This window comes from Streptomyces sp. NPDC004134 (genome assembly GCF_042874195.1).
Lineage (GTDB): Bacteria > Actinomycetota > Actinomycetes > Streptomycetales > Streptomycetaceae > Streptomyces.
In genome coordinates this window covers 1-53,760 of record NZ_JBIAMS010000008.1, presented here as the reverse complement: position 1 = coordinate 53,760, position 53,760 = coordinate 1, and the positions used below count along the sequence as shown (strand labels likewise).

The following is a 53,760-nucleotide window of genomic DNA, read 5'->3' as shown; positions in this document are numbered from 1 at the left end:
CGGTCAGCGGTGTCGCCTTGGACTTGATCAGCTTGTTCCGCCGGCCCCACGCGACGGCGTCGGCGAGGGCGACGTACGCCCCGGTGATGGCGGCGGTACGGGTGCCGCCGTCGGCCTGGAGGACGTCGCAGTCGAGGACGACGGTGTTCTCGCCCAGGGCCTTGAAGTCGATGACGGCGCGCAGCGACCGGCCGATGAGCCGGGAGATCTCGTGCGTGCGGCCGCCGATCTTGCCGCGTACGGACTCCCGGTCGCCCCGGGTGTTGGTGGACCGCGGCAGCATCGCGTACTCCGCGGTGACCCACCCCTCGCCGCTGCCCTTGCGCCAGCGCGGCACGCCCTCGGTGAAGCTGGCGGTGCAGAGCACCCGGGTGTCGCCGAAGGACACCAGCACGGACCCCTCGGCGTGCATGCTCCAGCCGCGTTCCAGCGCCACGGGGCGCAGTTCGGCGGGGGTGCGTCCGTCGATACGGCCGAAGCCGCCGGGGGTCTCAGAGGTAGCCATGTCCCCGACCCTATAGGCCCTTCATGAAGGCCGGCCCGGGTGCCGGCCCCGGGTGCCCGCCCCGGGCCGGGGGCCCTGGGGCCCGTACCGGCGGCTCGTCACGTCCGCGATCCCGGGCGGCCCGCCGGGCGGTGGCCGGGAGCCGGTCCCGGCTGCTCAGACCTCGTACACCGCGCCCGCGCGCGCCAGTTCGACGGGACCCCCGTACGCCTCCTTCGCGTCCCGCAGGTTGACCTGCGGGTCGGTCCACGGCGGGATGTGCGTCAGCACCAGCCGCCCCACCCCCGCCGCGGCGGCGGCCTCGCCCGCCTCGCGGCCGTTGAGGTGCAGGTCGGGGATCTGCTCGCGGCCGTGGGTGAACGCCGCCTCGCAGAGCAGCAGATCGGCGGCCGCGCTCAGCTCGGTCAGCGCCCCGCAGGGTCCGGTGTCGCCGGAGTAGACGAGGCTGCGGCCGCCGTGCTCGATGCGGAAGGCGTACGCCTCGACGGGGTGGCTCACCCGGTCCGCGTGCACCGTGAACGGGCCGATCTCGAACGCGCCGCGCTCCAGCGCCCGGAAGTCGAAGACCTCGCTCATCGACGTCTCCGAGGGGGTGTCCGCGTACGCGGTGGTGAGCCGCTGCTCCGTGCCCTTGGGGCCGTAGACGGGGAGCACTTCCGCGGGGCCGCCGTCGTGACGGTAGTAGCGCGCGACGAAATAGGCGCACATGTCGATGCAGTGGTCCGCGTGCAGGTGGCTCAGCAGGACGGCGTCGAGGTCGTACAGTCCGCAGTGCTGCTGCAGTGCCCCCAGCGCGCCGTTGCCCATGTCGAGCAGGAGCGAGAAACCCTCCGCCTCGACGAGGTAGCTCGAACACGCGGAGTCCGCGGACGGGAACGAGCCCGAGCAACCGACGACGGTGAGCTTCATCGGGGAGGGACCTCCGGCACGGTCGGGACGGGGCGACGATGCCCCGCCGGCTCTGCCGAGGGTAAGCCGGGACGGACCGGAGCGGTCCCCCGGCCATCCCGGTTGTGGGCGGAATCACCAGTATGGCGACGGGGTGCGGCCCGCGTGTCCGCCTGCGCGGCGCCGCCCGCGGAGGCGGGCGGCGGCATCTACGATCGGGCGCATGGACGCCTCGTGGTGGCCGGCCATCGTGGCCGTGGTGGTGCTGGCCGTGATCGCCGGGCTCGTCGACAGCTTCGGCCGTGTGCGGAGCGCGCACCGGCGGCCGACCGAACCGGCGGGCGGCAGCGGGCCGGGCGACGGCCCGGCACCCGAGCCGGAGCCCGGCGAGGTGTGGTGGGCCCCCGTGCCGTACGGGGACGCGGAGACGGCGGACGGCGAGGACCGGCCCTGCCTGGTGCTGAAGACCTCGGCCGGGACGGCGGCGGTGGCCTGGATCACCACCCGGCACGACGGCGGCCGGCCGGACCTGATCCCGCTGCCGCCCGGCTCCACCGGCGAGGGGGAGGACCGCCCGGCGTTCCTGGAGACGGACGAATTGCACGAGGTCGCCCTCCGGGACCTCCGCCGCGGCGCCGGTCCGGTGGACCCGGCGGTGTGGGACCGGGTCCGCCACCTTTCCGACACCTGACCTCCCGGAACCCCCCGGGACACACGTCCCGGAATCCGGGCGGATTCGTCTCAGTGTTCGGAACGTACGAGGTAAGCCCGCCGCGGCCGTGCCATCCTTCCCCCATGCTGACCATCACGGAGGAGCTGTACGAGCAGATCGTCGCCCACGCCCGCAAGGACCACCCCGACGAGGCGTGCGGCGTGGTCGCGGGCCCGGCGCCGGCGCCCGCCGACGGCCGCCCGCAGCGCTTCATCCCCATGCTCAACGCCGCCCGCTCCCCCACGTTCTACGAGTTCGACTCGCAGGACCTGCTCCGGCTCTACCGGGAGATGGACGACCGCGACGAGGAGCCGGTGGTGATCTACCACTCGCACACCGCCACCGAGGCGTACCCCTCCCGCACCGACGTCTCCTACGCCAACGAGCCCGGCGCCCACTACGTCCTGGTCTCCACCGCCGGGTCCGGCAACGACGAAGGGCCGGTCTCCTTCCGCTCGTTCCGCATCGTGGACGGTGTGATCACCGAGGAGGACGTCACCGTGACCTCCTCGTACGACGACGCCCCCGCGGGCTGAACCCCCGGTCCGCATCATGAAACGGCGATCCGGCAGGCGGACGGGGAATCGATACGATGACCCCATGGTTGTCCACGACGTGACCCGGAACCCCCCGGGCAGGCAGGTGCCGCTCGTCGCCCGTCTGCACGTCGACCTCTGCCGTCTCGCCAGCGCCGCCTGTACGACCGCGCCGCCCCGCGCGGCCGGCCGCGTCCTGGGGCACCTCCCACGCGCGTAAGCGCCGTGGGGGAACGCGCCGACCCCGTGTCCGGCGGCCCCGGCCGCGTACGTCCCCGCCCGCCCGCGGCGCGGCCGCCCGCGTCCGCAGCCCGACTCCCCGCATCCCACAGGAGCCCCGAAATGGCCATCGAGGTCCGCATCCCGACCATCCTCCGCAGCTACACCGACGGCGAGAAGGCCGTCCAGGGCGACGGCACCACGCTGGCCGAGCTGATCGACGACCTGGAGTCCCGGCACACCGGGATCCGCGCGCGCCTGGTCGACGGCGACGACCTGCGCCGCTTCGTCAACGTCTACCTCAACGACGAGGACGTCCGCTTCCTCGACGGCATCGCCACCAAGCTCACCGACGGCGACAGCGTGACGATCCTGCCCGCCGTCGCCGGCGGCTCGGTCTGATGCGGTACGAGAGCACCCTGGCGGCCGTCGGCGACACGCCCCTGGTCCACCTCCCCCGCCTCTCCCCCGCCCCGGACGTACGGATCTGGGCGAAGCTGGAGGACCGCAACCCGACCGGCTCCGTGAAGGACCGCCCGGCGCTCTTCATGGTCGAGCAGGCGGAGAAGGACGGCCGGCTCACCCCCGGCTGCACGATCCTGGAGCCGACCTCCGGCAACACCGGCATCTCGCTGGCCATGGCGGCCAGGCTCAAGGGCTACCGCATCGTCTGCGTGATGCCGGAGAACACCAGCGCGGAGCGCCGCCAACTGCTCGCCATGTGGGGCGCGGAGATCATCTCCTCGCCCGCGGCCGGCGGCTCCAACACGGCCGTACGGGTCGCCAAGGAGCTGGCCGCCGAGCACCCGGACTGGGTGATGCTCTACCAGTACGGCAACCCCGACAACGCCGGCGCGCACTACGCCACCACCGGCCCCGAGATCCTCGCCGACCTGCCGTCGATCACCCACTTCGTGGCCGGCCTCGGCACCACGGGCACGCTCATGGGCGCCGGCCGGTTCCTGCGCGAGCACCGCCCGGGCGTGCAGATCGTGGCCGCCGAGCCGCGCTACGACGACCTCGTCTACGGGCTGCGCAACCTCGACGAGGGCTTCGTCCCCGAGCTGTACGACGAGTCGGTGCTCACCACCCGCTACTCCGTCGGCTCCGAGGACGCCGTGACCCGTACCCGCGAACTGCTGCGCGAGGAGGGCATCTTCGCGGGCGTCTCGACCGGCGCCTCGCTGCACGCCGCGATCGGCGTGGGCCGCAAGGCGGTACGGGCGGGGGAGAGCGCGGACATCGCGTTCCTCGTCGCGGACGGCGGCTGGAAGTACCTGTCGACGGGCATCTACACCGCGGAGACCACGGAGGAGGCCGTCGCCGCGCTGCACGGCCAGCTCTGGGCGTAGCGCCCGACGTCCGGATCTCCGCCGGGGGCGCGGCGGCTACTGCGCCCCCGCGACGTACTCGGGCGCCGCCTCCCGGGCCGCGGCCCGCCGCCGGCTCACCGCCCAGCCGCCCGACAGCAGCACCGCCCAGCCCGCGCCCACGTACAGCGAGACGCGGGCGTCGGCGTCGAGCGCGGTGAGCACGGTGACGAAGGCGAGGAAGACCAGCGCCAGCCAACTGCACACCACCCCGCCCGGCGCCGGGAACGACGAGGCGGGCAGGTGTCCCGCGGCGACCCGGCGGCGGTAGCGGATGTGGCTGAGGAGGATCATCGCCCAGGTCCAGATGCCGGCGGCGGTGGCCACGGACATGACGTACCCGAACGCCTTCTCCGGCACGAGGTAGTTGAGCACCACGCCGACGGACATGACCACCACCGACATGGCGATGCCGGCGGCCGGCACCCGGCGCGGGCTGAGCCGGCCGAAGATCCTGGGCGCCTCGGAGTTGGCGGCCAGCGCGCGCAGCATGCGGCCGGTGGAGTACATGCCGGAGTTGCACGACGACAGGGCGGCGGTGAGCACGACGAAGTTGACGATGCCGGCGGCCAGCGGGATGCCGATCTTGCCGAAGGCGGCGACGAAGGGGCTGATGCCCTCGCTGAACTCCGTCCACCGGACCACCGACAGGATGACGATCAGCGAGCCGACGTAGAAGATGACGATCCGCCAGGGCAGCGTGTTGATCGCCTTGGGCAGGGTCTTCTCGGGGTTCGCGCTCTCGCCCGCGGTGACGCCGACGAGTTCGACGGCGAGGTAGGCGAACATCACGCCCTGGAGGGTCATGAGGCTGTCGCCGATGCCGTTGGGGAAGAAGCCGCCGTGGTTCCAGAGGTTCGTGGTGGTGGCGGTGTTGCCGGCGGCGGAGAAGCCGAGGGTGAGGACGCCGACCCCGATGACGATCATGCCGATGATCGCGGTGACCTTGACCATCGAGAACCAGAACTCAAGCTCGCCGAAGATCTTCACCGAGATCAGGTTGACGCCGAAGAGGAGCACGAGGAAGCCGAGCGCGCTGACCCACTGCGGGATGGCCGGCCACCAGTAGTTGATGTAGATGGCGGCGGCGGTCAGCTCGGTCATGCCGGTGACGGCCCACATCAGCCAGTACGTCCAGCCGGTGACGTAGCCGAAGTAGGGGCCGAGGAACTCGCGGGCGTACTCGGCGAAGCTGCCGGAGACGGGGCGGTAGAGGAGCAGTTCGCCCAGGGCCCGCATGATGAAGAAGATGACGACGCCGGCGAGCGCGTACAGGAATATGAGGCTGGGGCCCGCCTTCTCGATGATCTTGCCGGCGCCCAGGAAGAGGCCCACCCCGATGGCGCCGCCGATGGCTATCATCTGGATCTGGCGGCTGCCGAGCCCGCGCTCGTAGCCCTCCTCGGAGGACGGAGCCGATCCGCCGCCCTCCGGCACCTTCGCAGTGGTCATGTGGAGTTGTGCCCTTTCCCGTGCAGTCCCCCGTCTGCAGCTTTACCACGGGAAAAGGGTGATTATGTGCACATTCACCCGAACGGGGCCCTGACAGGGCCCGCGGGCCTAGCCCATCAGCGTCTCGATGAGGGTCTCCTGGAGCCCGCCCAGCCACAGGTACGCCATCACCATCGGCTTCCGCTCGTCCTCGTCCGGCAGCCGGAACAGCACCTCGCCGTCGTCGTCGTCCCGGATGTCGAGCCGCGCGCCTATGGCCAGCCGCAGGTCGTTCAGCGTCGCGAGCCACTGCCGCGACTCCTCCGGGCCGACCTTGAGCACCGCACCGCCCTCGCCCTGCACCGACAGCAGGTCGAGCCCGCGGACGACCGCCAGCGCGTTCTCCCGCTTGCTCTCCCGCAGCTCCGGCTCGGTGTAGCGGCGGAACTCCGCCGAGCGGGCCCGCTCCTCGTCGTCCGGGCCCGTGCCGGGCTCGCCGTACGCGTCGGGGAAGAGCCGCGCCAGCGCCGGGTCGGACGGCGGCTTGCTGGGGCCCTCGGCGAAGAGCGCGTCCAGCGGGTCGGCGGGCGGCGGGGCGTCCGCGGGGGCGTCGCCGGGGCCGATCAGCTCCAGCAACTGCACGGTCAGCGTGCGCAGGATGGAGATCTCCAGCTCGTCCAGCGCGACGGCCGCGCCGCCGCCGGGAACCGCTTCGAAGTGCCCGGCCATCAGCGGTCCTGCTGGAGGGTGGCCCACAGCCCGTAGCCGTGCATCGCCTGCACGTCCCGCTCCATCTCCTCGCGGGAGCCGCTGGAGACGATGGCCCTCCCCTTGGTGTGTACGTCCATCATGAGCTTGCGGGCCTTCTCCCTCGGATATCCGAAGTACGCCTGGAAGACGTACGTCACGTAGCTCATGAGGTTCACCGGGTCGTTGTGGACGATCGTCACCCAGGGGACGTCCGGTTCAGGCACCGCCGCGGGTGACTGGGACTCGACGGTCTCCGGGCGCTCGATCTCCGTGGGTGCGACGCTCACGGTTGGCGGCAACTCCTCGATAGCTCCGGCTGCGATCGCAGCCCTGACGGTCCCATGCTGCCACCCGAGGCGGTGCCGCAGCCATTCGGACACCGGAAATCGTCAGAGTGACGAGTATGAGCGTAGGATCAGGCGCATGTCGGAACTGAAGCTGCCGGTCACCGTCCCCTCGACGGCCCTCTTCACCGATCACTACGAGCTGACCATGGTCCAGGCCGCGTTGCACGCCGGCACCGCCGGCCGGCGCTCGGTCTTCGAGACCTTCACCCGCCGGCTGCCGGAGGGCCGCCGCTACGGCGTCGTGGCCGGCACCGGGCGCGTCCTGGACGCGCTGGAGAGCTTCCGCTTCGAGCCCGAGGTGCTCGGCTTCCTGCGCGCGCACGACGTGGTCGACGCCCCGACCCTGGACTGGCTCGCGGACTTCCGGTTCACCGGCGACATCTGGGGCTATCCCGAGGGCGAGGTGTACTTCCCCGGCTCCCCCGTGCTGCGCGTCGAGGGCAGCTTCGCCGAGTGCGTGCTGCTGGAGACGGTGGTGCTGTCGATCCTCAACCACGACTCCGCCATCGCCGCCGCCGCCTCCCGGATGGCCGTCGCCGCCGTCGGCCGGCCGCTGATCGAGATGGGCGCCCGGCGCACCCACGAGCTGGCCGCGGTGGCCGCCTCCCGGGCGGCGTACGTCGGCGGCTTCACCTCCACCTCCGACCTGGCCGCCGGCTTCCGCTACGCCATACCCACCGTCGGCACCGCCGCGCACGCCTTCACGCTGCTGCACGACAGCGAGCGCGAGGCGTTCACCGCGCAGGTCGAGTCCATGGGCGCGGGGACGACGCTGCTGGTCGACACGTACGACGTGGCCGCCGCGGTCCGTACCGCCGTGGAGGTCGCGGGCCCTGAGCTGGGGGCCGTGCGGATCGACTCCGGCGACCTGCTGCTGGTCGCCCACCGGGTGCGCCAGCAGCTCGACGAGCTGGGCGCGGAGCGGACCCGGATCATCGTCACCAGCGATCTCGACGAGTACGCCATCGCCTCGCTCGCCGCCGCCCCCGTGGACGCGTACGGCGTGGGCACCCGGCTGGTCACCGGCAGCGGGCACCCGACGTGCTCGATGGTCTACAAGCTGGTCGCCCGCGCCGCCTCCGACGCCCCGGACGCGCCGCTGGTGCCGGTGGCGAAGCGGTCGACGGGCGGGAAGACGTCGATCGGCGGCCGGAAGTGGGCGGCCCGGCGGCTGGACGCGTACGGGGTCGCGGAGGCCGAGGTCCTCGGCACCGGGGAGCTGCCGGCGGAGCTGGCGGGCCGGGAGCTGCTGGTGCCGCTGGTGCGCGGCGGGAAGGTCGTGGGCCGGGAGCCGATGGACGACGCCAGGGCCCGGCACGTCGTGGCCAGGGACGGGCTGCCGCTGTCCGCCACCCAGCTCTCCAGGGGTGAGCCGGTCCTGCCGACGGAGTACGTATGACGCCCGGCCCAGCGGGCAGAGAACCGGGACGCGCGGCGCTTGGCTCCCCAGCGGGCCGCCCGTCCGACGCCGACTCACGAAGGGCATCGCACCATGCATCGTGCACTGATCGTCGTTGACGTGCAGAACGACTTCTGCGAGGGCGGCAGCATGGGGGTGACCGGGGGCGCGGACGTCGCCGCCGCGATCACGGACCTGATCGGCCGGTCCACCGCCGGCTACCAGCACGTCGTCGCCACCCGCGACCACCACGTCGAGCCGGGCGACCACTTCTCCGCGCACCCGGACTTCGTGCACTCCTGGCCGCGGCACTGCGTGGCCGGCACGGAGGGCGTCGGCTTCCACCCGAACTTCGCCCCGACCGTCGCCTCCGGCGCGATCTCGGCGGTCTTCGACAAGGGCGCGTACGCGGCCGCGTACAGCGGCTTCCAGGGGGCGGACGAGAACGGCGTGCCGCTGGCGGACTGGCTGCGCGCCCGGGAGGTCACCGAGGTCGACGTGGTGGGCATCGCCACCGACCACTGCGTGAAGGCGACGGCGCTGGACGCGGCGGCGGAGGGCTTCCGCACCCAGGTGCTGCTGGACCTGACGGCGGGGGTGGCCGAGGACAGCACCCGGCGGGCGCTGGGGGAGCTGTCGGAGGCGGGCGTGGAGCTGACGGGCAAGCCGGTCGTCGGCTGACGCCACGGGCGCCCTCAGGGCCGCCTGCGGGGCTCCCGGGGCTGCGGGCGTGCGCCCCGCGCCCGGCGCTGCCGGGCCCTCGCTGCCAGGCCCCGCTGCCAGGTCCCGCTGCCAGGTCCCGCTGCCAGGCCCGCGGCCGCCTGGCCGCGGCTGCGGCCGTACGCCTACGTCGCCAGCCGGAACAGCGCCGTTATCGGGTGCCAGGACTCCGTGTCGTCGTCGAGCGAGCCGCGCCAGACCAGGCCGTCCGGATGGCAGAGCACGGCGGTCACCTCGTCCGGCGTGGGCGGGTGCGCGTTGCCCCGGAGGTAGACGGAGCGCAGGCCGTGGTTCCGCAGCCGCGTCAGGGCCCTGGCGCGGTTCGCGGCGTGGACGAGCACACGTATGCGCCGGCCCTCCACGGGGGCCGGCAGGGAGACGGCGACCACCATGCTGCCGTCCGGCAGCGTGGTGAATCCTCCTCCGCCCATGGCGCTCCTCACGTGGTCGTCCCTCGGCCAGCCTACTCACGCCATCTTTACGCGATCGGCCGCCGCCCCGCCAGGGGCAGCGGCCGATACGTCTCTGACCTGCAGCTTTACCGAATCACCTGACGGAGGGCGCCACCTGGATTGTCATGGTCCGGCCATGACCGGGCTCCTGGACGATGGAGATCCTGGTGTTGGTGTCCGGCACCTTCACGCTGCCGCCCGGGTTCCCTTCGACCCAGTACGACCCCTTGTGATCGTCGAAGACCGAGGCGCCCTTCTTCGACGTGATCTTCGCCGGCTTCCCGTCCTTGTGCAGGGTGAAGCCGTCGGTCCGCTGGGTGCTGAAGGTGGCGTCGTACGCCTGGATGCGGTTCCGCATCACCGAGCCGTCCGCCCACTTCTCCGGCTTCGGGTGCGCGTCGACCGGCAGCACCAGACCCTCGCCCGGGTGGACGCTGGTGTTGTTGTCGAGCTGCGAGGTGTCCCACAGCCAGACGGCCAGGCCGTTCTGGTACGGGAAGTGCTCCACCCAGTCCGGCTTGTCGGTGACCCAGCCGAAGTTGTACGGGCCGCTCTTGAGCGTCTTGTCGTACGACACGTACTGCCGGTTCTCGGCGATGTAGTACTGCGGGTAGTCCTTGGTGAAGGACTCCTCGACGCGCGAGAAGCCGTCCGCCGTCCAGCCCGCGTCGTCGCCCTCGGCACCGTCCGCGAAGACCTCCGCGCCGTCCGCCGTGATCGTCAACGCGTCGGCGGCGAAGCCCTTCTGCGCCACCCCGCCGTCGGTCTGGTAGCGGAAGCGGAGCTGGATCTCCTGGCCCGCGTAGGCGTCGAGGGAGTACTCCAGGTCGCGGTACTCGCCGGAGACGCCGGTCAGCGCCGGCCGGTCGCCGCCGTCGCGCGGGATCTGCGCGCCGTTCGCGGTGCCGTCGAGCGGGGTGAAGCCGGCGCCGCCGTCGGTGGAGACCTCGGCGTAGAGGAAGTCGTAGTTCTCCTCGATGTCCCACCACCCCTTCAGGGCCAGCGAGGCGCTGGACTTGCCGGTCAGGTCGACCGTACGGGTCAGGGAGTTGGACAGGTCGTCGCCCATCCCGCTCCACCACTGCCTGGTGCCCTCGGCAGGCGCGGTGATGGTGGTGGTGACGGCCTTCTCCGGCAGCTCGACGACGAGCGCCTGCGGCTTGCCGTCCTTCTGCTCCTCGGCGCGGCCGAGGGTGTGCCTGGAGCGGGTCGCCGCCTTGGCCGTGTCGTAGTCCAGCCAGCCGAGCTGGAGCTTGTCCCAGGCGGTCATGTCGCCGGGCAGGTCGCCGATGGCGTCCTTGCCGCGGCCGAGCCAGGAGCCGGAGGACATGAGCGACCAGAAGGCGGTGGAGTTCTCGCCGCCCGCGGTGTCGTACAGGTCGGGCAGGCCGAGGTCGTGGCCGTACTCGTGGGCGAAGACGCCCAGTCCGCCGTTCTCCGGCTGGACGGTGTAGTCGCCGACCCACACGCCGGTGTCGCCGATCTGGGTGCCGCCGCCCTTGTTCTCGCCGGGGCCCGTGCTGCCCGCGTCGGTGCCGTAGGCGTACCAGCGGTGCGCCCAGATGGCGTCCTCGCCCTGCACGCCGCCGCCGGCGGACTCGTCCTCGCCCGCGTGCACGAGCTGGAAGTGGTCGATGTAGCCGTCGGGCTCGTCGAAGTTGCCGTCGCCGTCGAAGTCGTAGCGGTCCCAGACGTCGTACTCGGCGAGCTGCGCCTTGATCTCGGCGTCGGTCTTCCCTGCGGCCTTCTGGTCCTCGGCCCACTTGGCGGTCGCGTCGCGCACCAGGTCCCAGACGGAGGCGCAGGTGGAGTCGCCGCAGTAGTTGGAGCCGTAGCGGGCCTCGTTCCACTTCACCGAGACCCAGTCGCTGACCTCGCCGTCCACCGTGTACTTCCCGGAGGACTGCTTCTCGTAGTACTTCGCCACGGACTGCTTGTCCGCGTCCATGGAGAAGTAGAGGTCCTGGTAGTGCCGGCGGTCGTAGTCGGCCTTCCAGTCGGTGGAGTTGTCCACCGCCCGGTCCGGCTCGGCTATCCGGTTGTGCGCGGGGCCCGCGTCGCCGCCGTACTTGACGACGGGCGGCTTCGGGCCGTCCGGGCCGTCCGGGTCGTACATGGTCTCGTTGTCGACGTCGTCGCCGAACTCGACCAGCACGGTGAAGATCTTGTCGGTCTTCGCGCCCCGGCCCAGCTCCGCGTACTTGCCGTCGTCGAGCTTGACGACGGTCGAGCCGTCCTTCTTCGCCCGCGGCTGCGCCTCGGTCTCGCCGGAGAGCAACTGCTGCAGCGCGGCCTCCTGGCGCGCCTCCTGCTCCTTGCTGAACGGACCGTCGAGATCGTGCTCCTGATGCTTCGGCGCCCGCGCCGGGTCACGGCGTTCGAGCTGGGCCGCGCCGTCGCCCGGGTCGGCGGCCGCCTGCCCCAGGGGGAGCAGAGCCGCCCCGAGTGCGGCTGCAACCACCGTGGTAACGGCAGTTTTTGACAACTTTCTTTGCCTGCTCTTCACGTTTGCGCTGTCCCTCCCGCGTCGCCGCACGAATAGGTGTGCCAGCATTCGACCGGAGTGAACAAAGAAATGACAGTCTTGACTTGGACACTTCAGAGGGCTACGGCACCTGAGCCCCTGGTGACGGCATTGCCCACCCCGGCATGACACCGTGCGCCCCCTCGTGCACCCCCCGAGTGGGTAAGGTCACGCTTACTTGCATCCCCTGGCGGGCAACGCCTTGGGTAGTGGGGGGCGGCTGCACGCACGGGGCCGCCCTTCGGCACGTTCACCCGTCCGTACCGATGCCTGAGCCCACCAGGGGGGCTGCCATGCCGCGTCCGACTCTCACCCAAATCCTGTACGGGTCGGCCACAGTCATCGCCTCAGCCGCAGCCATGCTGCTGCTCTCGCAGGCCGGCGCAGCCATCGCCCTCGTGGCGATCTGCGTCACCGCCCTGGCGCTCGGAGTGCTCGTCGCACTGACCGCACCCCTGCCGCGCTCCCGCCGCGCTCCCGCCTTGACGGCGGAGCGCGTGGTGGCGGCGCGGCCGGACGGTATCGCCGCACCCGCGGCGGACCGGCGGCCGGTCGGCGCGCAGTCCGCGCCGCACTGAGACGGCACGGGGGCGCCCGCCAGGACGCCCACGGGGGACGGCCGAGGCACCTACCGAACAGGAAGCGGCCGGCGACCACTTGGTCGCCGGCCGCTTCGGTGCGCCGGTCCCCGGGGCGGGTGCGGGGCGGCCGTGCTCAGGGGGTGTAGCGCTGGCCCTCGGTCGAGACCACGACGGTCTTGGCCGCCTTGTCGTGCACGCACTGGCGGTACGGCCTGTCCCAGGTGCAGGACAGCACGTTGTAGAGCCAGAACAGGGTGCCGATGCACGGCACGATCGCCGGCAGCGTGTAGACCGCGGCGCGGAGCCAGCCGGGGCCGCCGGCGGGGACGGCGCCGTTCTCCAGCATGCCGACGCGGATGCCCATGAGCTTCTTGCCGACGGTCTGGCCGCTGCGGGTGAGCATCAGGCCCTCGTACACGAGGTAGACGAGGATGCCGAAGAGGCCCCAGGCGTACTGGGCGCCGGTGTTGTCGCTGTCGGCGAACTCGTCGATGCGGCCGATGAGGGTGAGGAAGAGCGACACCGGAATGTAGACGATCAGGGCGTCGATGATGCGCGCCAGCAGCCGGCGGCCGAGGCCGCCGAGCGGGGGCATCCCGGCGAGCCGCGGATCGGGGGCGCCGTAGGCGGAGCCGGCGGGGCCGCCACCGTACGGCGGCGGGGGCGGGGGCATGGAGCCGGGGGGCTGGTCGTAGGGGGAGCCGCCGGAGGGCGGGGGTCCGTAGCCGTGCTCGCCGCCGGAGCCGGAGCCGGGCGGCGGCGGACCGCCGGGGGTGCCCTGGCCGGAGTCCGGTGCGGCGCCCGGCTGTCGCTGCTCGCCGCCGCCGCTGTCTCCGTACGACGGGAGGCCGCCGTGCTCCGGCTCCCCGCCGCCGTGCGGCGGCGTGCCCGAGCCCCCCGCGGGCGGAGGCGGCGGAGGCGGCGAACCGTGCCCCTCCGGCGACGCCGGGCCGCCCACCGGCCGTGTCGAACCGCTCCCCTGCGACCCGTGCGCCCCCCATGCCCCGTGCTCCTCACCCGGCGGCGGCTCCGCCTCCGCCTCCTGCCCCCGCGTGCCGCCGGGGGGCACGCCGTTCTGCGGCGGCTGCGAGCGCGTGGGCTTGCTGCGGTGCGGGTCGGCGCCCTCGCCGTGGTCGGAGCTCATGCACCGAGTCGACCCCCGTCACCACCGCCCCGCATCCCGGGGGCGGCCGAACGGCTCAGCCGCGCGCCACGTACGTGCGCCCCGCCTTGTCGTGCCAGCACTGCCGCCACGGCTTGTCGAAGGCGCACCAGATGACGTTCAGCAGCCCGATCAGCGGCAGCAGCAGGAACACCGCGTACGTCAGCCACCGCCGCAGCGCCGAGCCGGTCGCCGGCGGATCCTGCGACTCGATGTCCAGCACCCGCACGCCGAACAGCCTCTTCCCGGGCGTACGCCCCCACTTCGCGGTCGGCAGCGCCTCCACGACGAGGCCGAGCACGAGGAAGAGGCCGAGGACGAGCGCGAGATAGGGGCCCGTGGTGCCGTCGATGAGCCAGACCGTCACGGTCTTGCCGGACGCCTCGGCGGCGTCGATCTTGTCCTGTACGTGGTCCACGGACTTGCTCACCAGCGGCACCGCGACCGCGGCGAGCACGCCGCCGACCAGCAGCGCGTCCACGAACCGGGCGCCCAGCCTGCGGCCGAGCCCGGCGGGCGGCGCGGTGCCCTGCGCGGCGCTGAGGAAGGGGTCGCTGGCCGGCGGCCGCCACGGCACCACGGGCGGCTCGCTGCCGCCGCCCTGCGGCAGTTCGGCGCGGGCCGCGGCCCGCTCGGGGAGCTGCGCGGCGGGCGGCTGCTGCGGGGTGGGGGGCGGGGCCGTGCGCGCGGCGGGGGTCAGCGGCGGCGCCGCGTGGCCGCCCTGCGGCGCGAGCTGCGGCTGCGCGGGCCGGGGCTGCGGCAGCTCCGGCGTCGTCGGCGACGGCGGGGCCGCCGGTACGTCCGGGGCCGTGGGCGCGGGACGCGCCTGCGGCAGCTCGGGGGTGGTGGGCGCGGGGAGGGCGTCGGGCGTGGTGGGCGCCGGCGCGTACGCCGCGGCCTGCCGCGGATCCGCGCCCCCCTGCCCGAACCCGGAGGCGGCTGCCCCGGAGCCCGAACGGGCCCCGGACCCGGCCCCCGGGCCGGTCTCCTCGCGCGTCTCCTCGGACGTCCCGGGCGCCGGCACGGGCGCGGGCCCCGACAGCCGCCGCACCTGCTCGCCCCACGAGCCGCCCCCCACGCGCGGGTCGCGCCCGAGCGGCACGCCCGGCCGGTCCTGCTCGTACGTCCCGGGCGCGGTCTGTCCGCCCTCCTGTCCGGCGCCGCCGTCCGCGGCCCCGGCGTCCTCGGCCCGGCGCGCGGCGGGCAGCCGGGGCTCCTCCTCGGCGGGGTCCTGCTCCGGTGCGCCGCCGCCCAGCTCGGCCGGCACCGTGAGCGCCGGCGGGTCCTGCGCGCCCCAGGCGACGCGGCTGTCGGCCCGGTCCGCCACGTCCACGACGTCGACCGCCTGCCACGCGCCCCGCGCGTCCGCCGGCTCCCCGGCGGCCGCCGGCGGCTCGGCGGCCGCGGCCCGCTCGGCGGCGTCCCGTACGTCGTCCGCGTCGTCGCTCCCGCGCGCGTGCCGCCCGCGGGTGGCGGGCACGGAATCCCGCGGCTCCTCCTCGTCGAGGAAGACCGGGCCGGTCTCGCTCAGCGACGGGCCCGGGGCGGCGGGCTCCGCGGGCACGGCGTCCGCGGCGCTCTCCGCGCCGCCCGCGCTCGCGGGCTCCGCGTCGGCGGTCTCCTGCACGTCCGCGGCCGGCTGCTCCTCGCCCTCCTGGGCGCGGCGGCTGGTGCCGGGGACCCATGCCGCACCGTTCCAGTACCGGACGTAGCCCGGAATAGAGGGGTCGGGGTAGTAACCGGGGCCGGGGATCCCGCCTCCGGAGGGCGGTGTCGGGGCGCTCATGGGGTCCACATCTACCAGAACCGGCGGACAGCCGGGTCCGCCTCACCCCCGTTCCGCCTTAAGTGACTTGTCGAACGATGGGAGGAAGTCTGCGGAAGTCGCGTAAGAGCGCGCCGGGTTGGCCCTCTCTTTCCCCGCAGGCCCGTCGGACCTGCGTGACGTTCGACAAGAGAGGTGCCACACCATGCAGACCGTGGTGGAACGCGAACTGGAGCTGCGGCTCGTGCTGTCGCCGGAGAGAAGCATTCCGGTTCCGTCCAGACTGACCTACCGGGCGTCGGACCCGTACGCCGTCCACATCAGCTTCCATGTCGGCTCGGCGGCGCCGGTGAGATGGTCCTTCGCCCGGGAGCTGCTGGTGGAAGGGGTGTTCCGGCCGTGCGGCCACGGGGACGTGCGGGTCTGGCCGACGAAGTCCGGCTCCGGGAGCGTCATCTGCCTGGCGCTGACGTCCTCGGACGGGGACGCGCTCATCGAGGCGCCGAGCGCCGCGGTCTCCACCTGGCTGGAGCGCACGCTGCGGGTCGTGCCCCCGGGTTCCGAGATGGCGCGGCTCGGTCTGGACGAGGGGCTGGAGGAACTGCTGGGGCCCGCGACCCGGGACGAGTTGTGGCTGAGCGACCCGTGGCCGTCGGACGAGTCCGGCGATACGTGAGCGCCCGTACGCCCCACTGCGCGCCCCCGCGCCGTCCCGCGCAACCGTGCGGCGCCCGGCCCCCGTTCGGCGCTACGCCGCCGCCCCCGCCGGAAGCTGCCCGGGCCCGCGGAAGGTGCCCCGGTACGCGGTCGGCGAGACGCCGAGCGCCGCCTGCATGTGCTGCCGCAGCGACGCCGCGGTGCCGAACCCGGCGTCCGCCGCCACCCGGTCGACGCTGCGGTCGGTCTCCTCCAGCAGGTGCCGCGCCCGCTCGATGCGCTGCCGGGTGAGCCACCGCAGCGGCGTCACGCCGGTCTCCTCGCGGAACCGGCGGCTGAAGGTCCGTACGCTCATCGACTCCTGCGCGGCCAGCTCCCGCAGCGCGATGGGGCGGTCGAGGTGCGCCAGCGCCCAGGCGCGGGAGCGGCCGGTGGAGGTCAGTTCCGGCTCGGCCACCGGCCGGGACACGTACTGCGCCTGCCCGCCGTCGCGGTGCGGGGGCACGACGGTGCGGCGGGCGACGTCGTTGGCGACGGCGGCGCCGTGGTCGGCGCGGATCATGTGCAGGCACAGGTCGATGCCGGCGGCCTCGCCCGCGGAGGTGAGGACGCCGCGGTCCTCGGTGTAGAGCACGTCGGGCTGGAGCCGGACGGCGGGGAAGCGGCGGCGGAACAGTTCGGCGGACTTCCAGTGCGTCGTGGCCCGGCGCCCGTCGAGCAGGCCCACGGCGGCGAGCACGAACGCGCCGGTGCAGACGGACGCCACGCGCGCCCCGGGCCGCACCCGCCCGAGGGCCGCCCGCAGCGCGGCCGACGGCTCCCCGTGCCCGGCGCCGGCGGGACCCCCGGCTGCGTTCTCGACCGCGTTCTCGACTGCGCTCTCGACTGCGCTCTCGACTGCGTCTGCGGCGTGCGACGCGGGCACCACGACGGTCCCGGCACCGTCCAGCGCCTCCGGGCCGCGCTCGACGAGCACCGGGAAGTCCGCGTCGGTACGCACCGGGCCCGGCCGCAGCGCGCAGGTGACGACCTCGTACAGCCGCCGCCCCCCGGCCTCGGCGGAGCCGAACATCTGGTGGACGAGTCCGAGTTCGAGGGGCATCACGCCGTCCCGGACGAGGACGGCGACGCGGTGCGGTCCGGTGGGAGGAGTCTCTGCGGAGCCGGTCATGGCACGATTCTTTCATGTGCGCTCAATCCGGCCATTCACGGGCATTGCGCCAGGCGCAACGATCACGGAAAGCGACGGACGCACAAGATCCTGACCGGATTCTGGACGGGGTCTTCCGCTGAGCGGTGCCGCTCGCTAGGTTTCCGCACACCCCCGCCGTGCAGGCGGAGGCGGGGCTCCGAGATCCGCGGCAGAGCCGCCGCGGACACATGCCGGTGCCATCTGCGGCCGGTGGCTCCAGACGCCGGGGCTGCAAGGGACGGGTGCGCCGGCGCGGGAAGGGCCGCACATCACTTGAGGAGGCGGCGTGCCCGCAGAGACCTCCCAGACCCTCGATCGTGGACTCCGCGTGCTCAAGCTGCTCGCCGACACCGACCACGGCCTGACCGTCACCGAGTTGTCGCACAAACTGGGCGTCAACCGCACCGTGGTGTACCGCCTGCTCGCGACCCTGGAACAGCACGCCCTCGTCCGCCGCGACCTCGGGGGCCGCGCCCGCGTCGGGCTCGGGGTGCTGCGGCTGGGCCGGCAGGTGCACCCGCTGGTACGGGAGGCGGCGCTGCCGGCGCTGCGCGCGCTCGCCGAGGACGTCGGCGCGACGGCGCACCTGACGCTGGTCGACGGCAGCGAGGCGCTGGCCGTCGCGGTCGTCGAGCCGAGCTGGACCGACTACCACGTCGCCTACCGCGCCGGCTTCCGGCACGCCCTGGACCAAGGCGCGGCGGGCCGCGCGATACTCAAGGGCCGCGGCCTGGGCCCGGGCGCGTGCGAGACGGACGCGGAGCTGGCGCTGGCCCTGACGCACGGCGAGCTGGAGGCGGGCGCGAGCGGCGCGGCGGCCCCGCTGCTGGGGGTGTCGGGGATAGAGGGCAGCGTGGGCGTGGTGATGCTGCACGAGATCGTCCCGGGCGAGGTGGGCCCCCGCGTGGTCTCGGCGGCCCGCGAGGTCGCCCAGGCGCTGCGGTAGCCGCCCGGGCGCGGCGTGACCGGCCGGAAGTCCGCGGCAGGGCGTGACGGATCCCCCGGATCCCCCGCCTGTACGGCGCGACGCGGCCAGCACGGAAGCGCGGCGTCGCCGGAGCGGGAGGGCGCGGACACCGGACGGCCGGCACGCCCACGGGGCGGCGGCCGGGCGCCTGTACGCCCACGGCGGCCACCCGGGCGCGTGCCCCGGCGGCTCCGCCGCGGGGCAACCGCGGGCACGGGGCGGCCGCGGCACGGCGAAGCCGCCGCCGGCACACCCAGCCCCCGGCCCGTACGGCCCGCCCCGCCCTCCCGATCCGCCACTCCCGTTCCGCCCGCCCCGCGAGGGCACCGTAGATTGGGGGCGTGCCACCTCGTCGTGTGACCCTCGCGCTCTGTGCCGCGCCCGTCGCCGGGCTGATCGCCGCCGCGGCGTTCGCTCCGCTGCCGTTCTCGCTGGCCAAGCCCGGGATGACCGCCGACGTGCTCGGCGACCACCAGGGCAGCCCCGTCATCACCGTCTCCGGGGCGGAACGGCACGCCACCGACGGCGAGTTGCGGATGACGACGATCGCCGCGACCGGCCCCGAGGTCGACCTGCGGCTCGCGGACATCGCCTCCGGCTGGTTCGCCACCGACGAGGCCGTGATGCCCAAGGAGGCGGTGTATCCGGTGGGCGACTCCCGCAAGGAGATCCGGGAGTACAACGCGGAGCAGATGCGCGAGTCCCAGAACACCGCCGTCACCGCCGCCCTGAACCACCTCGGCCGCAAGCCGGGCAGCGTCGACGTCGAGCTGCGCCTCACCGATGTCGGCGGGCCGAGCGCCGGGCTCTTCTTCGCCCTGGGGATCGTCGACAAGCTCGGCCCCGACGACCTGACCGGCGGCCGGGTCATCGCCGGTACGGGCACGATCGCGCGGGACGGCACCGTCGGCGCGGTCGGCGGCGTACCGCTGAAGACGCAGGCCGCCAAGCGCGACGGCGCGACGGTGTTCCTGGTGCCGAGGGCGGAGTGCGCGGACGCGGAGTCGGAGCTGCCCGAGGGGCTGCGGCTGGTGCCGGTGGAGAAGCTGTCGGACGCGGTGACGTCGCTGAAGGCGCTGGAGTCGGGCGGCGACGTACCGAGCTGCTGACGCGGTCCCGGCCGCCGCTCCGGAATTCGCGTGCGGTCCGTACGCGATCTCCGTACTCTCGACCGGCGTGGAACCGCTCAGCGAGAAACAGATCCGCGCGTCCTTCGTGAACTCCACCAAAGGCGACGCGTCCCGGCTCAGGCTGCCGCTCGACTTCGCCGGCCTGCCCTGGCCGGATCTGGACTTCCTCGGCTGGGTGGACCCCGGCGCCCCGCTCCGCGCCCACCTCGTCGTCCCGCGCCCGGACGGGCCCCTCGGGATCACCCTGCGCGTCCCGGCCGCAGGGCGGGCCAGCGCCGTGCGCTCCCGCATGTGCCAGCTCTGCCTGACCGCCCACTCCTCCTCCGGCGTCCGGCTGCTGGCCGCCCCCCTGGCGGGGCCGCGCGGGCGGCAGGGGAACACGGTCGGGGTGTACGTCTGCGCCGACCTCGCCTGCTCGCTCTATCTGCGCGGCAAGCGGCAGCCGAAGCTGCGTACGGTGCCGCAGGAGGAGTCCCTGACCGAGGCCGAGCGGATCGCGCGCATGCGGGGCAACCTGGAGGACTTCGTGACGAAGGTCACCGCCCCGGCCGCTCCGTAGCACCGCCCGGGCCGGCACTGCCCGGACCGGCGCCGTCCGCGCCGGCGCCGCCGGCCACGGAGCCGCCCTCCGGGGAGCCGCCCGCCGCCTGCCGTACGAGCGGGACGATCCGCAGCGGCACCGGGTTCTCCATCACGATCGCCGTCGACGCCCGCACGATCCCGTCGAACCCCACCACCAGGTCGATCACCCGCTGCAGATCGGCGTTCGACCGCGCCACCAGCCGGCACAGCATGTCCCCGTGCCCCGTGATCGTGTGCAGCTCCAGCACCTCCGGCACCCGCGCCAGATGGCTGCGGACGTCCGTGCCCTGGCCCTGCTTGATCTCCAGGGTGGCGAACGCCGTCACCGGGTAGCCCAGGGCCGCCGGGTCGACGTCCGGGCCGAAGCCGCGGATGACGCCGCCGGAGCGCAGCCGGTCGAGCCGGGCCTGCGTGGTGCCGCGGGCGACGCCGAGGCGGCGGCTGGCCTCCAGCACGCCGATGCGCGGCTCGTTCGCGAGCAGTTCCAGCAGCCGGCCGTCGAGCTGATCGATCATCTCGCACGCTCCTCGTTGGTCAGCTTGCACAGATAGCCCGGCCACCACCGCGTCTCACTGGTCAATCTGTCCAGTGATTTCGGCAACTATTGCACACCTTGCCAACCAGAGGGACCCTTTTGAGCATGACCGAGACCATTGATCAGCCCGCTCCGCAGATCCGGCAGGACGACCCCTTCCCGGTGAAGGGGATGGACGCCGTGGTGTTCGCGGTCGGCAACGCCAAACAGGCCGCCCACTACTACTCCACGGCGTTCGGCATGAAGCTGGTCGCGTACTCCGGACCGGAGAACGGCAGCCGCGAGACCGCCAGTTACGTCCTGGAGAACGGCTCCGCCCGTTTCGTCCTCACCTCCGTCATCAAGGCCACCACCGACCGCGGCCGGTTCCTCGACGCGCACGTCGCCGAGCACGGCGACGGCGTGATCGACCTCGCCCTCGAAGTCCCCGACGTCCGCGCCGCCTACGCGCACGCGGTCGCACAGGGCGCCACCGGCCTCCAGGAGCCGTACGAGCTGAAGGACGAGCACGGCACCGTGGTGCTCGCCGCCATCGCGACATACGGCCAGACCCGCCACACCCTCGTCGAGCGCACCGGCTACGACGGCCCCTACCTGCCCGGCTACGCGGCCGCGGAGCCGCTGGTCGCGCCGCCCGCGAGGCGGACGTTCCAGGCCGTCGACCACTGCGTCGGCAACGTCGAGCTCGGCAGGATGGACGAGTGGGTGGCCTTCTACAACAAGGTCATGGGCTTCACGAACATGAAGGAGTTCGTGGGCGACGACATCGCCACCGAGTACTCCGCGCTCATGTCCAAGGTCGTCGCGGACGGCACGCTGAAGGTCAAGTTCCCGATCAACGAGCCGGCGCCGGGCAAGAAGAAGTCGCAGATCGACGAGTACCTGGAGTTCTACAACTCCCCCGGCGTGCAGCACATCGCCCTGGCCACGAACGACATCGTCGGCACGGTACGGACCATGCGGGCGGCCGGCGTCGCGTTCCTGAGCGTGCCGGACGCGTACTACGACACCCTCGGCGAGTGGGTCGGCGACACCCGCGTACCGATCGACGAGCTGCGGGAGTTGAAGATCCTCGCCGACCGCGACGAGGACGGCTACCTGCTGCAGATCTTCACCAAGCCGGTGCAGGACCGGCCCACGGTGTTCTTCGAGATCATCGAGCGGCACGGCTCCATGGGCTTCGGAAAGGGCAACTTCAAGGCCCTGTTCGAGGCGATCGAGCGCGAACAGGACATGCGCGGCAACCTCTGAGCCGCGAGTGACTCCTGCCTCATCCCTGTCAGTTTCGCCACCCCGGCTTGGCCGTTCCGCGACAGGGATGATACGCAATTGTGATGCGTATCGAGCAGGAGCAGCAGGAGGCTGCGCGAGAAGACGAGCAGGACGAGCAGCGCCGCCCGGCGTTCCGCCCCGACGTGGAGGGGCTCCGGGCGGTGGCCCTCGGCCTCGTCCTGCTCTACCACGCGGGCGTCCCCTGGCTCCCCGGCGGATACGTCGGCGTGGACGTCTTCTTCGTCGTCTCCGGCTTCCTCATCACCGGCCTGCTGCTGCGCGAGGCGGAGCGGCACGGCAAGGTGTCGCTGCTGCGCTTCTACGGCCGCCGGGCGCGCCGGCTGCTGCCCGCGGCGGCGGTCGTGGTGCTGGCGGTGTGCCTGGCGGCGGTGCAGTGGATGCCGCCGCTGGAGCGGCGGAACGTCGCGGCGGACGCGGTGGGTGCGGCGCTGTACGCGACGAACTGGCAGCAGGCGGGCCGGGCCGTCGACTACTCGGCGGCGGACGCGGAGGCGAGCCCGCTCCAGCACTACTGGTCGCTGGCGGTGGAGGAGCAGTTCTATCTGGCGTGGCCGCTGCTGGTGCTGGCGGTGCTGTGGACCTTCCGGAAGGTACGGGGCGGGGGTGAGGCGTCCCGGGCCGCGGGCGCCGCCGGCCGCCCCGCGCGCCCGGCCCGCTTCGGGCTGCGGGCCCGCTTCGGGCTGCGGGCGCGGCTGGCGGTGGTGCTGGGGGCGCTGGCCGCGGTGTCCTTCGTGCACGCCGTGCGGCTGAGCGCCGAGGAGGGCGGGGTCGCGTACTTCTCGACGTTCACCCGCGGCTGGGAGCTGGCCGCCGGCGGGCTCCTCGCCCTGGTCCCCGCCGCCGCCTGGCGCCGCGCCCTGCCCGCCGCCGGGACCGGCGCAGGGCCCGGCGCAGGGCCCGGCACCCTCAGGGGTGCGCTCACCGCCGGTGCGCTGGCGGCGGCAGGACTTGCGGCCGTCGCGTACGCCGGGCTGCGGTTCGACGACGCCACCCACTTCCCGGGCCCGTGGGGCCTGCTGCCGGTACTGGGCACGGCGGCCGTCATCGCCGCCGGCTGCGGGCCCGCCGCCCACCCCGTGGCCCGGCTGCTGTCCGTGCCGCCGCTGCGGTACGCGGGGCGGATCTCGTACTCCTGGTACCTGTGGCACTGGCCCGCCGTCGTCTTCGTCCCCCTCGCGCTGGACCGCGAGCTGTCCGTGCGCTGGATGCTCGTCGTGGCCTTCGCCGCCGCGCTGCCCGCGGCGCTCACGCACCGGCTCGTGGAGGAGCCCGTACGCCGCGCCCGCGCCCTCCTGCCCACCCCCCGCGCCCTGGCCGTCGGCGTCGCCTGCACCACGGCCACGGTGGTCGTCGCGGCCGGCTCCTGGATCTCCGCCCCGACGATCGCGCTGGCCTCCGCCGAGCAGGCCCGCGGCGCCGCCGCACTCGCCGACGAGGAGCAGCCGCAGAAGTCCGCTAAGGCGCTGCGCCCGCTCCCGGAGAAGGCCACCGACGACCGCGGCAGGGTCCACGACGACGGCTGCCTGGCCGGGCAGCAGGAGACGGAGTCGGGGGACTGCGCGTACGGCGACAAGGGCGGCAGCGACACCGTCGTCCTCTTCGGGGACTCGCACGCCATGCAGTACTCCCCCGCGCTGGAGAAGATCACCGAGCGGCGTGGCCTGCGGCTGGTCACCCTCACGAAGTCGGCCTGCACCCCGGCGCAGGTCACGGTCTTCAACAACCAGCTCCAGCGCACGTACACCGAGTGCGACGAGTGGCGCGACAACGCCCTGGAGCGGATCGAGGAGGAGAAGCCCGACCTGATCATCACGGGCACGCAGGACGTCAAGACCGTCGTCGAGGACGGCAAGCGGCTCGGCGGCAAGGAGAGCGCGAAGGCGCACCAGAAGGGCTACGAGGAGACCATGGGCGACCTCCTCGGCACCGGCGCCGACGTCCTCACCCTCGCCGACAACCCGTACCCGCCCGAGGACATCCCGTCCTGCGTCTCGGGCGCGGTCAAGGATCTGGAGGACTGCGCGTTCTCGGAGGCGGACGGGTACGGGTACGAGCCGGTGAGCGCGCGGGCGAACGCGAAGTTCGACGAGGTGGGGCTCATCGACCCGAAGCCGGTGATGTGCAAGGACGGCACCTGCCCCGCGGTGATCGGGAACGTGATCGTGTACCGGAACGGCGCGCACATCACGGCGTCGTACATGGAGACCCTGACGGACTGGCTGGACGGCCAGCTACCGCGCGTGACGTGAGGCGGGCGGGGTTTCGCGGCGGGCGGAGCCGTTGCAGTCTGGAGCCATGAGCGATGAGGCAGCAGGCGGACACGCGGCCGGGCCGGCCGATGAGGCAGTGCGCACCGCCCTCCTTCGGGGCCTGCCCGCCGCGGCGGTGCTGACGGACCCGGACGTCACCAGGGCGTACGCAGCCGACATGGCCGGGTTCTGCCCCTCGGGCACGCCCGCGGCGGTGGTGCTGCCGCAGACGGTCGAGCACGTGCAGCACGCGCTGCGGACGGCGACGGAGCTGCGCGTCCCGGTCGTCCCGCAGGGCGCCCGTACGGGCCTGTCCGGCGCGGCCAACGCGGACGACGGGGCGATCGTGCTGTCGTTCGTGAAGATGGACCGCATCGTGGAGATCGACCCGGTCAACCGGATCGCCGTCGTCGAACCGGGCGTCGTCAACGCCGCGCTCTCCCGCGCGGTCGCCGCCGAGGGCCTGTTCTACCCGCCGGACCCGTCGAGCTGGGAGACGTGCACGATCGGCGGGAACATCGGCACCGGCTCGGGCGGGCTGTGCTGCGTGAAGTACGGCGTCACGGCGGAGTACGTCCTCGGCCTCGACGTCGTCCTCCCGGACGGCCGCCTGCTCACCACCGGCCGCCGCACCGCCAAGGGCGTCGCGGGCTACGACCTGACCCGGCTCTTCGTCGGCTCGGAGGGCAGCCTCGGCGCGGTGGTCGGCGCCACGCTGGCCCTCAAGCCGGCGCCGGGGCCGCAGTTGGCGCTGGCGGCGGAGTTCCCGTCGGCGGCGGCGGCGTGCGACGCGATCTGCCGGATCATGGCGGGCGGGCACGTGCCGTCGCTGCTGGAGCTGATGGACCGGATGACGGTACGGGCCGTCAACTCCCTCACGAAGATGGGCCTCCCGGAGACCACGGAAGCCCTCCTCCTCGCCGCCTTCGACACCCCCGACCCGGCCGCCGACCTCGCCGCCCTGGGCGCCCTCTGCACCGCCGCGGGCGCCACGGAGGTCGTCCCGGCGGCGGACGCGGCCGAGTCGGAACTGCTGCTCGCCGCCCGCCGCGCGGCCCTGCCGGCCCTGGAGGCGGTCAGCGGCACCACGATGATCGACGACGTCTGCGTCCCCCGCAGCCGCCTCGGCGCCTTCCTCGACGGCGTCGCCGAGATCGCCACGACGTACGACCTGACCATCGGCACCTGCGTCCACGCCGGCGACGGCAACACCCACCCCAACGTCTGCTTCGACCCGGCCGACCCGGACGAGTCGGCGCGGGCGCGCAAGTCGTTCGACGCGATCATGGCCCTGGGCCTGGACCTGGGCGGCACGATCACGGGGGAGCACGGGGTGGGGCTGCTGAAGAAGGAGTGGCTGGCGAAGGAACTGGGCCCGGTGGGCCTGGAGTTGCAGCGGCAGATCAAGGGGGTCTTCGACCCGCTGGGCATCATGAACCCGGGCAAGCTGTTCTGAGCCCGGCCCGCGCGGCTAGCGCCGCACTTCGGCCCAGACGGTCTTGACGACGGCGTCGGGCTGGAAGCAGCCCCAGCGCTCGGCGAACGCGGCGACGAGCACGAGCCCGCGGCCGTGGTCGCGGTCGCGATCGCTTTCGCTTTGGCTTTCGCTTTCGGGGTGAACGGCGCCGGGTGGGGCGCCCGTGGGGAGGGGCCGTTCGGGGCGGGCGTCGGAGACCTCGATCCGTACGACGTGCTCCTTCAGACACAGCCGCAGCCGGAAGCACCGCCCCGGATGCCGCCCGTGCACGGCCGCGTTGGCGGCCAGCTCGGCGGTCACGACGGCGACGGCCTCGGCGGTGGGAGCGGTGCGCGGGATGCCCCACGCGCCGAGCTGGTGCACGGCGAGCAGCCGGGCACGGCGGGCACCGCGGGGGGTGGGGCTGAAGAGCGCGGCGAGGGTGGGGGCGGCGGTTGGTGCGTGCATGGAGCAACGGTGGCGGGGGTGAGGAGGGGGCGGGCAGGGCAGCCGGGCCTCAGGGCCGTTGTGTACGGGAAGGGGGCTGTTTTGTACGGGCCGGTGCCCGAAACCCGTGCCGATACGTGTCGTTGTACCCGGATAGCACGCGCGTACGACAGACAGGGGCGTGGGACGGATGGGGAACAACCGCCGCCGGGGAAAGCGCATCGACGACGACGGCAGGCCGGGGAGCTGGGTCGCGTACGGCAGGCTGCTGAAGTTCTTCCGCACGAAGGCGGGGCTGACGCAGGAGGAGTTGGCCGACCGGATGGGGTACTCGCTGGACCACTGCGCGTCGGTGGAGCAGGGACGGCGGCCAGCGAAGGCGGAGTTCACGGAGCGGGCGGAGGATGTGGTGGGGGCGGGGGGCGTGCTGACGGAGTTGCAGGATGAGGTGGATTTCGCGCAGTTGCCGACGTTCTTCCGGGACTTGGCGGCGTTGGAGAAAGAGGCGGCGATCCGGTTCTCGTACGACCCACTTGTGATCCCGGGGCTGCTGCAGACCGCGGCCTACGCGAAGGCCCTGTTCAGCGGTGTCTACCCGCCTGTCGACGACGAGACAGTCGACAACTGGTTGACGGCACGCCTGGCACGTCAGTCGCTACTCACCCGCAACAAGCCCCTGGTGGCGTTCGCCTTCATCATCGAGGAGGCGACGCTGCATCGCATGGTGGGAGGCCGCGAGGTGATGCGAGCGCAGCTCCGCCGACTGCTGGAGTGCGTGGAGCAGCGCAACGTCGAAATCCAGGTCATGCCCTCGTCTCACGCGGTACACGTCGGCCTGGACGGCAACATGGTGCTGCTGGAGACGGCGGATGGAAAGCAATTTGTCTACGTCGAGGCACAAGGCTGCGTGATGTCTCGCGTTGGCCGGGACCAGACGGGCGCATTCTGGCTCCGTTACGGTTCAATGCGCGCATCCGCTCTGAGTGTTGAGAAGTCGGTCCGCCTGATCGAGCAAGTGGCAGGAGAGCTATGAGCACCATGGATCCAGGGTTGTCCTGGTTCAAGTCGAGCTACAGCAGTGTGCAAGGCGGCGACTGCATCGAGGTCGCCCCCACCCCGCACACCGTGCACGTACGCGACTCGAAGGACCCCGAGGGCGCGATACTCCGTTTCACCCCTGACGCCTGGGCCGAGTTCATCGCCCTGGTCGTCGCTACAGACCTGGAACGGTGTACTCGTTGAGGGCCCACAGCGGAGCCGAGTACCACAGCACCCCGATGGCGGCGAACAGCGTGCTGCCCGTCGCCGGGAGCAGCCAGCCGGGCAGGTGGCGGCTGTGTACGACCAGGACCTTCGCGACGAAGGCCCCGTACAGCGCGCAGCCGGCGACGGAGTGCACGTAGACGCGGGTGTTGATGGTCTCCACGCCGTAGGTGCGGACGCAGTGGTACGCGATGGGCACCGACAGCAGGAAGGCCGCCCATCCGATCAGGCGGTGGCTGACACGGATGCGACGGGGGGCTGCGTTCAGGCCGCCGCGCCGCCCGTACATCCCCATGGCGAGCAGGACCTGGATGACCGCGAGGCCCAACAGGGCTGTGCCCAGACGGGCCTTGAGGGTGACGGCGCCCTCGCCCTCTTGGCCGAAGAGGCTCGTCGTGTACTCGGGGGTGTGGTGCTGACCGATCAGCCAGATCGCCACCCCCGCGGCCACCGGCAGCACGGCGCCGAGGGCGATGAAGACGCGGTGTGCCGGGGAGGGGCGGCGGTGGGAGCGGGGGCGGCCGGTCTTCGGTGGCATGGCGATCGCGCGTCCGTCAGGCGGTGACTAGTAGCCGGTCCCGCCCGAGCTTCCCGTCTTGACCTCTTTGCCGTCCGCGTCGAGTACGAACCACTTGGCGCCGAACTGGTCGAGGCCCTGGCCGTTGGTGTCACCGGGCTTGGAGTCGCCCTCGAAGCGGTAGAGCGGGTGCCCGTCGTACGTGACCTGCGTCTTGCCGTCGGAGCGCTTCGACGTGTCGACCAGTTTGAACTTCGCCGAGCCCTCGGTCTTGGGCGTCCCGGAGGTCAGCAGCGGCGGCCAGGCTTTGGCGCAGGCTCCGTCGCAGGTCGAGGTGGTCGACTTGTCCTTTTCGAAGAGGTAGAGAGTGTGACCCTTTTCGTCGACCAGGATGGTGCCGAGCTTGCCGGCGGAGGCGGTCTTCACGGTGGCCTTGCCGCCGGCCTGCGCGACGTTCGATGCCTTGGCGGACGCCTTGACCGATGCCGCGGTGGACGGCGTCGAGGCGGAGGAACCGCTGTCGCTGCCGGAACATCCACCGGCAGTGGTGATCATCGCGATCGCGGCCGCGCCCACGACGGCCAGGCGGATACGCCTCATCTCAGCTCCACAAGTCGTGCGGCCCGACGTCCGAGGGGCCGAATGACTGCATATTGCCTGATTGTGGGCTTTCTGCGGATCGTGATTCGGTGGGCGCCGCGAGATTCACTGAGGTGGCGGAAGGCGCGTTGGCGGGGGCAGGCGCCTGAGCGGTCGACCGCGCCACCGCCTTCCTGCCTCCTGCCTCCTGCCTTCCTGCCTTCCTGCCTTCCTGCCTTCCTGCCTTCTCAGGCTCCCCCGGCGTTGGCCGGCCCGGTGGCGTACGCGAGGGGCGGGGCGATCGCTTGGGCGTCCGCGCCTTCGCCGACCCACAGGGCGATGAACAGCGCGGCGGTCGCTTCGAGGAGCCCGGCGCGTTCGAGGCCGCCACCGGGGACGGGTTCGCAGCCGACGTCGCGTATCAACTGGCGTACGAGCGCGAGGGCAGCCGGGTCGTCGCCGCAGAGCGGTACGGCGAGGGGGCGCCCGTCGAAGACGGGTGGCCGCATGCGCCAGACGTCTTCATGGCAGAGATTGAACGCTTTGACCACGTGGGCTCCGGGGGCCGCGGCGGCGAGGAGCTGGGCGGCTGAGGGGCCGCCGTCCGTGAGCAGGCGGAAGCCGGGCCCGACGGGGTTGGAGCAGTCGAGGAGCACCTTGCCGTCCAGGGCGGCGCCCAGGTCCCGTAGGACGTCTGCGCCTGCGTCGAAGGGCAGGGCGGCCAGGACGACGTCCTGGCCGCCCTCGGCGGCGGCGCGGAGGTCGCCGGCGGTGGTGGCGCCGCCGAGGCGGGCGGCGAGGTGGTGGGCTTTGTGGATGTCGCGTCCGCCGATGGTGAGGTGGTGCCCGGCGCGTACCCAGTGGGTGGCGAGAGCGTGGGCCATGTTTCCGGTTCCCAATACGCCGATCTTCATTGCGTGTTCCGTTTCGCGTGGGTGCTGGCTGGGGGGTTCGGAACGACGTTAGAAGGCGGGGCGGGCACCATTTGGTACGTGACGACTGACGCGTTTCTCGCCGACTGCCGGGCCCGCCTCGCCTTCGACCTGCTCTCCAACACGTGGAACGCCGTGGTGCTGTGGGCACTGCGCGACGGTCCGAGACGGCCGGTGGAACTGCGGGAGAAGATCGGCGGCATCAGCTCCAAGGTCCTGACGGAGACACTGCGGCGGCTGCAGTTCAACGGCTTGGTCGAACGGGATGAGCGGCCTGGGGAGGCGGGGCGGGTGGAGTACGGGCTGACGGAGCTGGGAGAGAGCTTGCTGACGCCGATCGGCGCGTTCGGGGCGTGGGCCTTCGCGCACGGGGACGAGGTGATGGCAGCCCAGGAGGCGGCGTGCGTGCCGTCGCGGGAGGGCTAGGTACGGGGATCATGCGCGCCGGGTCGTCCCCGCACGCCACCGGGGGATGCGCGCCCGGATCCGCTCACACCAAGGGCAGGCGCCCGGAACCCCCTCACACCCACCCAGACCACGCCCCGGATCTCCGCCCCCACGCACCCAAGGCACGCGCCCGGAACTCCGGCCCACCTCCCCAAGGCACGCGCGCGGAACTTCACCCCCACCCGCCCAGGGCACGCGCCCCGATCTCCCCTCACACCCGCCCAAGGGTAGGCGCCCCGATCTCCGCCCACACCCGCCCAGGGCACGCGCCCGGAACTCCACCCCATCCACCCAGCCACGCATCCGGAACTCCGCCCACACCCGCCCAAGGCACGCGCCCCGATCTCCCCTCACACCCGCCCAAGGGTAGGCGCCTGCTCTGACAACGCGGGGGGCAGCAGGGCGTTGAGCTGGTACGTCGTGCCTGTGCGGGCCGGGTACGGGGGTACGGCGACGGGGTGGCGCTGCTGCGTGGGGTGGGCCGGCGTACGGGGTGGCGGCGAAGGGAGCGGCCGTGTCGTAAAGGCTCCCCCCGGGCCACCCCACTCCTGATGATGCGGCCCTCCGTCCGGTGTCAAGGGCGCTCCCTCCGCTTCGCTGCGGGAGCGTCGCTTCGCGATGGGGCTTCGCCCCACCCTTGACACCGGACTCCGGCCCGAAAGACCGGCGGCTATGGGTGGCCCGGAGGGAGCGGGCGCCCTCGAACGGGACTACGGAGGCGGAGCCCGGCGGACGGGGTGGCCGGGCCGCCGGGAGTTGGGCCAGTCCCGATCGCCGATGTTCTCGGCGGACGGGGGGCCGGGCCGCCGGCCGGTGGGTCTGCCCTGATCGCCGATGCACCCTGCCGACGGAGGCCGGACTGCCGGGTGCCGGGTCTTCCCCGATCGCCGATGTTCCCGGCGGACGTGGGGCGGGCTGCCGCTCGCCGGGCTCTGCCCTGATCGCCGTTGCCCCGGCGGACGTGGGGCGCAGGCCGGAGGCGGGCTGGGGCCGATCGCCGATGTTCTTGTAGGACGTTGGGCGGAGGTCGGAGGTGGGCTGAGCCCGATCGCCGTTGTCCCCGTGGGACGGGGGCGGAGGCCGGAGACGGCTGCGCTCTGTCGCGGATACCCCCGGCGGGTGGGGTGGGCCCCCGGATCTGGGCTCAGCCGGGTTGCCGGTGTCCCCTGGTGTCGGGGGCGAAGACCGGTGCCGGGCCTGATCCGATCGCGGGGTGGCCCCCGGGTAAGCAGGGGGCGAAGACCGGCGCAGAGCGGGACCGGTCACGGGCAACCCCGGCGAGGTGGGACCGGACGCCCAGGGGGGCGTTTGCGGGGCGGGCCGGATGCAGGGCTGGCGCCGGGGCGTTCGCGGGGTGGGCCGGATGCAGGGCTGGCGCCGGGGTGTTCGCGGGGCGGGCCCGGGGCGGGGCTGGAGGAGGCGAGCATCGCACGGGGGCGGGCCCAGGCCAACCGTAGGCGCAGGCCGTACGGGGTCGCCGTGACCCACATCCGCCGGGCCGGACCCCTTCGGGGAGCCCGCACCGGCGCGCCTCTGCCGCCTCGACGGACTGTGCGTGCGTGCCGCCGGGCGAAACTCCGGCCCCGGGTCCCGATTCGGCCCGGATCCGGGGGTGTTACCGCGAGTTACGACCCAATCCCTCCGTCCAGGCACCGCGGACAGCAATCGCCGGGCCTCGGCACGGCCGCGTGCCCGCCGATGGGCGAAAGTCGACCCGCGAGGGCGATTCGCCCCGGCTCGCTGGAGGCGCTACCGCGAGTTACGGCCCAATCCCTCCACCCGTGAGCCGCCGCTGGGAGTGGTCGGTCTCGGAATCGGCCGCGTGCGCGTCGATGAGCGAAAGTCGACCCGTGAGGACGATTTGACCCAGTTCGTGGGAGATGTTACCGCGAGTATTGCTCAATTCCTCCGCCCGGGAGCCATCGCCGGGGGCGGTCGCTCTCGGAATCGGCCACGTGTGTGTCGATGGGCGAAAGTCGGCTTGCGAGGGTGGTTTGTCCAGGCTCGCTGGAGGCGTTAACGCGAGTTGTGACCCAATCCCTCTGTCCGGGAGCTGTCGTCGGTGGCGGCTGGCCTCCCAATCGGATGCGTGCGTGTCGATGAGGGAAAGTCGGCTCGCCAGGGCGGTATGTCCAGGTTCGCGGCAGGGATTGCCGGGAGTTTGGCTCGCTTGCGCTCAGTCGGGGTGTTCCGGACGGTGGTTGGTGTGGCTGGGTGGGCGAAACTCTGGCCCGGTAGGCGGTTTGGGCTGGTTTCGGGGTGGGTTACCGCGAGTTCATCCCTGCCGCGAGCGCTCCCAGCCACCTGGGTAGCTGATAGCCGGGTGGATGCGTCTGGGTGGGCGAAAGTCGGCACCAGGAGCCGATTCGGGCCGCATCCAGGGGTGTTACCGCGAGTTACGACCCAATCTCTCCGCTGCGGCAGCACCGGCCGCACCCCCTGCGCACCGCCGCCGGGCGGACGCCCGTCGTGCGGCTGGGAGTTGGGCGGCGCTTCCCCGGATGGGTCGGTGCTGGGCGCCGGCGGGCACCGGGTCTTGCGTGAGAGCGCCGCTGCGCCCGGAGCCCGTTCCTCCGGGGACGCCGCTGAGCTCCGGCCCGGGGGGCCCAATGCTCCAAAACCCACGTCCAGCAGCTCACCTACGAGACCGCCCACCCCGACTCCGGCCCCCGGGGCTCGGCAACCTCCGCCAGCCGGGCACCGTGTGCCGGCCTCGCCCCCGGTGCCGTGCACCTCTACGCCAGCCCCACCCCCCGGTGCCGGTACCCGTGCGCCGACCCCGCCCCCCTCTACCAGGCACCCGTACGCCTGCCTCGCCCGGCGCCGACCGGCCCCGCTCCCCGGTGCCGCGCACCCCTGCGCCGGCCCCCGCTCCCCACTGCTGCCCGCCCGCCGGGCGCTCGGTCCTCCGACACCGCCCGATCCCCCGCTCGACGCCCTGGGCCAACCGCGCCGTCCGACCCCTCCCGTCCGGGTACGGACCCCGGGCCCCTCCCGTCCGGTGCGGACCCCGGGCCCACCCCGTCCGGTGCGGACCCCGGGCCCCTCCCGTCCGGTGCGGACCCGCAACGCCCTCCCGTCCCGTACGGACGCTCAGCCCCCACCGTCCCGTACGGGCCCCTGGGCCCTCCCGCTAGATCCTGCCCCCGGGTACAGACCCCCTACGCCGACTCCCGTGCCACCAGTTCCGGTTCGAAGATCACCGATCTCGGGCTCGACCCCGGCGACTCCAGCGCCGTCAGCAGCAGGGTCACCATCTCTCCCGCCATCTCCTCCACCGGCTGCCGCACCGTCGTCAGCCCCGGGCGCGTCGACGTCGCCGCGCTGCTGTCGTCGAAGCCGATCACCGCCACGTCCTCCGGGACCCGTCTGCCCTGCTCGCGCAGGACCTGCACCGCCGCTCGCGCCATCAGGTCGTTCGCCGCGAAGACGCCGTCCAGGTCCGGGTGTTCGCGTAGCAGGCGGGTCATGGACTGCTCGCCGCTCGCCGCCGTGAAGTTGCCCTCCGCGCACGGGACGTACGCGTGGCCGTGGCGGGCCATCGCCTGGTTGAAGCCGTCGAGTCGCTCCTGCCCCGCCAGTACGTCCAGCGGGCCGCATATCGTCACCGGTCTGCGGCAGCCGCGGGCCAGGAGGTGTTCCGCGGCCAGGCGCGCGCCGTCGCGGTGGGCCAGGTCCACGTATCCGGCCGGGACCGGGCGGGCCGGGCGCGCGAACAGCACCGTCGGGACGCCCGCGGCCGTCAGCATCCCCGGCAGCGGGTCCTCGCCGTGCGTGGAGACCAGCAGTGCGCCGTCGGCGATGCCCTGGCGCAGGTGGGCCACCACCTGTTCGCGCGCGTCCGACGTCTCCGCGAGCATCAGCATCGGGTGCATCCCCCGCGGGCGCAGCGCGCCCATCACGCCGTCGACGATGCGGCCGAAGAAGGGGTCCGAGAAGACGTAGCGCCGGTACGCGGCCTCGTCGCCGCCCTCGCCCGCGCCGGAGATCACCAGGCCCACCGCCCCGGTGCGCCGGGTGACGAGGGAGCGGGCCGCGCTGTTGGGCGCGTAGCCCGTGGTGCGGACTGCGGCGCGGACCGTCTCCTGGATCGCCGGGTCGACGTTCCGGGTGCCGTTGATCACGCGCGAGACCGTGGCCCGGGACACTCCGGCGACCCGGGCCACGTCCTCCAGCGTCGGCGGTCGGCCCATACGCGCCTTTATAGCACGCGCCGGAAACCGCTCTCCAACGACTGATCGATCAGCGGTACACGCCGAACTCGTAGAGCGAGTACCCGTATCCGGTGCCCCGTGCGGTGCCGTTCATCCGCACGTAGCGGCCGGTGCCGGACACCTCCAGGTCGTCGATCCCGCCGTTGCCCGCGGTGGTCTCGTACACCGTCTGCCAGTTCTGCCCGTCGTCCGAGACCTGGATCGCGTACGACCTGGCGAAGGCGGCCTCCCACGCGAGCTGGACGTGCGTGAACGTCGTCCGCTCGCCGAGGTCGACGCGCAGCCACTGCGGGTCGGCCCACGAGCTGGCCCAGCGGGTCGAGTAGCTGCCGTCGGTCGCGTCGCCGGCCTCGCAGGGGCAGCCGCCGTAGGCGTCGGTCTGCTCGGTGGACGCCGTGGAGGGCTTGCCCCGGGCGACGTTGGTGCCGTCGACCGGCGGCGGGACGACCTTCACCGACAGCGTCTCGATGCCGACGTTGCCCTTGCCGTCCGTCGCACGCAGGTACACCTTCCACACGCCGAGCCGGTCCGGCGCCGTCACCGCGAACGTCCCCGCGCCCGTCTGCCGGAACTGCGCCGGCCGCAGCGCCTTGTCCTGGTCGATGTAGTTGCTGTTGACGAGCACCCCGTACGTCAGCGCGTCCCCGTCCGGATCGGCGACGTTCGCGGAGAGCGTGAACTCCCGGCCCGCGGGCACGGCGCCCGCGCCCGCGTCGCCGACGCGCAGGCCGGAGATCACCGGCGGGGTGTTGTCGCCGCCGGTGTCGCGCCCGTACGCCTCCTTGACCGCGTAGTACGACAGCCGCCGCTGCTTGTCCGGGGTGAGGTTGAACCACACGCCGCCGAAGTCGTTCTCGATGCCGTAGTGGAACAGGGTGGCGCCGAGCGCGACGCCGCGGTGGCCCGTGATGCAGTCCCACGCGCGCCCGTAGCCCTCGGCCTTGGCGACGTCGGACGGCTCTGTCGGCACGCCGTTGGCGTCGTCCTCGACCTCCCACTCGCCCGGCGGGCCGCCCTCGGTGACGATGTACGGCTTGTCGTAGCCGCCGGCCTCCCAGGCGGCGCGCACGTCGCAGACGGCGGCGTACGCGTTGACGGCGTACAGGTCGAGGTCGGGGGCGTTGCGCTTGTAGTACGGCCAGGCGCCGACCCAGGCGTCGGTGGAGGTCACGGGGTGGTTCGGGTCGACCTGGTGGATACGCTTGGCGACGTCGTTCACGAAGCTGGTGTACGCGTCACGCTGGCGCTCCAGCTCGGCGCCCTGGTAGCAGTTCTGCAGGCCGAGGACCGACTCGTTGCCGACGTTCCACATCAGCACCCCGGGGTGGTCGCGGTACGTCTCCACCCAGCGGGGGAACTCGGCGAGCATGTCGTTCTTGTACGCGGTGTCCGCGACGTAGTCGACGCAGCCGCCGCTGCCCGGGCCGCCGCCTGGCTGGAGCCAGAAGCCGGCGATGACCTTGACGCCGTTGGCCGCGGCGGCGTCGAGGAGCGGGCGGGTGGTGGCGTCGGTGCCCCAGGTACGTACCGTGTTGGCGCCCAGGGACGCGACGTCCGGCATGGAGGAGGCGGCCTCGGCGACGGGCGGGCCCCAGGTCAGGCCCTTGACCGTGTACGGCTGGCCGTCGACGGTGAGCTGCCACGCGCCCGGCGAGCCGGTGACCTTGACGACGCTCGCGGCGGCGGCTTGGGGTTCGGCTTCGGTGGCGGCTTCGATGGCGAGTTCGGTGGCGGTTTCGGGGGCCGGGGCGGTCACCGGGGCCGGCTCCGGCGCCGGTTGCGCGGCGGCGGCCGGGAGCGCGGTCGTCAGGCCGGCCAGCAGCGCGCCGGCGGCCACGAGGGCGGGCAGTGCGGCGGGCAGGCCCCGGGCGCGCCGGGGTCTCGCCGCGCCGGGGGGTGCGGGGGGTCGGGGGTGCATGGGAAGGGATCCTCCAGGGGTGGGGGTCAGGGAAGCTCGTAGTCCTCGTTGAGGGCGGCGCCGGCTTCGGGGTGGGTCTCGTCGTAGCCGCGCGCGTTGCACTGGAGTGCGCCGACGACGCAGTGGTCGACGAGCGCCTTGAGGGTGGCGTCGTCCCAGACGTTGATGAAGTCGTAGTGGAAGGAGTAGCCGCGGCCGCTGGAGAGCGCGACCCGTGACATGTCTCCGTTCACCGGGAACGCCATCTTGAACTCGATCATCGGCAGCGCCACCGGGTGGCTCTGCGGGCACACGTTGTTGTTCGTACCGGCTTTGACCACGGGATACGCCATGTGGCTCTTGTGGTCGGGAGTGTCCAGGTAGCGGCCGTCCCAGCAACTGGGCGCCTGCATCCGGATGTTGAGCTGAGTGTCCGGGGTGCCGGGGCAGGTGGCGGGGATGTCGACGTTGAAGTAGCTCTCGCCGCACTCCCAGCCCTCCACGAAGCCCGGATGGTTGCGGAACTCCTCGGCGCTCTGCAGCGGGCTGCCGACGACGAAGCGCAGGCCCTTGGGGAACGGGCGGACGCTGGTGTAGTCGGTGACGCCGGCCTTGTAGTAGATGACCTGCTCGCCGACCGGCAGCACGGGCCGGCCGCCGTTGAGGACGGTGGGCATCCAGTAGCCGGACTTGTCGCCGGGGGCCTTGCACTCGGTGCCGCCGGCGTCGAGCGAGGCGGTGGTGCTGTAGGCGTCGGTGGTGTCGTTGCCCATGAAGGTGTGGTCGTGGGACTTGCCGGGCTGGCCGGGGTAGACGATGGGGTCGTCCGGCTTGGTGTGGGTGACGGAGCAGTTGGCCTGGAACTCGTGGAAGTAGCGGTGGGGCGGCTCCTTGTCGGACGGTACGACGCCGGTGACGGGCGGTTCCGCGGGGATGTAGCCGTCGCCGTCGGGGTCGTCGCCGGAGGCGACGGGGCGGGGCTGGGCGTGGGCCGCGTGCGCGGCGTGGGCCGGGTTGTCGGTGCCGGCGGCTGCTTCGGTGGTGCTGGCGCCGGCCTTCTCGCCGGTGACGGCGATGGCGCCGAGTGCGGTGACGCACAGCGCCAGGGCCAGGGCCGGCAGGAGTACGGCGTAGAGCCGCGATCTCCTCATCGGGGGCCTCCTGGGGGGTGGGGGAGGAGAGCGGGAGAGCGCTCTCCCGTTGGGCTGGATGGTTACGCTCCGGAGAACGGCCGTCAAGAGAGCCGGCACGGACGCGTGCATCGATACGCGGGAACGCGCCAAATGTCCGGTCCGGTACGGCAGTTGGGCGGGCACCGGGCCGGGGATGGCGATCGGAGCGGCCCGGGGCTGGCGGCCGGAGCGGTCCGGGGACGGCGACCGGGGACCCGGAGTCGGGGACCGTCAGTCCGGCGGTGGCGCGCCGATACGGGCCGTACACCCCGTATTTCGCGGTGTTTCCCGTATTTCTCGTACGCCCCACGCCATCCCCGCGCGCACCCGGGTACGCCCGCGCGCGTACGCCATCGTCCGCCTACTCTCGCGCCCCCGCGCCCCCGTCCGTACCATGCACCGATGCCGGACTCCGACCTCACGCCGTACTGGAACACCAACGTCGCCCACCACCCGGGCATCCTGCGCGCCGTCCCCGAAGGCTGCCGCGACGCGCTGGACGTCGGCTGCGGCGACGGCCTCCTCGCGCGCAAGCTCGCCGCGCGGGCGGAGCGCGTCACCGGCGTCGACAACTCCCCGGAGATGATCGCCAGCGCCCGCGAACGGGCCGCGGACCGGCCCGGGATCGACTTCGTCGCGGGCGACTTCCTCACCGCCGAGCTGCCCGCCGCCGGCTACGACTTCATCTGCTCGGTCTCCGCGGTGCACCAGATGGAGTTCACCCCCGCCCTCGTCCGCATGCGCGAACTGCTGAGCCCCGGCGGCGTCCTCGTGGTCGTCGGCCTCGCCCGCGAGGCGAGCTTCGGCGACTGGGCGGTCACCGTGGCCGCCGCGCCCGTCGTACGCGCCGCGAAGGTGCTGCGGCGCGCCTCCTTCCCGACCGGCATGCCGTTCATCAGCCCGCACATGAGCTACGGCGAAGTCCGCGCGGAGGCGCGCCGCATACTCCCCGGCGTGCGCTACCACCGCCACGTCCTGCGCCGCTACAGCCTCACCTGGCACGCCCCCTGACCGACCGCCGCCCGGCAGTCCCCGACCCGCCCGGCCTCGCCCCGCCTCGCCCCACCTCACCTCGCCCACGTGCGAGTTCACCTCCTCGTCACGTTGCGCGGTCTACGCCCCCGGCCGCCGGGCTCTTAGGCTGATCAGCATGCCGACCCACCGCATCAGCGCGCCCCTGCCCGCCTTCGACCCCGCGCAGGCGGAGGTCGTCATGCTGCCCGAGGCCCCCGAAGCCGGGTACTGGACCGGCTGCCCCGGGGTGCTGTACGAGCCCGAGCAGGGGCGGTGGCTGATGACGTACCGGCGACGGCGGCCGCGAGGGCACCCCGGGGGCGAGCGCGGCTGGCGGTGCGCGGTCGCGGTGAGCGAGGACGGGACGGACTTCACCGACGTGTGGAGCGTGGAGAGCCGGCAGTTGGGCACCGACTCGATGGAGCGCTTCAGCCTGCTGCCCACCCCCGGCGGCTACCAGCTCTACCTCAGCTACGTCGACCCCGCCGACTCCCGCTGGCGCATCGACGTCGTCGACGCCGCCGCGCCCGACGCCTTCGACCTGGCGGGGGCCCGCCCCGCGCTCACCGCCGCCGGCACCGGCACCGAGGGCGTCAAGGACCCGTACACGCTCCGGCACGGCCCGGTGACCTACCTCTTCGCGAGCTACGCGGCCGCCGGGATCGCCGCCGCCGACGCCGACCGCGCGCACGCCACCGCCGACGTCTTCAACACCGGCGTCACCACCCACCCCACGGGTCTCGCCCTCTCCCTCGACGACGGCGCGACCTTCGCCTGGCAGGGCGAGGCCATGCCCACCGGCAGCGGCTGGGACGCGTACCAGACCCGGCTCAACTCCGCGGTCCCGCTCGGCCCGGGCGCCGGCTGGCTCGGCTTCTACGACGGCATCGCCTCCCATGAGCAGAACTACGAGGAGAACTGCGGCCTCGCGCTCTCGTACGACCTGCGCACCTGGCACCGGCTCAGCACCGAGGGGCCGTGGGCGACCGTCCCGTACGGGACGGGCTCGGTGCGCTACGTCGACGCGGTGGTGGCGGAGGGCACGTGGCACATCTACTTCGAGGCCGCGCGCCCGGACGGGGCGCACGAACTGCGGCTGGCGCGCGTGCCGGTGGGCTGAGCGGGTCTTCGGCCGGACTACGGCCGGTCTCCGGCCGAGCGGCGGCGGGCCGGTCCGCGGCGCGGAACTGTGACCGTGCTGTGGCAGAAGGAGTGACCCCCGTCACGGCCGCGGCGCATCCGCCCTGGTCGACTGGGCGGATGCGCCCCGCCACCCGTGCCTCCCGGCCGTTCCGTATACGTCAGGCCGGCCCCCTCGCCCTCGGCCTCGCCGCCGTGCTGCTGCTCGCCGGCTGCGGCACCGAGCCGGCGGACGGGGCGGTGGACGCCGGGGCCCCGACCGCGCCGGGCAACCCGACTCCGGTGGAGGTCGACGGCGTGACCCTTACCCGCGTCCACACGAACCCGGAGAGCGCGGAGCCGGTGCGGGTGGAGTTCGAGATCGCCAACCGGGGGCCGGAGGCGATGACGTACACCGTCGCCTTCGAGGTCCGTGCCGCCTCAGGCGAGGTGCTGTCGTACCCGGAGAAGATCGTGGAGTCGGTCCCGGCCGGCAGTACGGTGCCCGGCCAGGCCGACGTCACCGACACGATGTCGGCCGGGCGCGTGGCCCAGGTGCAGATCGGCGAGGTGCGCAGCGTCCCGGCGGACGAGGCGCCGTCGACGGGCGGTCCGTGCCCGCCCACGGGGGTGCGGCTGTACGCGGACGAGGGCAACGCCGCGATGGGCCTTCGGGTCGTCGGGCTGCACCTGGAGAACTGCGGCACCGAGATACACCGGCTGGAAGGCTATCCGCGCCTGCAACTCCTCGACGAGGAACATGCGGAGGTCACCGGCGTACGTATCCGCCGCGGCGGCGCCGCCATCGCCTCCGGCACCGGCGCGGACGCCCCGCCGTGGCCGCTGGCGCTGCAGCCGGGGGAGCGGGCGTCGACGCAGTTGGTGTGGCGCAACACGGTCGAGGCGGGCGAGCCGGTCGACGTTCCGTACGTACGGGTGTGGGCGCGGCCTGACGCCGCACCGGTGACGGTGGCGCCGGAACTGGACCTCGGCACGACGGGCGAACTCGGCGTCGGCGCCTGGCAGAAGACCGACTGACCTGCACGGATCCGGCCGGTCCCGCGCCGGTCCCGCGCCGGTCCCGCACCTGTCCCGCACCTGTCCCGCACCTGTCCCGCGCCGGTCCGTTACCGATCCCGCACTCCCGCCCAAGGGTAGCCACGCCCTGTGACATTGCCCCGGGGGCCCGCGGCGGCATTGCGCGCTTCGCACCGTGGCCTCCTGCCCCCGGGACACCGTCGCCCGACCTGCGGACTTGCGTCGGGAGGGCCGTGGGCTGCGTGTGATGTCAGAGGAGGCGCCTACCCTTGGGCGGGCGTGCGGGGTTTGTTGTTGCGTACGAGGTTTGTTGGCGTGCGAGGCTTGATGGCGCGGTTCCGGTGCGCTGCGGCGGCGCGTTCCGGAGTTACCTCGTGAACGTACGGATCCGATACCGCAATCCCGACCTGCCGAGCCGCCAGCCGCCGTCCTCCGCGACCCGCCACTCCCGTCCCGGCACCGGCGCGTACGTGTCGCCGTCCGCCACCGCCGTGTCGACCTCCGTCACCGAGAGCGTCGTGGCGTGCCCCAGCGCGGCCCGGTAGATCTCGCCGCCGCCGATCACCCACACCATCGTGGCCGCCGGCGAACCCGCGGCCAGTTCCAGCGCCCCGTCGACGGACCCCGCGCCGACCGCGCCCTCCGCCGTCCAGCGGGGGTCGCGCGTCACCACCACGTTGCGCCTGCCCGGCAGCGGGCGGAACCGCGGTGGCAGCGAGTCCCAGGTCCTGCGCCCCATCACCACCGGGTGGCCGAGGGTGGTCGCCTTGAAGTGCGCCATGTCCTCGGGGAGGCGCCACGGAATGCCGTTGTCCGCGCCGATCACGCCGTCGCGCGCCTGCGCCCAGATGAGCCCTACGTTCACACCGCGACCGGGGCCTTGATGGCCGGGTGGTGCCGGTAGCCGAGCATCTCGACGTCCCCGTACGCGTAGTCGAAGAGGGAGTCCGCCCGGCGCAGCCGCAGCTCCGGGAACTCGTACGGCGTGCGCGAGAGCTGCTCCGTCACCTGCTCGACGTGGTTGTCGTAGATGTGGCAGTCGCCGCCGGTCCAGATGAAGTCGCCCGGTTCGAGGCCGGTCTGCTGCGCGACCATGTGCGTGAGCAGCGCGTAGCTGGCGATGTTGAAGGGGACGCCGAGGAAGAGGTCCGCGCTGCGCTGGTAGAGCTGGCAGGAGAGCTTGCCCTCGGCGACGTAGAACTGGAAGAAGGCGTGGCACGGCGGCAGCGCCATGTTCTCCAGCTCGGCCACGTTCCAGGCGGAGACGATCATGCGGCGGGAGTCGGGGTTGCGGCGGAGGGTGTCGAGTACGTCGCTGATCTGGTCGACGTGCCGGCCGTCGGGGGTGGGCCAGGAGCGCCACTGGACGCCGTAGACGGGGCCCAGTTCGCCGTCCGGTCCCGCCCATTCGTCCCAGATGCTGACGCCGTGCTCCTGGAGCCAGCCGACGTTGGAGTCGCCGCGCAGGAACCACAGCAGCTCGTACACGATGGACTTCAGGTGCACCCTCTTGGTGGTGATCAGTGGGAAGCCCTGCGCGAGGTCGTAGCGCAGTTGGTGTCCGAAGACACTCCGGGTGCCGGTGCCCGTCCGGTCGGCCTTGGCCGTCCCGGAGGTGAGCACGGTTCGCAACAGGTCTTCGTACTGGGTGTCCGCCACAGCGGCGAGTCTACTGCCGCCCACCAGGCAGACCGCGAAGCGGAACTCCCGCCACCGCCCGGCGGCGGGTCCGGCCCCGGGTGCCGTACGGAACGGGCGCCCGGGGCCGTACGCGCTACTTGCGGCCGTGCCGCAGCCCGTGCACCGCGGCGATGGCCGCCGCCGCGCCGGCCGCGACCCCGGCGATGACGAAGCACAGGACGTACGCGTCGACGGTCGGCACCTCGGTGCCGTCGATGACCTGCGCCGCCAGCACCGCCGCGGTCGCGGCGCTGGCGATGCTGCCGCCGGCGGTGCGCACGAGGGAGTTGATGCCGCTGGCGATGCCGCTCTGGTCCATGGGCACGTGCTGGACGGCGAGCGTGCCGAGGGCCGCGTAGGCGATGCCGATGCCGAGGCCCTGGATGCCGCTGAAGATCATGACGTCGAGCGGGGAGTCGTGCATGAGCGCGAGCCAGACGTACGCGACGCCCGCGATGACCGAGCCGGTGGCGAGGGTCCAGGCGGCGCCGATCCGGGCCTCGATGCGGCCGGAGAGCGCGGAGAAGACCAGCATGGTGAGGGTGCTCGGCAGCATGTACAGGCCGACGTCGAGCACCGAGCCGGTGAGGCCGTAGCCGACCTCGGCCTCGGGGGTCTGGATGAAGTTCGAGATCAGGGTGAAGGCGGCGAACATCGAGAAGCCGAGGAGCAGCGAGGCGAGGTTCGCCGAGAGCGACTTGGGGCCGACGAGGATCTGCAGCCGTACGAGCGGCTCGCGCATCCTCAGTTCGACGGCCACCCAGACCGCGCACAGCACGACCGCGGCGGTGAACAGGCCGAGGATGCGGGCGTCCGTCCAGCCCCACGAGTTGCCCTGGCTGATGCCGATCAGCAGGCTGACCAGCCAGCCGCCGAGCAGGGCGGCGCCGACGAGGTCGGGGCGGCCGCCGAGGCGGCGGCCGCAGTCGCGGGTGCAGAACAGCACGAAGAGCAGTCCTACGGCGGCCATGGCGGCGGCGATCCAGAAGACCGGGTGGTGGGAGTCGGTGTTGTCGGCGATGAGACCGGTGACGAGCATGCCCACGGCACCGCCGACGCCGAGGGTGGCACTGACGACGCCGATGGCGGTCGTGACCTTCTCCCGCGGGTAGGAGTCACGGATCATCCCGATGGCCAGCGGGATGACGGCCGCGGCGGTGCCCTGGAGCGCGCGGCCGACGATGAGCAGGGCGAGGGAGTCGGCTATCGCGCAGATGACGGAGCCGGCGACGAGCATGCCCATCGTCACCGAGATCATCTTCTTCTTGCCGTACATGTCGCCGAAGCGGGAGAGCAGCGGCGTGGCGACCGCCCCGGCGAGCAGCGTCGCGGTGAAGACCCACGAGACGGCGGCGACGGAGATGTCGAACGTCTGCATGAGCTGGGGGAGCAGAGGCAGCACCAGCGTCTGCTGCAGCGATACGACGAGCCCGGCGGACGCCAGCGCGAGCAGCGTCAGGCCGGGTCCTGAGGACTGTCCCGGCCGGTCGGCGCGGCCGTCCTCGGCCACCGTGGTGGCGGTGTCTGTCATCGGGGTGGACTCCTGCGACGGGAAGTGGATTACTTGACTTACGCAAGCATGTGATACTTAGTTGAGTCAAGCAAATTAAGGTTAAAGTGATCCCCATGTCTGTCCGGCCACCTGAAGCCACCCACGTCTCCTCGGACGTGGCCGAGATCGAGCGTGCGCTCAGCCGCATCGCGTATCTGAGCAGCCGGGCGCGGCAGCACGACCGGCTGATGGCGCTGGCCGAGGTGCCGCTGGACCGGGCGGCGGTGGCGCTGCTGCGGCAGATCGACGACTCCGAGCCGCTGCGCCTGGGCGAGCTGGCGGACCGGCTGGGGGTGGAGGCGTCGCACGTGACGCGGCAGGTGCAGCAGTTGCAGAAGGCGGCGTACGTCTCCCGCGTCCCGGATCCGGACGACCGCCGGGCGCAGCGCATCCAGCTCACCGACGCGGGGCGCGAGGCGATCGGGCGGATCCGCGCGGTGGCGTGCCGGGGGATGCAGGGGGCGCTGGCGGGGTGGTCGCCGGAGGATCTGCGGACGCTGGCGGAGCTGTTCCACCGGATGGTCGACGACTTCGTCGCGCACGTCGACGAGTGGGCGGCGGAGGTGGAACGGCTCGCCGGCGGCGGCCCGGAAGGAGCGGGCGAGGCGGGCGGGCCGGCCGGGCCGGACGGGACCGGTGCCGCGGGCCGCTCCGGCGGCGACGACCCGTCGAAGGCGGGAGCCTGACGGGCTGAGGGCTCGTGCGGACGGGGTTCGGGATCGTCCACCGCTGACGACTCGCCGGGATCGCCCGGCCCCTGGCGGCACCGGAACGGCGCCGGTCTGTCACGAGGGTGCAGGGCCTCGTGGCCGTCTGCGCGGCACGGCTAGCCTGCGCGAATGAATCGGATGCAGCGGGCTGCCGGCGTGATCGTCGGTTCAGCGGTGGGTGACGCCCTGGGCGGCCCCTTCGAGTTCGGCCCCGGGGGAGCCTTCTCCGCGCGGTTTCCGGAGCCTGGAGCCGGTGGCGAGATGTGCGGTGGTGGTGGCTGGGACCCCGGCGAGGCGACTGACGACACGCAGATGGCCGTTCTGGTCGCGGACTCGCTGCTGGAACGCGGCGGACTCGACCTGGCGGACATCTTCGCCCGCTTTCAGCGGTGGGCGGCATCGGAGCCCAAGGACATCGGCCTGCAGACCGAAGACGTCCTGACCAACGGCCACTCCTGGGATCGCGCCGCCGCGGTCCACTTCCGGATCAACCAACGGGCGGCGGGAAACGGCTCGTTGATGCGGGCGTCGACCTCGGCGGTCCACTTCGCGGCCGCCGGTCGGGAAGCCGCCATGGACGCGGCCCGCCGCATCGCCGCTCTCACCCACGGTGACCGCGCGGCCTGGGAGGGCACCGCGATCTTCCACGAACTCGTCCGCGTCGCGTTCGAGGGCGCCGACCCCCTCGCCGCGATCCCGGACACCCTGGCTCTCGTCCACCCCGAGCACCGCGGCCGCTACGCCACCGTTCTCGCGCCCGGCTGGCACCCCGATCAGGCGACCGAGTTCAACGGTGCCGTCTGGCCCTGCCTGGGCTCCGCGGTCTGGGCCCTGCGTACCACCACGGGCTTCGAGGACGCGATACGCGCGGCGATCGACCTCGGCGGTGACACGGACACCGTCGCCGCGGTGACCGGGGGGCTCGCGGGGGCGTACTACGGACTGGAGGCGGTTCCCGTCCGCTGGGCCCAGCCGCTCCATGTCCCCCTGCCGGGCTTCGGCGACCGGGTGCTGCGCGTTGCCGAGCTGCTTCGGCTCGCAGAGCGGCTCGGCGGCTGAAGCGGTTCTTGCTCCGCAGTCCCCGCACCTGTGAGCGTCGGCTCCCGGTCGCGCCAACCGGCCCGACGGGGCGGGGGCTTGACGGCGTCGGGGGGCTCGGCTTCAATCCGTTGATAGGTCCAGACCAATAGCGCCACGCCCCCTCCCTGTTCGAGGCGGCCCGATCCCCGGCCGTCCGCAGAAATGTCATGCCTGCGTCATGCAATGCCCGTGCCGGTGCCGCCCTCGTCCGACCCGGGCACCCACCCCACCGCACTGGGAGGACCCGTGCGTATCCGAAACCGCTTAGTCGCCTACCTGGGCGCCGCGCTGCTCGCCGGCGCCGGCGCGGTGGCCCTGCCCGCCCCGGCACAGGCCGCCAACCTGCTGAACGACCCGGGCTTCGAGTCCGGCAGCCTGGCGAACTGGAACTGCGCCGACGGGGCCGGCTCCGTCGTGAGCAGCCCCGTGCACAGCGGCACCAAGGCGCTCGCCGGCGCCGCCAGCGCGAGCAGCAACGCCCGCTGCGCCCAGACCGTCGCCGTCCGGCCCGGCACCACGTACACCCTGTCCGGCTGGGTGCGCGGCGGCTACGTCTATCTCGGCGTGACCGGCGGCAACGCCACCTGGACGGCCTCCGCCGCCGGCTACACCGAGCTGACCACGTCGTTCACCACCGGCGCCAACCAGACGAGCGCCGAGGTCTACGTCCACGGCTGGTACGGCCAGGGCACCTACCACGCCGACGACATCAGCCTCGACGGCCCCGGCGGCCAGCCCGACACCGAGGCGCCCGGGGCCCCCGGCACCCCCCGCGTCACCGGCACTGCCGCCACCTCCGTCTCGCTCGCCTGGGGCGCCGCCACCGACAACGTCGGCGTCACCGCCTACGACGTCTACCGCGACGGCACCCTCGCCACCACGGTGACCGGCACCAGCGCCACCGTCACCGGGCTCACGCCCAGCACCGAGTACGCCTTCACCGTCCGGGCCAGGGACCGGGCCGGCAACGCCTCGCCGCCCACCTCCGCGGTGCGCGCCACGACCGGCAAGGACGGCGGCGGCGGTCCCGCCTTCGTCCAGGCCGCGCCGTACCTCTACCTGGGCTGGGGCAACCCGCCGAGCCCGACCGAGGTCATGAGCGCGACCGGCGTCAAGTGGTACACGATGGCGTTCATCCTGGCCCAGAACGGCTGCAACCCCGCGTGGGACAGCCAGCGTCCGCTCACCGGCGGCGTCGACCAGAGCAGCATCAACGCCATCCGCGCGGCCGGCGGCGACGTCGTCCCGTCCATCGGCGGCTGGAGCGGCAACAAGCTCGGCCCCAACTGCTCGACGGCCGAAGCGCTGGCCGGCGCCTACCAGAAGGTGATCGACGCCTACGACCTGAAGGCGATCGACGTCGACATCGAGAACACCGACGAGTTCGAGAACCCGGCGGTGCAGGACCGCATCCTGACCGCGCTGAAGATCGTCAAGCAGAACAACCCCGGGCTGCGGACCATCCTCACGTTCCCCACTCTCAACACCGGCCCCAACTCCTGGGGCGACCGCCTGATCGAGCGGGCCCACGCCCTCCAGGCGGACGTCGACAACTTCACGATCATGCCGTTCAACTTCGGCGGTCACGCGGACATGTACGGCAACACCGTCCGGGCCGCCGAGGGGCTGAAGGCCAAGCTCACCTCCGTCTTCGGCTGGAGCGACGCCGAGGCGTACGCGCACGTCGGCATCTCGGGCATGAACAACACCAGTGACGTGGGCGAGGTCACCACGCCGCAGATCTGGACCCAGATCCGCGACTGGGCCAACTCCCACCACATCGGCCGGATGGCCTTCTGGTCGGTCAACCGCGACCGCCCGAACTGGGAGTTCACCCGCATCACCGCCGGCTTCACCGGCTGAACCACCCGCACACCGCTACGTGTGCGCCGGCACCCCCGGGGTCCGCCCCGGGGGTGCCGCCGCGTCCGGCGCGTCCGGCGCGTCCGCAGGGCGTGCGGCGCGACGGCGGAGGGCGAGCGTGATCAGCAGGGCGAAGGCGGCGACCGCGGTGAGCGTCCGCAGGTTGTTGTAGAGATCCCAGCGCCGGAGTATCTCCGCGTGGTCGGCGGGGGCCGAGGAGACGGCCCACCTCTTGATGTCGGCGTTGATCGGCACGTTGCCGAACCGGGTGATGAGGAACGAGGCCGCCGCGAGGAGTGTGGCCCCTGCGGCGAGCAGCCGCTCGCGGCCGCGGTGCAGCAGGGCGAGGGCGAGCGCGCTGAGCGCGGTGAGCGCCATCGCCGTCTGCATCACGGGCGAATTCATCTTCATCAGCTCGGCGTGGAACGACAGGCGGGTCTCCAGCGGCACGGCGTCGAACGTCGGGCCGAGGTTCACCGCGCCGTAGCCGAACGCGCCGGCGAGCAGCCCGGCGGAGAGCAGGGCGACGGCGGTGAGGATACGGATCGGCACGTGCTAACTCCGTGGTGTCGGGGGTGGTTCGGCGGGTGGTGGCGCGGGCGGGAGTGGTACGGCGTGCGGCCGCACGGCGTCGGGGGTGTGGCGGAGGGCGGGCCGATGTCGGATGGTCCGGTGTCAGGCCGTGCCGTCTCAGGCCCTGCCGGGTCGAGTGGTCTGGTCATGCGCGCCGGTGTCAGGCGGTGCGGTGTCCGGTGGGTCGGACGGGGGCGGGCCCGGTGTGTAGCCGGCTTCCTCCACGGCGGCGTGGATACGCTCCCGCGGCACCGGGCCCTCCGCCCGTACGACGACCGTCTCGGCCTCTATGTCCACGCGCACGTCCGTGACGCCCGGGACCCGGCCGATCTCCTCGCCGACGATGGCCGCGCAGTGACTGCACACCATGCCCAGCACGGTGTGACGGGTCTCGATCACGGGCCGTCCCCCTCCTCGCTCGCCGCTGTCCCGCGCGGGCCGTTCCCGTCCGCCCCCGGGTCCTTGATGGTCCTGCTGAGCTGGTGCGTCCTGCGTATCCGGCCGTCCGGGGCCAGCTCGCCGAAGAGATGGACCTCCGTGGCCGTGCGCCTGCCCCTGCGGTCCGTGGCGTGGATCGTGAAGCGGGCCGCGATCCGCTCCCCGTCCCGCAGCGCCTCGTGCACCTCGAACGCGAAGTCCGCCAGGTTCTTGCGGACCGGGCGGATGTGCGCCACCAGCCGCTCCCGGTCGATCCGGATCCCGTCGGCCGTCTGCACGATGTCCGGCGTGTAATAACGATCGACGACCGGGCCCGGGTCGCTGCCGTCCGCCGTGATCTCCCGCGTGAAAGAGGTGAAGAACTCGGCCATGAACTGGCGGGCTGTGTCTGTCATCTCGCTCCCCCCTCCGGTGGCGGGCAAGCCCGCGCGCACGGCGACGTAGCACCCGCAGGGCGCTATCTCTTACACTCCGTAAGATATAGCGCCCGATCTAACTTTGACAAGGTGTAAGACTTTGCCGTCCAAGGGATCCAGCGAATCCGCCGAGCCCGCGGGCCGGCGCCCCGCCCCGCGCCGCCGCCGCGCCGACGCCGAGCGCAGCAGGTCCGCCATCGTCGACGCCGCGGTCCGGCTGCTCGGCGAGCGGCCGGAGGCGAGCGTCGAGGCCATCGCCGCCGCGGCGGGCGTCACCCGCCAGACCGTCTACGCCCACTACACCTCGCGCAACGAGGTGCTCACCGCCGTCTTCGACCGCGTCACCGCGGAGACCGACGCCGCGCTCGACGCCGCCCGCCTCGACGAACTCCCCGCCGCCACGGGTCTGCTGCGGCTGCTCGACGTGAGCTGGGAGATCGCCGACCGCTACCCGGGCCTCCGGCACGCGGAGCCGCCCCCCGCGGACCGCCGGCAGGAGGACGAGCAGCACCGGCCGATCACCGACCGGCTGGAGCGGATCGCCCGCCGCGGCCAGGAGTCGGGGGATTTCGTACGCGACGCCGAGCCGCACTGGCTGGCCGCCGCCACCGTCGCCCTCGGCCACGCGGCGGGAGCGGAGGTCGCCGCCGGCCGGATGACCCCGGCCGCGGCGGCGGAAGCCCTGCGCGTGGGGGTGCTGCGTCTGCACGGGGCGGAGGAGGAGAAGTAAGGCGGAGGAGGAGAAATAAGGAGGGCTTGCGCCCCGAGGGTGCCTACGGCCTGTGCCCTGCCCGCGGACCGCGGGGCCGTGCCCGGTGCGTACGCCGCCCGCAGGCACCCGCCCCCGAGTGCCGGGCAGCCCGGGCCCGGCCGGACCCCACGCCCGCCGGGCCCGGGAGGCTCGAGATACGACCCGCGACCCGGGCCCGTCGACCCGGGCCGCGGGGCCCTTCGCAAGGCCGGGCGCCCCCGTGCTCGCCCCGCCCCGCGCGGCGCCCCTCGGCGCCGCCGTCTTACCGCACGTCGCGGCCGTCAGACCTGCTGCCTCCCCGGGCCGTTCCGGCGCTGGTTGTACACCAGCGCGCCGCCCGCGAAGATCACCGCGCCCGCGCCCGCCAGCGCAGCCGGCAGCACCGCGGAGGAGTCGTCCGACGAGGAGGCCAGGTTCGACTCGCCCGCGTTCAGCGTCTCCACCGCCTGCGCCTGCGGCGCCGCCGCGCCGTGGTCGCCGTGCGCGCCCTTGACCGGGTCGGCCTTGGTGTTCTCCTGGCCTTCGCCCAGCGCCTTGACCTCGTCCGCCGACATCGCGCCGGGCGTCAGCCCGGTGACCTCGCCGTTGCCGCCGTCGAAGACGACGTCCGAGCAGGAGAAGAAGTTCTCCTGGCTGTCCGAGCGGATCCACTGGATGAACAGCATGTGCTGCCCGCTGCGCTGCGGCAGTTGCAGGTTCCAGTAGTAGTGCCCGCCGTCAGAGCCGGCGCCGCCCGCCTGCGGCGGGTTGGTGACCGTCTGCAGGTGCGTCAGGTCGCCCCAGGCCAGCGTCTTGGACGGGCTCCAGCCGTTGTTGGTGATGTAGACCTCGAACCGGCCCGGGTGGTGCGCCCAGTTGCTGTACTCCAGGTTGATGTTCGAGCCGGAGGTGAGGTGCGTGAGCGGCCAGTCGGTGCGGGCCGAGTTGTACGACGAGAAGTTGTACGGGCTGCGGTCGCCGGCGCTGCAGAGCTTGCCGTCCGGTACGTAGCCCTGGGCCCGCCCGCCGGCGTTGGAGTCCAGCACGGCGAACCAGTTGTACAGCGGCGTCGTGCCGGCGGACTGCACCGCCGCCTTGCACGCCGGGTTCTGCGGCATCTGCGTGGAGCTGTTCGCGATCAGGTCCTTGTAGCACAGGAACGTACGCGAGCCGGGCACCATCGCGACGCCGTGGGCCGACGCGGGTGTCGGCACCGCCAGCGCGGCGGTCGCGACGCCCGCGACCCCGGCGAGTGCGAGCGTGCGCCGGAGACGGAGTGATCTTGCGGCGCGGACGAGTCGTTGGACAGCCATGGTCATGGTCTCCTTCGGGTTCTCCCTGAGCGCTGACGCGAGAGCCCGCGACCTCGGTGCGCGTGCCGGACCGCCGGGCCGTCCCGGAGCACGGGGCTCGGGCCCGGGGCCGGGGCCGGCGACCGACCTGGCAGGGGGTCTCACGTTCGTCGTGAACAGGTCAATGGGAGCGCTCCCATTGACGGTAGCGCGGGATTTCGCGCCTGTAAACGGAATGTGCGCCTGCGTGACGACATCTCTTCCCCCGCTCCGGGCATGGGCCGGCCGGCCGCGTTGTTGCCGATCACGACAGCCCCGCCGCGAACAGGAGAAACACATGCCCGAGATCCGCGACGCCCAGGTCGTCGTCTTCGACGTCCTCGGCACGCTCGTCGACGAACCCGGCGGGCTGCGCGCGGAGATCCGCGCCGCCGCCCCCGCCGCCGACGACACGGCGGCCGGCGAACTCCTCGCCCTGTGGCAGCGGCACGTCGAGACCGAGCAGGCGCGGATGGCCCGGGGCGAGCGCCCGTACGCCGACAGCGAGACCGTCGACCGCGAAGCCGCCGAACTGGTGGCCGCGCGCGCCGGCGTCACCGACCCGGCGGCCGTCGACCGACTGGCCACCGCCACCCGGCGGCTGCCCCCGTGGCCCGACTCCGCCGCCGGGCTCGACCGCATCGCCCGGCACTTCCCCGTCGCCGGGCTCTCCAACGCCTCCGGCCCCGCGCTCCTCCACCTCGCCGCCCACGGCGGGCTGCGCTGGCACCAGGCCCTGTCGGGCGCGGCGGTACGGGCCTACAAGCCCGCCCCCGAGGTCTACCGGCTCGCCGCGCAAGCCGCCGGCTGCCCGCCCGAGCGGGTGCTGATGGTCGCCGCCCACGCCTGGGACCTGCGGGCGGCACAGGAGAACGGGCTGCGCACGGCGTACGTCCCGCGGCCGGTCGGCGATCCGCCGGCGGCGACGGACGCGTTCGACTGGCACTTCGACGGGCTGGAGGGCCTTGTCCAGGCGCTGACGGCGGAGTAAGGCGCACGGCGGGTGCGCCGGCAGAAAGGCGCGGCGGGCCGAGCGGGCCTGTAGCGCGTATCCGGTCGGCATGCGTGTGACCGGACGTGGGCGGCGGATGTGCAGCAGCGCGCGCTGCTGCACAACCGCGGTGGTCCTTACGCCGCCGCAAGCGCGCTCTGCAAGTCCCCATCGGCCCCACTCGGCGCACCCGTCCCGCAAGGGGCGCGCGGTACCGGGTGTGCTTCCGTGACCCGCGGCAAGGCCGGGTTCTGCCTGTTCGGCGGGGCCGCGATGGGCCACGCTCTTCCTGGCGGCTCATGTGCCAGCCGGGGGGCGGGTGTTCCGGGACCCCTCCCGGCTCCGGTGCCGAAAGATGGGGACGGCCCGCCGGTGGCTCGCCCGAGAAAGGGATCACGATGGAAACGTTTCCCCCGATGCCCAGCGAGCCGCCCTCCGAACCCGAGAGGACCGCCGGCTCCGGGCAGCAGCCCACCGAACCCGACATCCTCGCGTCCGGGCCCGGCCGCCCGGTGTTCGAGCCGGCGCCCGTGCCCGTACGGGCGAGGGACCCGTACGCCGTCGGGCTCGCCAACGCCTCGCTGCTGGGCATCGGTTACGGGATGCTCCGCAAGCCCCGGATCGCGGTCGGCACCGCGGGCGTGTCGGTCATGCTGGTCATCCTGCTGGCGACGGCCGGACGGAACGCGTGGTTCCAGGCCGTCGTGCTGGCGTGGTGGATCGGCGTCACGGTGCACGGCTGGTATCTCGCCGGCGGCCGCCTGCCCCGCCGCGGCGCCGCCGCGCCGGGGGCATTACCGCAGGCCACGGAGGCGCAGCCAACGGAGCCCGCACGGCCCGCCGTAGCGGCACACGGGGCGGAGCCCGGGCCCGGGCCCGCCGACGCGCCCCCGCCCCCCGCCGCACCCCCCGTGCTCCCCGCGAACGTGCGCCGCGACCGCCTCATCGCCCTCCTCGTCGCCGCCCCCGTCCTCCTCGCCTGCACCGCCCTGCGCCTCGACGCCTCCCGGATCGAGGGCAACGCCGCCGACGCCCACCGCGCCGGCGAGTGCGACCAGGCCGTCTCCGACCTCGACGGCCTCTGGTTCGGCCACCGCCTCGCCGACGCCCCGCTCACCGCCCGCGCAGAGGACAGCACCGAGGCGTGCGAGCTGCTGCTCAAGGCCGAGAGCGAGTCCGACCGCCACCGCCTGCGCGCCACGCGCACCCTCCAGGAGTACGCGAAGCACCCCGCCGCGCTCTGGAAGGGCGCCGACGACCGCCGGGCGGACCTCATCCTCGCCGAGGCCGGGTACAAGCTGGAAGCCGGGCTGACGGGCGACGCGAACGCGCTGAGTGCCGGTTTCGGCCATCTCGGCACCGTCCTCGACGAGTTCACGGGCAAGAACGGCGGCAAGGACCGCAGCGGCGACGTGGACGAGGCGCTCGACGAGTTCCTCGGCGCGCTCCCCACCGACGACGCCTGCCAGACCGGGAAGGTCGCCGACTGGCTCGCGCAGCGCGAGAGCGGCGACGACGCGCTGGACCGGGCCGCCGACGTCGTCCCCGAGGTCGCGCCCGCCGCGCTGGTCGGCTGCGGTGACGCGCTGATGGCCGACGGCACCTGGGAGGAGGCCCGTACGCAGTACCGGCAGCTCCTCGACGAGTATCCCGGCCATGAGCTGGCCGGGGCGTCCGAGGACGGGATCGAGCGCGCGGACCTGGCCATCCAGCTCGACCAGGTGCGCGGGCTGCTGTCCGGCGCCGGCGGCGGCAAGCCCGAGTACTGCGACAACCCGGCCCCGTACCGCGGGGCGAAGCCCTACCGCGGTGGCGGCCCGCACCGCGCGATGCTCTACGGGCAGAACAAGCACCGCTCCAAGCTCCCGTCCTCCTGGAAGGCGCAGGACGCGAAGGACGCGGTGGTGGTGATATGCGCGGGCGAGACCGACTACGGCGCCACGGTCGCGACCTGCCCGTACGAGTACGGCCCGGGCAACAGCAAGATCCAGAACGTGTCGTTCAAGAACCGGAGCATCCCGGTCCGGGTGTACGAACTGCGCACCGGCAAGCTGGTGGAGAAGACCAGCGTGGAGATAGGCGGCTCCAGTTGCCCGGCCCTGCTGCCGTACACGTACTACGACATCGACACGGGACCGCCGTCCGAGGTGTACGTCACGTCGTCCAAGTCCGACGTGCGGGCGGGCTACGAGTCGCTGATCCATCGCTGAGGTCCACCCCTGAGAGCCGGGGGGGGGGGGGGGGGGGGGGGGGGGGGGGCGCCGCGCCCCCCCCGGGGGGGGGGGGGGGGGGCCCCCCCGGGCGCGGCGGGGGGGCCCCCCCCCCCCGCCCGCCG

General features: G+C 73.1%; 52 protein-coding genes (1 of these 52 only partly in view). 27 read left to right on the top strand and 25 right to left on the bottom strand.

Annotation, left to right across the window (positions count from 1 at the left end; translation table 11 throughout):
• Together rph and ACFYVJ_RS13260 are read right to left on the bottom strand one after the other, a co-directional pair.
• Positions 1-505 carry the 5' portion of a ribonuclease PH gene (gene rph, locus ACFYVJ_RS13265; protein WP_388890051.1) on the bottom strand. 254 nt of this gene lie to the left of the window's left edge, so the window shows 505 of its 759 coding nt (coding positions 1-505); its start codon is at positions 503-505; its stop codon lies off the left edge, out of view.
• Between the two features lie 156 nt (positions 506-661).
• A complete protein-coding gene (locus ACFYVJ_RS13260) occupies positions 662-1,414 on the bottom strand; it encodes an MBL fold metallo-hydrolase (RefSeq protein ID WP_388890049.1) in 753 nt (250 codons plus the stop codon).
• A 202-nt stretch (positions 1,415-1,616) separates the two neighbouring features.
• Between ACFYVJ_RS13260 and ACFYVJ_RS13255 the strand changes: the two genes are divergently transcribed.
• From ACFYVJ_RS13255 to ACFYVJ_RS13235, 5 genes are all read left to right on the top strand, one after another.
• Positions 1,617-2,084, top strand: coding sequence for a type II toxin-antitoxin system PemK/MazF family toxin (locus tag ACFYVJ_RS13255; RefSeq protein ID WP_388890046.1), 468 nt, complete (start codon positions 1,617-1,619; stop codon positions 2,082-2,084).
• Between the two features lie 104 nt (positions 2,085-2,188).
• On the top strand, positions 2,189-2,641 hold the full coding sequence (locus tag ACFYVJ_RS13250) for a Mov34/MPN/PAD-1 family protein (RefSeq protein ID WP_388890042.1): 453 nt from the start codon (positions 2,189-2,191) through the stop codon (positions 2,639-2,641).
• A 64-nt stretch (positions 2,642-2,705) separates the two neighbouring features.
• Positions 2,706-2,861, top strand: a complete 156-nt coding sequence (locus tag ACFYVJ_RS13245) for a putative leader peptide (RefSeq protein WP_388890039.1) — start codon at positions 2,706-2,708, stop codon at positions 2,859-2,861.
• Between the two features lie 122 nt (positions 2,862-2,983).
• A complete protein-coding gene (locus ACFYVJ_RS13240; protein ID WP_388890037.1) occupies positions 2,984-3,262 on the top strand; it encodes a MoaD/ThiS family protein in 279 nt (92 codons plus the stop codon).
• Entirely contained in the window at positions 3,262-4,212 is a 951-nt protein-coding gene (locus ACFYVJ_RS13235) for a PLP-dependent cysteine synthase family protein (protein WP_101424335.1), read from the top strand. Before ACFYVJ_RS13240 ends, ACFYVJ_RS13235 begins: the two co-directional genes overlap by 1 nt.
• 36 nt (positions 4,213-4,248) lie before the next feature.
• Here the strand turns inward: ACFYVJ_RS13235 and ACFYVJ_RS13230 are convergent, their stop codons facing one another.
• The 3 genes from ACFYVJ_RS13230 to clpS all read right to left on the bottom strand — a co-directional run bounded on the left by ACFYVJ_RS13230 (position 4,249) and on the right by clpS (position 6,698).
• Positions 4,249-5,682, bottom strand: coding sequence for an amino acid permease (locus ACFYVJ_RS13230; RefSeq protein ID WP_388890034.1), 1,434 nt, complete (start codon positions 5,680-5,682; stop codon positions 4,249-4,251).
• Positions 5,683-5,790: 108 nt separating this feature from the next.
• Positions 5,791-6,390: a DUF2017 domain-containing protein gene (locus tag ACFYVJ_RS13225; protein WP_388890032.1), complete on the bottom strand. Its 600-nt coding sequence runs from the start codon at positions 6,388-6,390 to the stop codon at positions 5,791-5,793.
• Positions 6,390-6,698: an ATP-dependent Clp protease adapter ClpS gene (gene clpS / locus ACFYVJ_RS13220; RefSeq protein ID WP_018834043.1), complete on the bottom strand. Its 309-nt coding sequence runs from the start codon at positions 6,696-6,698 to the stop codon at positions 6,390-6,392. The genes ACFYVJ_RS13225 and clpS overlap by 1 nt, the downstream gene beginning before the upstream one ends.
• Before the next feature lie 136 nt (positions 6,699-6,834).
• Here clpS and ACFYVJ_RS13215 point away from each other — a divergent pair, with 136 nt between their 5' ends.
• Both ACFYVJ_RS13215 and ACFYVJ_RS13210 read left to right on the top strand, forming a co-directional pair.
• Positions 6,835-8,157 carry a nicotinate phosphoribosyltransferase gene (locus ACFYVJ_RS13215; protein ID WP_388890029.1) on the top strand — a complete coding sequence of 441 codons (1,323 nt, stop codon included), beginning with the start codon at positions 6,835-6,837 and terminating at the stop codon, positions 8,155-8,157.
• Between the two features lie 93 nt (positions 8,158-8,250).
• Positions 8,251-8,838, top strand: coding sequence for an isochorismatase family protein (locus ACFYVJ_RS13210; RefSeq protein WP_388890026.1), 588 nt, complete (start codon positions 8,251-8,253; stop codon positions 8,836-8,838).
• Between the two features lie 164 nt (positions 8,839-9,002).
• Here the strand turns inward: ACFYVJ_RS13210 and ACFYVJ_RS13205 are convergent, their stop codons facing one another.
• Both ACFYVJ_RS13205 and ACFYVJ_RS13200 read right to left on the bottom strand, forming a co-directional pair.
• A complete protein-coding gene (locus ACFYVJ_RS13205) occupies positions 9,003-9,308 on the bottom strand; it encodes a hypothetical protein (protein WP_388890023.1) in 306 nt (101 codons plus the stop codon).
• Between the two features lie 115 nt (positions 9,309-9,423).
• Positions 9,424-11,607, bottom strand: a complete 2,184-nt coding sequence (locus tag ACFYVJ_RS13200) for an immune inhibitor A domain-containing protein (protein WP_388890419.1) — start codon at positions 11,605-11,607, stop codon at positions 9,424-9,426.
• A 539-nt stretch (positions 11,608-12,146) separates the two neighbouring features.
• Here ACFYVJ_RS13200 and ACFYVJ_RS13195 point away from each other — a divergent pair.
• Positions 12,147-12,431: a hypothetical protein gene (locus tag ACFYVJ_RS13195; protein ID WP_388890020.1), complete on the top strand. Its 285-nt coding sequence runs from the start codon at positions 12,147-12,149 to the stop codon at positions 12,429-12,431.
• A 136-nt stretch (positions 12,432-12,567) separates the two neighbouring features.
• On the opposite strand, the gene ACFYVJ_RS13190 is transcribed toward ACFYVJ_RS13195, so the two are convergent.
• Together ACFYVJ_RS13190 and ACFYVJ_RS13185 are read right to left on the bottom strand one after the other, a co-directional pair.
• A complete protein-coding gene (locus ACFYVJ_RS13190) occupies positions 12,568-13,578 on the bottom strand; it encodes an RDD family protein (RefSeq protein WP_388890018.1) in 1,011 nt (336 codons plus the stop codon).
• Between the two features lie 55 nt (positions 13,579-13,633).
• The gene (locus tag ACFYVJ_RS13185; RefSeq protein WP_388890016.1) at positions 13,634-15,382 is read right to left on the bottom strand and encodes an RDD family protein; all 1,749 of its coding nucleotides are present in this window, start codon (positions 15,380-15,382) and stop codon (positions 13,634-13,636) included.
• A gap of 184 nt (positions 15,383-15,566) precedes the next feature.
• Between ACFYVJ_RS13185 and ACFYVJ_RS13180 the strand changes: the two genes are divergently transcribed.
• A complete protein-coding gene (locus tag ACFYVJ_RS13180; RefSeq protein ID WP_388890013.1) occupies positions 15,567-16,037 on the top strand; it encodes an SsgA family sporulation/cell division regulator in 471 nt (156 codons plus the stop codon).
• A 72-nt stretch (positions 16,038-16,109) separates the two neighbouring features.
• Here the strand turns inward: ACFYVJ_RS13180 and ACFYVJ_RS13175 are convergent, their stop codons facing one another.
• Positions 16,110-17,189 carry a GlxA family transcriptional regulator gene (locus ACFYVJ_RS13175; RefSeq protein WP_388890011.1) on the bottom strand — a complete coding sequence of 360 codons (1,080 nt, stop codon included), beginning with the start codon at positions 17,187-17,189 and terminating at the stop codon, positions 16,110-16,112.
• A 307-nt stretch (positions 17,190-17,496) separates the two neighbouring features.
• Between ACFYVJ_RS13175 and ACFYVJ_RS13170 the strand changes: the two genes are divergently transcribed.
• The 3 genes from ACFYVJ_RS13170 (at position 17,497) to ACFYVJ_RS13160 (ending at position 19,866) form a co-directional block, all read left to right on the top strand.
• A complete protein-coding gene (locus ACFYVJ_RS13170; RefSeq protein ID WP_101424326.1) occupies positions 17,497-18,156 on the top strand; it encodes an IclR family transcriptional regulator in 660 nt (219 codons plus the stop codon).
• A gap of 377 nt (positions 18,157-18,533) precedes the next feature.
• Positions 18,534-19,286, top strand: a complete 753-nt coding sequence (locus ACFYVJ_RS13165) for a S16 family serine protease (RefSeq protein WP_388890416.1) — start codon at positions 18,534-18,536, stop codon at positions 19,284-19,286.
• 67 nt (positions 19,287-19,353) lie between these two features.
• Positions 19,354-19,866: an FBP domain-containing protein gene (locus ACFYVJ_RS13160; RefSeq protein ID WP_388890007.1), complete on the top strand. Its 513-nt coding sequence runs from the start codon at positions 19,354-19,356 to the stop codon at positions 19,864-19,866.
• On the opposite strand, the gene ACFYVJ_RS13155 is transcribed toward ACFYVJ_RS13160, so the two are convergent.
• Complete coding sequence (locus ACFYVJ_RS13155) at positions 19,844-20,404, bottom strand: Lrp/AsnC family transcriptional regulator (protein ID WP_388890004.1); 561 nt, start codon at positions 20,402-20,404, stop codon at positions 19,844-19,846. The two genes, ACFYVJ_RS13160 and ACFYVJ_RS13155, sit on opposite strands and share 23 nt — an antisense overlap.
• A gap of 125 nt (positions 20,405-20,529) precedes the next feature.
• On the opposite strand from ACFYVJ_RS13155, the gene hppD reads away from it, so the two are divergent.
• From hppD to ACFYVJ_RS13140, 3 genes are all read left to right on the top strand, one after another.
• Positions 20,530-21,675 (top strand): 4-hydroxyphenylpyruvate dioxygenase, encoded by a 1,146-nt coding sequence (hppD, locus tag ACFYVJ_RS13150; RefSeq protein ID WP_388890002.1) that lies wholly within the window; start codon positions 20,530-20,532, stop codon positions 21,673-21,675.
• An 83-nt stretch (positions 21,676-21,758) separates the two neighbouring features.
• Complete coding sequence (locus ACFYVJ_RS13145; protein WP_388890000.1) at positions 21,759-23,966, top strand: acyltransferase family protein; 2,208 nt, start codon at positions 21,759-21,761, stop codon at positions 23,964-23,966.
• Between the two features lie 46 nt (positions 23,967-24,012).
• On the top strand, positions 24,013-25,422 hold the full coding sequence (locus tag ACFYVJ_RS13140; protein ID WP_388889998.1) for an FAD-binding oxidoreductase: 1,410 nt from the start codon (positions 24,013-24,015) through the stop codon (positions 25,420-25,422).
• 15 nt (positions 25,423-25,437) lie between these two features.
• Here the strand turns inward: ACFYVJ_RS13140 and ACFYVJ_RS13135 are convergent, their stop codons facing one another.
• Complete coding sequence (locus ACFYVJ_RS13135) at positions 25,438-25,890, bottom strand: ATP-binding protein (RefSeq protein WP_388889995.1); 453 nt, start codon at positions 25,888-25,890, stop codon at positions 25,438-25,440.
• Positions 25,891-26,059: 169 nt separating this feature from the next.
• Between ACFYVJ_RS13135 and ACFYVJ_RS13130 the strand changes: the two genes are divergently transcribed.
• Complete coding sequence (locus ACFYVJ_RS13130; protein WP_388889993.1) at positions 26,060-26,902, top strand: helix-turn-helix domain-containing protein; 843 nt, start codon at positions 26,060-26,062, stop codon at positions 26,900-26,902.
• Complete coding sequence (locus tag ACFYVJ_RS13125; protein ID WP_388889990.1) at positions 26,899-27,111, top strand: DUF397 domain-containing protein; 213 nt, start codon at positions 26,899-26,901, stop codon at positions 27,109-27,111. Before ACFYVJ_RS13130 ends, ACFYVJ_RS13125 begins: the two co-directional genes overlap by 4 nt.
• On the opposite strand, the gene ACFYVJ_RS13120 is transcribed toward ACFYVJ_RS13125, so the two are convergent.
• The 3 genes from ACFYVJ_RS13120 to ACFYVJ_RS13110 all read right to left on the bottom strand — a co-directional run bounded on the left by ACFYVJ_RS13120 (position 27,083) and on the right by ACFYVJ_RS13110 (position 29,142).
• Entirely contained in the window at positions 27,083-27,670 is a 588-nt protein-coding gene (locus ACFYVJ_RS13120) for a DUF6529 family protein (RefSeq protein ID WP_388889987.1), read from the bottom strand. The genes ACFYVJ_RS13125 and ACFYVJ_RS13120 overlap by 29 nt on opposite strands.
• Before the next feature lie 27 nt (positions 27,671-27,697).
• The gene (locus tag ACFYVJ_RS13115; RefSeq protein ID WP_388889985.1) at positions 27,698-28,249 is read right to left on the bottom strand and encodes a hypothetical protein; all 552 of its coding nucleotides are present in this window, start codon (positions 28,247-28,249) and stop codon (positions 27,698-27,700) included.
• Positions 28,250-28,476: 227 nt separating this feature from the next.
• Positions 28,477-29,142: an NADPH-dependent F420 reductase gene (locus ACFYVJ_RS13110; protein ID WP_388889983.1), complete on the bottom strand. Its 666-nt coding sequence runs from the start codon at positions 29,140-29,142 to the stop codon at positions 28,477-28,479.
• 78 nt (positions 29,143-29,220) lie between these two features.
• Here ACFYVJ_RS13110 and ACFYVJ_RS13105 point away from each other — a divergent pair, with 78 nt between their 5' ends.
• Positions 29,221-29,586 carry a winged helix-turn-helix transcriptional regulator gene (locus ACFYVJ_RS13105; protein WP_388889980.1) on the top strand — a complete coding sequence of 122 codons (366 nt, stop codon included), beginning with the start codon at positions 29,221-29,223 and terminating at the stop codon, positions 29,584-29,586.
• Positions 29,587-32,768: 3,182 nt separating this feature from the next.
• Here the strand turns inward: ACFYVJ_RS13105 and ACFYVJ_RS13100 are convergent.
• The 3 genes from ACFYVJ_RS13100 to ACFYVJ_RS13090 are packed head-to-tail and all read right to left on the bottom strand — an operon-like array spanning position 32,769 to position 36,869.
• Positions 32,769-33,800: a LacI family DNA-binding transcriptional regulator gene (locus ACFYVJ_RS13100; RefSeq protein ID WP_388889978.1), complete on the bottom strand. Its 1,032-nt coding sequence runs from the start codon at positions 33,798-33,800 to the stop codon at positions 32,769-32,771.
• A 49-nt stretch (positions 33,801-33,849) separates the two neighbouring features.
• Entirely contained in the window at positions 33,850-35,739 is a 1,890-nt protein-coding gene (locus tag ACFYVJ_RS13095; RefSeq protein ID WP_388889976.1) for a discoidin domain-containing protein, read from the bottom strand.
• A gap of 26 nt (positions 35,740-35,765) precedes the next feature.
• Positions 35,766-36,869, bottom strand: a complete 1,104-nt coding sequence (locus ACFYVJ_RS13090) for a DUF1996 domain-containing protein (protein WP_388889974.1) — start codon at positions 36,867-36,869, stop codon at positions 35,766-35,768.
• Between the two features lie 423 nt (positions 36,870-37,292).
• Here ACFYVJ_RS13090 and ACFYVJ_RS13085 point away from each other — a divergent pair, with 423 nt between their 5' ends.
• The 3 genes from ACFYVJ_RS13085 to ACFYVJ_RS13075 all read left to right on the top strand — a co-directional run bounded on the left by ACFYVJ_RS13085 (position 37,293) and on the right by ACFYVJ_RS13075 (position 40,061).
• Positions 37,293-37,901: a class I SAM-dependent methyltransferase gene (locus tag ACFYVJ_RS13085; protein WP_388889972.1), complete on the top strand. Its 609-nt coding sequence runs from the start codon at positions 37,293-37,295 to the stop codon at positions 37,899-37,901.
• A gap of 139 nt (positions 37,902-38,040) precedes the next feature.
• Positions 38,041-39,024, top strand: a complete 984-nt coding sequence (locus tag ACFYVJ_RS13080) for a hypothetical protein (protein WP_388889970.1) — start codon at positions 38,041-38,043, stop codon at positions 39,022-39,024.
• Between the two features lie 260 nt (positions 39,025-39,284).
• Positions 39,285-40,061: a DUF4232 domain-containing protein gene (locus ACFYVJ_RS13075; RefSeq protein WP_388890413.1), complete on the top strand. Its 777-nt coding sequence runs from the start codon at positions 39,285-39,287 to the stop codon at positions 40,059-40,061.
• Positions 40,062-40,428: 367 nt separating this feature from the next.
• Here the strand turns inward: ACFYVJ_RS13075 and ACFYVJ_RS13070 are convergent, their stop codons facing one another.
• From ACFYVJ_RS13070 to ACFYVJ_RS13060, 3 genes are all read right to left on the bottom strand, one after another.
• Positions 40,429-40,926, bottom strand: a complete 498-nt coding sequence (locus tag ACFYVJ_RS13070) for a dihydrofolate reductase (RefSeq protein ID WP_388889967.1) — start codon at positions 40,924-40,926, stop codon at positions 40,429-40,431.
• A complete protein-coding gene (locus ACFYVJ_RS13065) occupies positions 40,923-41,720 on the bottom strand; it encodes a thymidylate synthase (protein WP_388889965.1) in 798 nt (265 codons plus the stop codon). Before ACFYVJ_RS13065 ends, ACFYVJ_RS13070 begins: the two co-directional genes overlap by 4 nt.
• A 115-nt stretch (positions 41,721-41,835) precedes the next feature.
• Entirely contained in the window at positions 41,836-43,272 is a 1,437-nt protein-coding gene (locus tag ACFYVJ_RS13060) for an MFS transporter (RefSeq protein WP_388889963.1), read from the bottom strand.
• 95 nt (positions 43,273-43,367) lie between these two features.
• On the opposite strand from ACFYVJ_RS13060, the gene ACFYVJ_RS13055 reads away from it, so the two are divergent.
• From ACFYVJ_RS13055 to ACFYVJ_RS13045, 3 genes are all read left to right on the top strand, one after another.
• Positions 43,368-43,979 (top strand): MarR family winged helix-turn-helix transcriptional regulator, encoded by a 612-nt coding sequence (locus ACFYVJ_RS13055; RefSeq protein WP_388889961.1) that lies wholly within the window; start codon positions 43,368-43,370, stop codon positions 43,977-43,979.
• Positions 43,980-44,132: 153 nt separating this feature from the next.
• Positions 44,133-45,062 carry an ADP-ribosylglycohydrolase family protein gene (locus ACFYVJ_RS13050; RefSeq protein WP_388889958.1) on the top strand — a complete coding sequence of 310 codons (930 nt, stop codon included), beginning with the start codon at positions 44,133-44,135 and terminating at the stop codon, positions 45,060-45,062.
• Positions 45,063-45,329: 267 nt separating this feature from the next.
• Positions 45,330-46,946 carry a carbohydrate binding domain-containing protein gene (locus ACFYVJ_RS13045; RefSeq protein WP_388889955.1) on the top strand — a complete coding sequence of 539 codons (1,617 nt, stop codon included), beginning with the start codon at positions 45,330-45,332 and terminating at the stop codon, positions 46,944-46,946.
• A gap of 15 nt (positions 46,947-46,961) precedes the next feature.
• Here the strand turns inward: ACFYVJ_RS13045 and ACFYVJ_RS13040 are convergent, their stop codons facing one another.
• From ACFYVJ_RS13040 to ACFYVJ_RS13030, 3 genes are all read right to left on the bottom strand, one after another.
• The gene (locus tag ACFYVJ_RS13040; RefSeq protein WP_388889952.1) at positions 46,962-47,498 is read right to left on the bottom strand and encodes an anthrone oxygenase family protein; all 537 of its coding nucleotides are present in this window, start codon (positions 47,496-47,498) and stop codon (positions 46,962-46,964) included.
• A gap of 138 nt (positions 47,499-47,636) precedes the next feature.
• On the bottom strand, positions 47,637-47,918 hold the full coding sequence (locus ACFYVJ_RS13035) for a heavy-metal-associated domain-containing protein (protein WP_388889949.1): 282 nt from the start codon (positions 47,916-47,918) through the stop codon (positions 47,637-47,639).
• Entirely contained in the window at positions 47,915-48,352 is a 438-nt protein-coding gene (locus ACFYVJ_RS13030; RefSeq protein WP_388889946.1) for a nuclear transport factor 2 family protein, read from the bottom strand. Before ACFYVJ_RS13030 ends, ACFYVJ_RS13035 begins: the two co-directional genes overlap by 4 nt.
• Positions 48,353-48,473: 121 nt before the next feature.
• Here ACFYVJ_RS13030 and ACFYVJ_RS13025 point away from each other — a divergent pair, with 121 nt between their 5' ends.
• Entirely contained in the window at positions 48,474-49,103 is a 630-nt protein-coding gene (locus ACFYVJ_RS13025; RefSeq protein WP_388889943.1) for a TetR/AcrR family transcriptional regulator, read from the top strand.
• Between the two features lie 302 nt (positions 49,104-49,405).
• Here ACFYVJ_RS13025 and ACFYVJ_RS13020 read toward each other — a convergent pair whose 3' ends face one another.
• Positions 49,406-50,422: a lytic polysaccharide monooxygenase gene (locus ACFYVJ_RS13020; protein ID WP_388889940.1), complete on the bottom strand. Its 1,017-nt coding sequence runs from the start codon at positions 50,420-50,422 to the stop codon at positions 49,406-49,408.
• 310 nt (positions 50,423-50,732) lie between these two features.
• On the opposite strand from ACFYVJ_RS13020, the gene ACFYVJ_RS13015 reads away from it, so the two are divergent.
• Together ACFYVJ_RS13015 and ACFYVJ_RS13010 are read left to right on the top strand one after the other, a co-directional pair.
• Complete coding sequence (locus ACFYVJ_RS13015) at positions 50,733-51,425, top strand: haloacid dehalogenase type II (protein WP_388889936.1); 693 nt, start codon at positions 50,733-50,735, stop codon at positions 51,423-51,425.
• Between the two features lie 398 nt (positions 51,426-51,823).
• On the top strand, positions 51,824-53,635 hold the full coding sequence (locus ACFYVJ_RS13010) for a tol-pal system YbgF family protein (RefSeq protein ID WP_388889933.1): 1,812 nt from the start codon (positions 51,824-51,826) through the stop codon (positions 53,633-53,635).
• The last annotated feature ends 125 nt before the right edge of the window (positions 53,636-53,760 follow it).

Excerpts from the sequence above, each read along its gene's own strand:
- ACFYVJ_RS13260 (WP_388890049.1), bottom strand. The coding sequence starts at position 1,414 with ATGAAGCTCACCGTCGTCGGTTGCTCGGGCTCGTTCCCGTCCGCGGAC.
- ACFYVJ_RS13255 (WP_388890046.1), top strand. The coding sequence starts at position 1,617 with ATGGACGCCTCGTGGTGGCCGGCCATCGTGGCCGTGGTGGTGCTGGCC.
- ACFYVJ_RS13250 (WP_388890042.1), top strand. The coding sequence starts at position 2,189 with ATGCTGACCATCACGGAGGAGCTGTACGAGCAGATCGTCGCCCACGCC.
- ACFYVJ_RS13245 (WP_388890039.1), top strand. The coding sequence starts at position 2,706 with ATGGTTGTCCACGACGTGACCCGGAACCCCCCGGGCAGGCAGGTGCCG.
- ACFYVJ_RS13240 (WP_388890037.1), top strand. The coding sequence starts at position 2,984 with ATGGCCATCGAGGTCCGCATCCCGACCATCCTCCGCAGCTACACCGAC.
- ACFYVJ_RS13235 (WP_101424335.1), top strand. The coding sequence starts at position 3,262 with ATGCGGTACGAGAGCACCCTGGCGGCCGTCGGCGACACGCCCCTGGTC.
- ACFYVJ_RS13230 (WP_388890034.1), bottom strand. The coding sequence starts at position 5,682 with ATGACCACTGCGAAGGTGCCGGAGGGCGGCGGATCGGCTCCGTCCTCC.
- ACFYVJ_RS13225 (WP_388890032.1), bottom strand. The coding sequence starts at position 6,390 with ATGGCCGGGCACTTCGAAGCGGTTCCCGGCGGCGGCGCGGCCGTCGCG.
- ACFYVJ_RS13215 (WP_388890029.1), top strand. The coding sequence starts at position 6,835 with ATGTCGGAACTGAAGCTGCCGGTCACCGTCCCCTCGACGGCCCTCTTC.
- ACFYVJ_RS13210 (WP_388890026.1), top strand. The coding sequence starts at position 8,251 with ATGCATCGTGCACTGATCGTCGTTGACGTGCAGAACGACTTCTGCGAG.
- ACFYVJ_RS13205 (WP_388890023.1), bottom strand. The coding sequence starts at position 9,308 with ATGGGCGGAGGAGGATTCACCACGCTGCCGGACGGCAGCATGGTGGTC.
- ACFYVJ_RS13195 (WP_388890020.1), top strand. The coding sequence starts at position 12,147 with ATGCCGCGTCCGACTCTCACCCAAATCCTGTACGGGTCGGCCACAGTC.
- ACFYVJ_RS13190 (WP_388890018.1), bottom strand. The coding sequence starts at position 13,578 with ATGAGCTCCGACCACGGCGAGGGCGCCGACCCGCACCGCAGCAAGCCC.
- ACFYVJ_RS13185 (WP_388890016.1), bottom strand. The coding sequence starts at position 15,382 with ATGAGCGCCCCGACACCGCCCTCCGGAGGCGGGATCCCCGGCCCCGGT.
- ACFYVJ_RS13180 (WP_388890013.1), top strand. The coding sequence starts at position 15,567 with ATGCAGACCGTGGTGGAACGCGAACTGGAGCTGCGGCTCGTGCTGTCG.
- ACFYVJ_RS13175 (WP_388890011.1), bottom strand. The coding sequence starts at position 17,189 with ATGACCGGCTCCGCAGAGACTCCTCCCACCGGACCGCACCGCGTCGCC.
- ACFYVJ_RS13155 (WP_388890004.1), bottom strand. The coding sequence starts at position 20,404 with ATGATCGATCAGCTCGACGGCCGGCTGCTGGAACTGCTCGCGAACGAG.
- hppD (WP_388890002.1), top strand. The coding sequence starts at position 20,530 with ATGACCGAGACCATTGATCAGCCCGCTCCGCAGATCCGGCAGGACGAC.
- ACFYVJ_RS13145 (WP_388890000.1), top strand. The coding sequence starts at position 21,759 with ATGCGTATCGAGCAGGAGCAGCAGGAGGCTGCGCGAGAAGACGAGCAG.
- ACFYVJ_RS13140 (WP_388889998.1), top strand. The coding sequence starts at position 24,013 with ATGAGCGATGAGGCAGCAGGCGGACACGCGGCCGGGCCGGCCGATGAG.
- ACFYVJ_RS13135 (WP_388889995.1), bottom strand. The coding sequence starts at position 25,890 with ATGCACGCACCAACCGCCGCCCCCACCCTCGCCGCGCTCTTCAGCCCC.
- ACFYVJ_RS13130 (WP_388889993.1), top strand. The coding sequence starts at position 26,060 with ATGGGGAACAACCGCCGCCGGGGAAAGCGCATCGACGACGACGGCAGG.
- ACFYVJ_RS13125 (WP_388889990.1), top strand. The coding sequence starts at position 26,899 with ATGAGCACCATGGATCCAGGGTTGTCCTGGTTCAAGTCGAGCTACAGC.
- ACFYVJ_RS13120 (WP_388889987.1), bottom strand. The coding sequence starts at position 27,670 with ATGCCACCGAAGACCGGCCGCCCCCGCTCCCACCGCCGCCCCTCCCCG.
- ACFYVJ_RS13115 (WP_388889985.1), bottom strand. The coding sequence starts at position 28,249 with ATGAGGCGTATCCGCCTGGCCGTCGTGGGCGCGGCCGCGATCGCGATG.
- ACFYVJ_RS13110 (WP_388889983.1), bottom strand. The coding sequence starts at position 29,142 with ATGAAGATCGGCGTATTGGGAACCGGAAACATGGCCCACGCTCTCGCC.
- ACFYVJ_RS13100 (WP_388889978.1), bottom strand. The coding sequence starts at position 33,800 with ATGGGCCGACCGCCGACGCTGGAGGACGTGGCCCGGGTCGCCGGAGTG.
- ACFYVJ_RS13095 (WP_388889976.1), bottom strand. The coding sequence starts at position 35,739 with ATGCACCCCCGACCCCCCGCACCCCCCGGCGCGGCGAGACCCCGGCGC.
- ACFYVJ_RS13090 (WP_388889974.1), bottom strand. The coding sequence starts at position 36,869 with ATGAGGAGATCGCGGCTCTACGCCGTACTCCTGCCGGCCCTGGCCCTG.
- ACFYVJ_RS13085 (WP_388889972.1), top strand. The coding sequence starts at position 37,293 with ATGCCGGACTCCGACCTCACGCCGTACTGGAACACCAACGTCGCCCAC.
- ACFYVJ_RS13080 (WP_388889970.1), top strand. The coding sequence starts at position 38,041 with ATGCCGACCCACCGCATCAGCGCGCCCCTGCCCGCCTTCGACCCCGCG.
- ACFYVJ_RS13060 (WP_388889963.1), bottom strand. The coding sequence starts at position 43,272 with ATGACAGACACCGCCACCACGGTGGCCGAGGACGGCCGCGCCGACCGG.
- ACFYVJ_RS13055 (WP_388889961.1), top strand. The coding sequence starts at position 43,368 with ATGTCTGTCCGGCCACCTGAAGCCACCCACGTCTCCTCGGACGTGGCC.
- ACFYVJ_RS13050 (WP_388889958.1), top strand. The coding sequence starts at position 44,133 with ATGAATCGGATGCAGCGGGCTGCCGGCGTGATCGTCGGTTCAGCGGTG.
- ACFYVJ_RS13030 (WP_388889946.1), bottom strand. The coding sequence starts at position 48,352 with ATGACAGACACAGCCCGCCAGTTCATGGCCGAGTTCTTCACCTCTTTC.
- ACFYVJ_RS13020 (WP_388889940.1), bottom strand. The coding sequence starts at position 50,422 with ATGACCATGGCTGTCCAACGACTCGTCCGCGCCGCAAGATCACTCCGT.
- ACFYVJ_RS13015 (WP_388889936.1), top strand. The coding sequence starts at position 50,733 with ATGCCCGAGATCCGCGACGCCCAGGTCGTCGTCTTCGACGTCCTCGGC.
- ACFYVJ_RS13010 (WP_388889933.1), top strand. The coding sequence starts at position 51,824 with ATGGAAACGTTTCCCCCGATGCCCAGCGAGCCGCCCTCCGAACCCGAG.